This window comes from Dyella thiooxydans (assembly GCF_001641285.1).
Lineage (GTDB): Bacteria > Pseudomonadota > Gammaproteobacteria > Xanthomonadales > Rhodanobacteraceae > Dyella_A > Dyella_A thiooxydans.
The window spans coordinates 508,348-563,686 of record NZ_CP014841.1 but is presented as its reverse complement, the minus strand read 5'-3'; the positions used below and the strand labels follow the sequence as shown (position 1 = coordinate 563,686).

Genomic DNA, 55,339 nt, shown 5'->3' with positions numbered 1-55,339 from the left:
GGTGCGGGTATTCACGCGGGTTCGAATCCGGCAAGCCGCGCGCGCTGCACGGCGGGTAGGAGTTGTCCGGGCCAGTCGGCGGCGACGCCGACCTGGCCGATGGCGCGGGCCTTGCGCACCGCGGCGACGTCCACGTCGGCCAGCAGCCAGCCTGCGTCGGCGTCAAGCACGGCCAGCACGCCGGTCTCGGGCAGGCCGCGGTCCGGCGGCACGTAGACGGCGGCCCGGCCGGTGTTGACGTCCAGCGCCGGGCTCCAGTCGCTGCTGCCCGCGGTCACCGCGCACACCACCGGCAGCTGGCTCTCCAGCGCGCGGGCCTGGCAACCGATGCGCACGCGCCAGGCGCCCGCTTCGGTGTCGGTGCAGCTCGGCACCAGCAGCAGCGCAGCGCCGGCCTCGGCCTGGGCGCGCGCGAACAGCGGGAACTCGACGTCGTAGCAGATGTTGATGCCGACGCGGCCGAACTCGGTGTCGAACACCTTCAGCGCGTCGCCCGGCACGATGCAGCCGGCCTGCTTCTCGTAGCCGGTCAGGCGCAGCTTGTCCTGCGCGCCGACGCGACCGTCCGGCGTAAACAGCAGCGCGCGGTTGCGGAACGCCTCACCCTGCCGCCGCAGGAAGCTGCCGGCCACCACATGCATGCCGTGGCGGCGCGCCAGCCCGGCAAACAGCGCACGCCAGTCGGCATACAGATCGTCCACCGCACGCAGTGAACTATGCAGGTCGCCGTAGACGGCGGGACCGAAGGCGTGCGCCAGCTCCAACGCCAGGTACTCGGGCAGCACCGCGAACTGGGCCCCCTGCGCAGCCACGGCGGCGAGCTCGCGCTCCACGCGCGCGGCGAAATCCTCGAAACTCGCAGGGGCACCGATCTGCCACTGCGCCACGGCCACCTTCACGATCAACGCTCAGCCCTCCAGCGGACGCAACCAGAACCGCAGCAGGTGGGGGCTGGCGGCCGCATCCCCAAGCTCTTTCCACTCCAGCGTGCTGAACAGATCGTCCTGCCGGCGATACCCCCGCTTGATCCAGAAGGCGTCGTTGGGGCGATAGCCGGCCGGCTTGCGCGGATCGTCCTCGGCACGCTCCACCGCGCAGAAGGCGGTAAGCGCGAAGCCGCCCAGCCGCCGTGCATGGGCTTCGCGCTCGTCGAAGAAGCGATGGCCCAGGCCCTGCCCGCGGTAACCGTGCAGCAGCACCGATTCGCCGAAGTAGAACACCTCGTCCAGGGCAAAGCCCTTCTCGCGGAACGGCGCCTGGAAAGCCGGCTGGTCGTCCAGCAGCGGGATGCCGGTGGACGCGCCGACCACCGCGTCGCCATCGAGCGCCAGCACGAACACGCTGCGCGGCGAGCGCGCGTAGGCGGTCAGGTATTCGTTCTCGTAGTCGGCACTGCCCTCGTAGAGATACGGGTAGTCGCGGAACACGGTGGTGCGCAGCCGCGCCAGGTCGGCCAGGTACGGCGCCACCGCCTCGCCGGTGCAGGTGATGGTACGAACGGTCATCGACTCAGCCGCCGGAGACCTGCGCGATCCAGTCGGCGAGGTTGTAGTAGTTGGTGACGCGGCTGATGCGCCCGTCGCGGAGGTCGAAGAATGCGCCGCCAGGCAGCACGTAGCGCTGGCCGTGCGCCGGCGGCAGGCCCTCGTCATCGGCAAGGTAACTGCCGTGCACTTCGTATTCGGCCGCGGCGCGGGTGCCGTCGGCCGCGGCCATCACCACGATCTTCTCCAGCCGCTCGGCGTAGCTGCGGTTCATCCGTGCCAGGAACGCGCGGAACGCCTCGCGACCGTGCTCGCGCTCGCCCTGATTGAGGTCGTGCGCCACGTCGTCGGTGAGGCAGGCCAGCATCGCTTCCCAGTCGCCGGCGTTGAAGGCGGCGTAGTAGCGCTGGATCAGGGCGATCGCGTCGGACATGGCGGGCGACTCCGTGGCGTGGCGGGGAACGCGAAAGTGTAAGCCATCGCCTGCTCCCGACGCCGCTCAGCCAAACGGATGGATCCCGCTGGCGCGCAGTGCCCAGTACATGCCGAACGCGGTCCAGAACATCTTCTTCAACGCCTTGCCGGCCAGCAGCGCGGCCAACAGACCGACCAGCAGGGGCAGGTGGCGGTCCAGCAGGCTGCGGGTGTCATTGATGGTGTTCATGCGTGTGCTCCCTCGCCGCGATTGGCGTGGGAACATCATCGAGCGACGCCCTCTCCCGCGGCAGTCCGTTCCGTCAGCGACCGCCGGTGACAGACGTCACCAGCGCATCACAGCCGTGCCGAGCGCAGGCGCAGCGCGTTGCTCACCACCGACACCGAGCTGAAGCTCATGGCCAGCGCGGCGACCATCGGCGACAGCATCAGTCCCAGCCACGGATACAGCGCGCCGGCCGCCAGCGGCACGCCGATGCCGTTGTAGACGAACGCGAAGAACAGGTTCTGGTGGATGTTGCGCACCGTGGCGCGCGACAGCGCCCGCGCCCGCACGATGCCGGCCAGGTCGCCCTTCACCAGGGTCACCTGGGCGCTCTCCATCGCCACGTCGGTGCCGGTGCCCATGGCGATGCCGACGTTGGCCGCAGCCAGCGCCGGCGCGTCGTTGATGCCATCGCCGGCCATCGCCACGCGACGACCGCTCCTCCTGAGCGACTGCACCACCGCAGCCTTGCCCGCAGGCGACACCTCCGCATGCACCTCGTCGATGCCCAGCTCACGCGCCACCGCCTGAGCGCTCAACAGGTGGTCGCCGGTGAGCATCACCAGCTGCAGGCCCCCGGCGTGCAGGTGACGGATCGCCTCGGCCGCACCGTCCTTCAGGCGGTCGGACAACGCGATCAATCCGGCCAGCACACCCTCGAGCGCCAGGTACATCACCGTTGCCCCCTCGCCGCGCAACTGGTCGGCACGGGTCACGGCGCCGGTGTCCACGTCGACCGACAAGGCCCGCATCATCGCCCGGTTGCCCAGCGCCACGACCTGGCCGTCGATGCGCCCCTGCACACCCTGCCCGGCGATGCTGCGGAAATCCTCCACCGCGGGCAGCGCTTCCTGCCCGACCGCCTGCACGATCGCGCGGGCCAGCGGGTGTTCGCTCGGTGCCTCCAGCGCGGCGGCGAGCACCAGCAGCCGATCGCGCGAGCGCCCACCCAACGGCACCAGTTCGCGCAATGCGGGCTTGCCCTCGGTCAGCGTACCGGTCTTGTCCACTACCAGCGTGTCGATGTCACGCATCGCCTCGATGCTGCCGGCATCCTTGAACAGCACGCCCAGATGCGCGCCGCGACCGCTGGCGACCATGATCGAGATCGGCGTGGCCAGACCCAGCGCACAGGGGCAGGCGATGATCAGCACCGACACGGCGGCGATCAGCGCGCGCGTCATCCGAGGGTCCGGCCCCAGCCAGGCCCACAGCGCGAACGCGATCAGCGCGCAGGCGACCACGATCGGCACGAACCACTCGGCCACCTTGTCGGCGACCCGCTGCAGCGGCGCGCGGCTGCGCTGGGCGGCGGCGACCAGCGCCACGATCTGCGACAGCACCGTCTCGCTGCCCACCTTTTCGGCGCGCATGCGCACCGTGCCGTCCTGATTGACCGTGCCGCCGGTGAGCACGTCGCCCGCCACCTTGGCCACCGGCATCGGCTCGCCGGTGAGCATGGATTCATCGACGTGGCTCTCGCCATCGATCACCACGCCGTCCACCGGCACCTTCTCGCCCGGCCGCACGCGCAACGTGTCGCCCGGCTGCACCGCGTCCAGCGGCACGTCGGATTCGATACCGTCCGCACCCAGCCGGTGCGCGATCTTCGGTGCCAGCCCGAGCAGTGCCTTCAAGGCCTCGCCGGTGCGCCGGCGCGCACGCAGCTCCAGGAAATCGCCCAGCGTGACCAGGGTGACGATCACCGCCGCCGATTCGAAATACACCGCGACGCGACCATGCATGTCGCGGAAGCTGGCCGGAAACACCCCGGGCACGAGGAACGCCACCGCGCTGTAGATCCAGGCCACGCCCGTGCCCAGCGCGATCAGCGTGTACATGTTCGGCGACCAGGGACGAAGCGAGTTCCAGCCGCGCCTGAAGAACGGCGCCCCGCCCCACAGCACCACCACGCTGGCCAGCAACGCCTCGCCCCAGCCGGCCACCACATCCCACGGCGACGGCAGGTGCCAACCGGTGAGATGCGGCAGCATGGCCACCACGAACACCGGCGCGGTGAGCGCCACCAGCGTCCAGAAGCGGCGGGCCATCGCCCGCAGCTCGCTGCCGTCGTTCTCGGCTGTCGGCATCATCGGCTCCAGCGCCATGCCGCACTTGGGGCAGTCGCCGGGGCCGACCTGCTGCACCTCCGGATGCATCGGACAGGTGTAGATCGCACCGGCCGGTGCCGGCGCGGCGGCCTTGCGTTCGCCGAGGTACGCCTCGGGTTCGGCCACGAATTTCGCGCGGCAGCGATCGGCACAGAAGTAATACGTGTGGCCCGCGTGTTCGGCGCGATGCTTTGCGGTATGCGGGTCCACGGTCATGCCGCAGACCGGATCCTTCGCCATATGCGCATGACCGTGATCGTGTGCGTGTCCGGACGGTGCGGACACGGCCGACTTGCCGCCGCAGCAGTCACCCGCCACCGGCTTCGCCGCCAGATATTTCGCCGGGTCCGCCTCGAACTTCGCCTTGCAACCGTTGCAGCAGAAGTGGAAGGTCTGCCCGTCGTGCACCGTGTTTGGTTTGCCGGCCGTGGTATCGACGGTCATGCCGCAGACCGGGTCGATCGCGGCGTGGGCGGACGTGCCGCCGTGGCAAACGGAGGATGCGTTCTGCATCAGGCACTCTCCCCGTCGTTGAGCGCGCGCAGGATCGGACACTGCTCGGGCGCGCCATGCCCAGGGCACGAGGCGACCAGCTCCACCAGGCCGTCGCGCACGCGCTGCAGCTCGGCGATGCGCGCCTCGATCGCCGCCAGCCGCTGCTGCGCACGCTGCTTCACCGCCTTCACGCCGCGCTGGCGGTCACGCGACAGTGCCAACAGCTCGCGGATCTCCTCCAGCGTGAAGCCGAGATCCTTGGCGCGCCGGATGAAGCGCAACTGCGCCACCGCACTCTCGCCGTAGCTGCGGTAGCCGGAGGCGCGGCGCAGCGGTTCGGGCAGCAGCCCTTCGCGCTCGTAGTAGCGGATGGTGTCGATGGGAACGCCGGCGCGCCTGGCGACGGCTCCGATGGTGAGGGGAGCATTCGTGTCCATGCCCGGAAGTCTAGACCCTTGAGTCAGGTCTAGAGTCAAGCATCACCCTCCCCACCACGCGCTACGGACCGACCCTTGGCGGAAAGGCAATCCCCCCACACGCGCTTCCGGGCATGCGCCACTCGCGCACCCGTCGCGTCCGGGACAGCCTCTTCCCGGCCGCGCGTCGAGCAGGTCCGACCACCCCGGCCACACCCCCACCGGGGCGCGCATCGTCTGCCCCTGATGGAGGCGCGCCGCGGAAAGCTGCGACCTCCCACGACAGCCCCACTCCCGGGCAGCTCTCCGGAGAAACGAACGCGCCCCATACACCTTGACCAGAATCAACAAAAGCAACGATTCCTCCGACCTTCAGGATCAGTTGACGCGCGTCAAATCCTCCGCCGGATCGCGTCGCGAACATGCCCCCCAAGCCACAGGGGGCGACACATGTACTTGCGATTCAATCAGGGCACGCGGAAGGTATGAAACACCCGCACGCCCACGCACGGTCGGCACGCATCCTGTGTGCCGCCATATCCGCGGCCCTGGCCGTCTCATGGCAGGACGCCGCGCTCGCACAGACAACGGATCCATCCGTCGTGCGACCGTCGATCGGCAGTGACGCGCAGACCGCCCCGGACACCGACCCCGGCCCAGGCTGGAAGGTCGTCCCGGGGCTTTCGACCGGAATCACCTACGACAGCAACGTCTATGCGACGCCCAACCAGCCACGTGGCGACGAACTGTTTTCGGTCTCCCCGTCATTGCGCGTGCAAAAGCAGGGGGAAGGCCGAAGCCTCACGCTGACCGCGAGCGGTACCGAAACGCGCTATCACCACTACCCCAGCGAAAACAGCACCGACTACCAGATCGACGCGACCGGCAGGCAGCGCGTCGATGCGTACGGGGACATTTTCGGGGGGCTGGGCTACAGCCGAGCCCACGAGGACCGCACGTCGCCGGACGACGTACTGGGCAAACGGCCCACCGTGTTTACCGACGCCAGTGCGCATATCGGGCTGACGCAACGCTGGTCCCCGGTGTCGCTGACCGTCGGCACCACGCTGGATCACCTGATCTTCAACAATGTCACCAGCGCGGCCGGCGAGGCGATCGACAACACCGACCGGAGCCGCAACGTGGTCGGTGTCGGTCTGCGCCTCGGCTATGGCATCTCGCAACACCTCGATCTGTTTGTGCAGGGTACCTACGACGAGCGGAACTACCTGCGTAAGATCGACGATTACGGCTATCGACGCGACTCCCGGGGCGACAGCTGGGTGATCGGCGTGGCGACCCGGGACACGCGCAGCGTCCGCGGGGAGCTCTACGCAGGCTGGCTCTCGCAGCGATATGCCGATCCCCGGCTTTCCAGGATCACCGCGCCGACGGTCGGTGCCCGCGTGCTGTGGAAGATGTCGCCACAAACGACGCTGGATGCATCCGTCGACCGCTCGGCGCAGGAAACCACCCTTCCCGGTGCCTCCGGTTACCTCGACACCAACGTCGGCCTGCACATCAGCCGCGACATCGGCGATCGCTTCTCCGCACATGCCGGCGTCGACGTCACGCGAAGCGAGTTCCGCGGCCTGGGACGGCGGGACGATCTGTACGACGGCAGCTTCGGCCTGAGCTACCGGCTGCACCGGTACTGGCAGATCGATGCAAGCTATCAACTGCTGCAGCGCCACTCGAACATTCCGGACGCGTCCTACTACCGGAACGCGATCTATCTCGGCGTGCGCATGGACGGCGGGGCGCGTGCCTTCGCGAGCGATGGGGCGCCGGCTGCGACGACCGAAGGGTCGGCCGTCGCCCACGACCTCTATCTCGGCGCAGCCGTCGGCTACGGCAACGTCGATACGCGGGTCACCGGGACGCGCGGCGAGCACGGCACCTACCGCGGCGACTTCGCGGGCAGCGGCTACCTGCGATCCGTGTTCGTCGGCTACGGACTCTCGCTTGACCGGTGGTATCTCGGCGCCGAGGCGATGATCGCTCCGTCGAGGATCGACTGGGCCCATGAGAAAACCCCGTCGAGCCGCATCTTCTCCACCGAACAGCGACGCGATACGAGCGTTTCCCTGCTGGCTGGTCCGATACTGCCGGGAAACGCCCTGCTGTTCGCCAGCGCCGGCCGCACGCGAACGCGCTTCGACAGCGCATATGCCGTCGAGGACGGAACCGCCTCGTCGCAATCCGACACGCGCTGGAGCAACACCTACGGCGCGGGGATCGACGTCCCGCTGACGCGCCACCTGTTCGCGCGGGCACGCTACGACGTGGCGCATTACCGTGGCTACGACGTCGCCAACGAAAGCGGCAGCGACCGGTTCGCGGACAGCTCCGGACAGTTCCAGTTCGGACTGGGCTGGCGCCTGACGGCCGTGCCACGGGAAGCCGGCATGGAACACACGCTCGATGGCTTCTATGCCGGCGCCCAGGGCGGCGACAACCGCTTCGGAAGCACGCTCGACGCCGTGCAGCGACAGGCGGAGATTCCGCCCGTAACGAACCTGCGCACCGACTTCGGCGGCCGCGGCATGGACTTCGGCGCGTTCGCGGGTTACGGGCACGCCTTCGGACCGATGTACGCGGGCGTGGAAGTCGAGGGCGACGCGAGCGACTCGGGCTGGTACCACGAGAAGCAGCCAGGGGGACGCGACTTTTCCATCGAGGGGCGCGCCAGCTACGGCGCCTCGCTCCGGTTGGGCTATGCCACCGACCGCGGTGCCCTCGTCTACCTGCGTGCCGGCCGGGTACGCGGCCGCTTCCACACCACCTACGTCAAGGGCGAGAACAGCAGCGCGTGGGTGGACCGCAACGACACCCGCAGGGGCGACCGGTTCGGCATCGGCATCGAGGCGCCGTTGTGGAAGGCCGCCTTCGTGCGCCTGGATTACGCGGCGACCCGCTATGACGCCATCGCCTTCACCACCGCACAGGCCCAGGCGGACCAGCTGCGCTTCATCCATTGGCAGTACCTCGCACGCATCGGGATAGGCGTGCGCTTTTGATCGACGGACAGGCAGCAACCCCGTGAGCGCCGATGGCCAGGGCATGCGCCCGCTCACGACCTGGCGTTTCACCGTGGCTCGGGCGCAGGCCACGGCTTTCACCCCCATGCATCAGGAGAACGACATGAACACGCAATACGTGGTTCAACGCAAGAAACTCATCGTCGGCCTGGCCGGACTGACCCTGCTCGCCGCTCTCGCGGCACCACACGCGGCATGGTCGCCGATCGCCCCGGCCTCGGCGCAGGATTCCCACGGCAGCTCGCACACGTCGGGCTCGCACGGCAGCCAGGACAAAGGCTCCAAGGGCAAGGGCAAGGGCAAGAGCTCCGGCGGCGACACCGGCAGCTCGGGGACGCATGGAAACAGCGGCAGCAAGTCGGTCGAGTCCAAGGTGCTGCACGGCTCCAGTGGCACTTCCGCCGCCGAGGAAGAGAGCTCGGATCGGCGCGGACCGAAATACGGCGGCGGCCGGGCCAGTACCGGCAAGCCGGCGGGCGCCGGCACCAAGAAAGGTGATCTGCTCGGCGACCTGAACGTGATCCTGCGCGACGCCAACGGCTTGCCCATCCTGGACGAGTACGGCCACGTGCAGCCCCTCGACGCGGATGGCAATCCGATTCCGCTGACCCCGGAAGGCGACATCGTGGCGGGCTCGGAGAACCTGGTGGTACCGGTGGAGTTCAGCCGGCTCAGCGTCTCGCGCTCGCCGTCGAAGGTGATCGACAAGTCCTACGACGAGGCGATCGCGGCGCTGAATGCCGCCACCGCGATCACCACCGATGCCTCCGGCCGCCTCGTGACGACTGTCGACGGTGTCGCCAAGACGATCGACTCGCCGCTGGAAAACCTGGCCCTTTACCAGGCCCTGTTGAACAACGGCTACCTGCCGGGTTTCGTGCCCAAGGACGGCGTCTCGCTCGGAAACCTGTCGTTCCTGGTCAACAAGACCGTGACCAACAGCGACATGCTGCAGGCGGCCTCGTTCCTGGCTGCCGCATCCGACAAGGCCGGTTCGATCAACGACGACGTGGTCGTCTACACCGACTCGATCCTCGGCGTCACCGGTAGCACGCCCCTGGTGGGCGCCGACGGCAAGGACTATGTCGATTTCACCAAGGTGACCTACGACCGCAGTGCGACGTACACCGGTACGGTGACGTACCTCAAGAGCAACGGCGACGGCACCTACACCTCCGTGACCGCACCGATCATCGATGCGGTCTTCGGCGGCGAAACCTACTCGGGTACGCAGCTCGATGCCTTCACCCAGGCGGCAGACGACGCGCGGGCGGTCATCGAATACGTACACAACAACCCGGTGCCGGCCGAGTGACACCCCGCGGCGATCCCCGTGACGGGGATCGCCGCCTTTTCCGGGGCGGACCGCCCGGCCGCAAGATCTGGGGAATATGCAACCACCGGATGCCACGGGCGGGAACGCGGTCCCGCCCGCGCTACATGGCAGGCGAAGGCTGAGGGTGAACTACCGCCATCGTGGGTGTTGCCTGGGGCCGCCCGGGTGCCGACGCGGCCGGCAGCGCGAGCCAGGCGGCGCTGCTCTGCGCCAGCGGCGTGCGCACCGCCTCCAGCGTGTCGACCTGCGCCACCAGGCTCAGCACGCGCGGCGTACGCTCCTGCACGGCGAATGCCCGGGCGCCATCGTCACTCATCGCCACCGCATCCACGCGGCTGAGTCCGGCCGCATGCGAAGCCACCGCAAGCTGGCCCGACAGGTTGTCGCTGCGGGCGTCGGGCGTGCGGCCCATCGCCACGTCGATGTCGTGCACGTGACCCCGGATCTGCCGGAACATCGCATGCCCCGGATGCGACGGATCGTCGAGCCGCGGCGCGGCTGGCTGGGTCACCGCATGCTGACGCAGCAGCTGCCGCGCCTCCTGCTCCACGTTCTCGATGCGCTTGTCCATGCTGGGCAGGACGGTGGCGGACATCAGGTGTCGTTCGAATGCCTCATGCATCGCCTCGCTGCCCCCGAAGCGGGCCAGGATCGCCGAACCGAGCACGGTGGGCGCCGCAGCGGGCGCACCGCCCAGCGCGGCGCCGGCCAGCGGCGCGTGTCCGGTGACCTCGTCCACGGCGCGTCCGCCGAAGGCGATGCCCGATGCTGCCAGGTCCCCGGCCTGTATCGCTGTCCGTTGCTGGAGTGCTCCCAGCGCCGCCGCACCCTGCCCCGTGGCGGCCGCGGCCGCCCGGACCTGGCTGCGGATGGCATCGGCATCCGCGCGGCCGTCGCGCAGACTGGCTGCCGCCCCGGAGTGCGCCTGCGCAAGCGCGCGGTCGCCTGCGGTATCGATCCGGTCCGCCTGGTGGTCCATCCACTGCCTCGCCCCATCGGGCAGTATTCGCCCGATCCCGCGAAGCACGCCGGCGTCGATCTCGGCGCCGACATCGCGCGCGTGCCCGACCGCCTCGTCCAGGCCGGCCTGCACGTGGGAGGAGGCTTCGCGCCCCTGCGCCAGCACCTCGCCGGCGACTCGCTCCCCATCCTGCAGGAAGCCACCACCCCAGCGGGTCGCCTGGTTGGCCAACGCACCGGCCCGGTCGGCGGTGGCGCGCACGCCGCTGCTCAGCTGGTCCAGCCCCTGATGCACCCGGTGGCCGCCAGCGGCGATCAGCTCGCCGCCCTGCCGCCCCAGGTCGGCACCGCGCGCCGCCGCGTTGGCGGCCTCCAGCACCGGCCCGGCCAACAGGGTGAGTTCGGGCAGCGACAGCGCGTGGTTGCGGGCCACCAGCTGGCTGCTCGGATCGTTCGGATCCAGCCGGCGCATCGGTGCCAGCAGCGGCGGAACCTCACCGGCGGCCAACGGCAACTCGCGCAGCAGCTTGTCGGTATCGCCGGTGGCCACGGTGTCGACGAACGCGCGCACGGTCGCCTGCTCCGCCGTGGGGATGCCGTCCATCAGGCGGTTCTCCAGCAGGTTGCGGGCCTCGGGCACCTGCCGTAGCAACCGACAGGTGTCGCGCAGCACGCCACCGAGTTCGCTCCGCTGGTTGGCGTCCATGCCGTGGATGTTGTCCTGCACGCCGTTGCTGAGCAGCTCGCCCTGCACCTGGTAGGCGGTGATGCGGTGGCTCACGTCGTACACCGGCAAGCCGTTCTGCTCCGCGAATCGCAGGGCGGTTTGCAGATGCAGGCCGGCGGCGTTGAAGGTGGTCGCCGGCAGGCCGGTAACCGCCGAAGCCGCCGAGGCCATGCCGCCGGCGAGGCTGTGTCCGGTGAGTTCGAAGTCGAGGCCGCGATCTTGCAGGTAAGTCGCCATGCGCATTGCGCGATCGTAATAGTCGGTTTCCAGCCCCACCGACTGCGGGAAATTGTTGGCGACGAAATCCTCGGCCGTGGTGTCACGCAGGCCCGAAGGGGTCAACACCTCCCCGGACGATCCCTTGAATGCGAGTACCGGCTTGCAGCCCGGCCCCAGCACCGACGAATCCGGAAGATAGATCTCGGCGCGAAAGCCCGAACTCTCCGGCTGCAGTTGGTCGAGCAGCTCCTTGGTCGAAATACCCAGCGAGCTGGCATAGCGTGCGAGCAGCTCCGGATGTTCGGTGGCCCGCAACCAGCCGTGTGGCGGTTGCCCCTCATGCCTGGCCGAGGCGTAGGCGTCGGTCGCCAGATCCGCCATCTGGCGGTCGTGGTAGAGCTTCTGAAGCTTGGCCGCTCCCGCCTGGGCGGCAGGACTTCCGTCCCGTTGCAGTTGGCCGAGCAGTGCCTCGCGTTCGCTGGCATGGGACATGGATCACTCCTTGATCGCGTGTGTCAAAGCAGGGGAATGTCTTTTTCCTCGTAGGGAAAGCCGAGATTCTTGCGCATGTCGCGATAATCCTTCGGCATCGGCGGACGCTTGTAGCCGTGGGCGAGGAACCACTGCTGGCACTTGCGCTGCCAGGTCGGGTCGTCCGGATTGCCCGGGTGCCAGAAGACATCCTCGACGATCAGATTGCGCTTCGGCGCCGGCGGAGGCGGCTGCTTCAGCAGGTCGCCCACGGCCTCCGGATCCGCGCCATGTTGAAGCAGCCAATACGCCTGCCTGAATCCCCCCCGCGAGGTGTAGTCCAACAGGATCGACGTACCCCGACTGGTGTCGTTGACGTCCGCCCCGCGCTCCACCAGCAACTGCAGGTTCTGCCACTGGTTGTGCCAGATGAACGCCTGGAACAGCAGCGGCTCGTCGTTCGCGTTGCGCGTGTTCGGGTCGCCACCGTGGTCGAGCAGCAGCTTCAGGTAGACCGGGTCCTTCTCGGTGGCCGCGAGTACCATGGCGTTGTCGTAGTCGAAGTAGGTGCCGCCGCTGCCGTCGGCATAGTGCTTGGAGTGTTTTCCCGGCTTGCGTGCGTTCGGATCGGCGCCGTTGTCCAGCAGCGCCTTCAGGCCCGCCGGGTTGTGCGTGTAGATCGGCCACCCGATCAGCGGCATGCCGCTGTCGTCCACGCTGAAGTAACGGTCCGGATCGACGTGCTCGTCCTTCATCAGGTGCCGCACCTGCGCGGCATCGCCCTGCTCCGCGGCGAGCGCCAGCGCCTGTGCGCGCGGATCCCTGAAATACGTGCCCAACCCGTAGCGCGAGTGGCTCGCCGGCGTGTCCGGGCCACAGCCGGCAAGCAGCAGGCTCATCAGAAGCCCGGCAAGGGCAAACACGTTTCGCGACATACGCCGTCCCATGGCAGATTTCATGCAACCCCGGTGCTCGGGCGCTTCAGGCCGCCACATCGCACCCCGGCTACTACGGTCGAAAGCTCTCGTTCGCTGGCATCGGACATGGATCACTCCTTGATCGCGTGTGTCAAAGCAGGGGGATGTCTTTTTCCTCGTAGGGAAAGCCGAGGCTCTTGCGCATCTCCCGATACCACCTCGGCATCGGCGGACGGGAAAATCCGTGGTTGAGCAGCCACTGCTGACACTTGCGCTGCCAGGTCGGGTCGTCGGGATTACCCGGGTGCCAGAAAATCGCCTGGATGGTCGGATGGATCGGCGAGGCGGGTGGCGCGGGCTGCCGAACCGCATGATCAAGCGTCGGATCCGCACCATGTTCGAGCAGCCAGTACACCTGCTTGAAGCCACCGCGCGAAGCATAGTCCGATACCAGCGGTACCCCCTGCGCCAATGAATTGACGTCCGCCCCGCGCTCCACCAGCAGCTGCACGTTCTGCCACTGGTTGTGCCAGATGAACGCCTGGAACAGCAGCGGCTCGTCGTTGGCGTTGCGCGTGTTCGGATCGCCGCCGTGGTCGAGCAGCAGTTTCAGGTAGATCGGGTCCTTCTCGGTGGCCGCGATCACCATGGCGTTGTTGTAGTCGAAGTACGTGCCGCCGCTGCCGTCGGCATAGTGCTTGGAGTGCGTTCCCGGCTTGCGTGCGTTCGGATCGGCGCCGTTGTCCAGCAAAGCCTTCAAGCCCTCCGGGTTGTGCGTGTAGATCGGCCATCCGATCAGCGGCATGCCGCTGTTGTCGACGCTGAAGTAGCGATCCGGATCGATGTGCTCGTCCTTCATCAGGTGCCGCACCTGCGCGACGTCGCCCTGCTCCGCGGCGAGCGCCAGCGCCTGTGCGCGCGGATCCCTGAAGTACGTGCCCAACCCGTAGCGCGAGTGGCTCGCCGGCGTGTCCGGGCCACGGCCGGCAAGCAGCAGGCTCATCAGAAGCCCGGCAAGGGCAAACACGTTTCGCGACATACGCCGTCCCATGGCAGGTCAGAGCCGGATCCTAAGCGCGGCAAGCCCGCCGCGTACCGACGCGGCGCGCCGGAAGTGATCTTCGTCACACGATCCCTGGCCGCGAGGCTAGCAGAAGGGTTGATGGCGCCGCTGTCGGCGCAAGCCGCTCCCGCAGACCAAGCCGCGCTTCAGGCGATCTCGTGCGTATAGACGATGAAGCCCAGGTGGCGCGCCACCTTGTCGTACAGCGCCCGCCCGGCGGCATTGTCGATCTGCGTCTGCCAATAGACGCGTCGCGCGCTGGCGTCCCGCGCTCTTTGATAAACCGCCCCGATCAACTGCCGCCCGACCCCACGACCACGCAGGTCGGTGCGGGTAAACAGGTCCTGCAGGTAGCATACCGGTTCGATGCGGGTGGTGCTGCGATGAAACAGGTAATGCGCGATTCCGACGACCTCGCCGTCCAGCTCGGCCACCAGCGCAAACACCGGCTCGGCTGGATCCAGGAATCGATTCCAGGTGCACGCGGTGATCGCCTCCGGCAACGCCGTCTCGCCCTCCCGGCCATAGAACGCGTTGTAGCCGTCCCAGAGCAGGCGCCACGGCGCATGGTCGGACCGCGAGATGGGACGAATGAGCAGGGAATCGACAGTCATGGCAGACGCCTTCCGTAAGTCAGGGGAGGCACCGAGTAAGACAGTTGCGTCGCAGTCGGCAGGCCGGGCTCACTCCCGGTGCCCCGACAAGCGCATCGCCAGCACGTACCACGCGGTAACCGTCGGCACGACGTAGGGAAACACGCCGTAGAAGGTATCGCTTACCGAGTGCGAACGGGCATCCACCCATACGAAGATGTGCACGCAGAACGCCAGCACCAGCACGGTGATTACCCAGCCGGTGATCGACGTGGGGCGGTACATCCATCCCGAGGGTTTGAACATGACGGCTCTCGCATGGCGCGGGTCGCCACCGATGATAGGACGGCGAGCAACAGATGCGGTGCCAAGTGGCCAGCGTGCCATCGTGATCGGCCCGGGCCTCCCTCATCCGGATCAGTTGATGATCTCTCCCATGCCCGCCTGGACCCGCCTCCGGAGTTCCAGAATGAACTCCGGATCGTAGAGCTCCCAACTTTCCAGCTCGCCGACGATCCTCAGAGGCTGCGCGCTTCGATAGGACCGTGTCGGATTGCCCGGGAATTTCTTGTTGGTGACGTTCGGGTCGTCTTCGAACGCACCGGTTGGCGCTACAACGTAGACCCGCGGCCTTCCCGCTCCGAGCGCCAGCTCCGCGGCGAGACCAGCGCCCTTGGGCAAGCTGGTGAAGTAGACATGGTTCATCACGACGCTCTCGTCGTAGTTGGAAGTGAACCCTGCTTTCAACATGTCGCCAACGGAGAGGTCCGCCCTGGTGCCGTGATAGAACGGCCCTCGAACCTGACCGCAGTTCTCGACGGAAACGGGAATCCAGTCTTCTTCATGCATGACCCGGAGCGCCTCATGCTTCCTGCCCAATCGGCAGGGTGGCGATCCTAGGTCAACGCTCGCGTCTTCCTGCAAGCCCCATGGGCTGCTATACATTGAAAGTGGGAAGCGCAATGCGCGTTCGCCTCGTCCGCGACTCGCCCCAATCGCCGTCACTCTGAAGAGCGAGCCCGGGTTCGCTTCCATCGTGGATCAAGTGAATCTTGCCCGTTGCGGTGCCGCTCGGCCTTGGTGGCAGACGCGGAGATGCGTCACGAGGCCTGAATCGACGGGCCGGCGAATCCTGAAGAGGCGCTGCGCCGAGGGTGCGCCACGCGGCGACACCGGCACTGGGTTCACGCCTTACCGACCATGATCGCACCGCGGTCTTCGGCGCTCAGATGTCCATCGTGCTGGCCCATGCATCACCTTGTCGCGGGGTGGCGCACTTGATCTTAGAAACCGCCCAGGCTGACGCTGGAGTTAAGCGGCGGCGAAGCCGTCCGCCTTGAACTGAGATGTTAGGTGCGCTACTGGCGAACGATTGCATAGGTATAAATTTTGCCGTCCTTGTCGCGTAACACGAGCTTTGAGTCGGACACGCTGATTAGGGCATCTCCATCATCGGTGACATATCCGGTTTTGAGCCGTTTACCTTCAATCTTCCAAACGGTCAAAGGCCCCGCGCAGCAGCCATGATCGCAACTGTCGATTGCAAGATACTTCTCAGAAAATCGCAAATCTTGTGACTCACCTGGCTTCTTTGGTGAGATCAAAGATAGGTGCATACCAGCTAAGTGAACCTCGCTCCAAGAAAGGTCGGGGGTGGCTCGGTTGAGTGCCATTGAATGACAGCCAACCAGAACTGAGCCAACCATGGCTAATGCAAGTGTGCGCAACGTATGGGACACAAGAGCACCTAACGCTGGAATTGAGCGGCGGCGTAGCCGTCCGCCTTGAACAAGATGTTAGGCGCCAACTGTGCCGCCGCGTCTCCGCCTGTGCAACAGGATGGCAACGATGCCCAGCAAAGCTAGGGCAATACCGGCTAGGGGTAAATACAGAACCCACGCGAGACCCGATTCATGAGCTGGAACGGCAAGTCGGACCCAGCACCAGAACCCGAGCAGCAGAAGGTTAAGGGCGATGAGCGCGTGCAGCACGCCGAGCCGTTGACGCCTTGGCGAGATCGCGAACGCGGCGACAACAAGATGCGGAGCGGCCATGAAGAGGTAATTAGCCACGAAGTCGTGAAGCGCGGGCACTGCTGGGGCTGACGATAGCCCGACGAAGTAGAGCACGCCAGGGAAAGCGAGAAGGGTGGTGAGCCAGAACCAAAATCGGCGAGTTACTTCCATGGGCGCCTAACGCTGGAGTTGAGCGGCGCGCGTCAGCGCGTCCGCCTTGAAGGAGATGTTAGGCCGCGCGAGAGTAATAGCGGCGATCAACGTATTTCGTGACTACCCGGAACAACAACGCGCCGATGCCGCCGCCGATACCTGCGGAGATACTTGAGTGTCCAAAATACTCGCCGCCGAAGTAGCTCCCGAGCCCTGCGCACAGGCCGCAAACTAGCAAGCCTATCCACGTTTCCCAGTGTTGGTAGTGACGCATCTTTGCTTCCCTTCTAGAAACGTGCATAAGTGGTCTAACGCAGAGCTAAGCCGCGGCGAACCGCGTAGCGGTTGGCGTCGACTGAGCGCCGGGTTAGACACCCCGGACGTGTGCACGACTGAAGAATCCGTGCCGATACGCGATGACAACCAGGCAGATGCCGATGAGAAGTGGGCATACCGCTCCAATGAGTTGACCCGTAAGCTCGCCGGCGCCATAAGCAGTGGCCGGCAAAGCTGGTGCCGTAGCCAAGACGCCAATCATGTCCTTGATGCCCCGCACCGACAAGAGCAACGCGCCGAAAAGAACAACATATAGCTCCGCAAAATTACGTAGCTTTTGTGATCTCATGATCTGATTTTCTCCGACCTCTCAAAGGTGACTAACGCTGGAGTTAAGCGGCGGCGAAGCCGTCCGCCTTGAAAGATTTGTTAGCGCTCAGGCCTGAACCTTTACGAGTTCAGAGCTTGTGAGCGCAGTGTCACTTGCCTCGCCATGATAGAACCCCGCGGAGTCCTTGCGGTAATTTTTGCGGATGTAGCGTACGCAGCTCTTATAGAAATTTTCTAGTGCTCTGTAGCTCTCTTGGTGCTGCGCATAGGCGCCAGTCAAACTCTGACCAAGGCTGACGAAGCTGGATGGGGAGACAAGTCCCATGTAGAGACGACCACGATGGATGTTGTTCGCATCGGTGAAAGAAACCAGATACTCGATGCCCGGACCATGGACAACAAATTTCTCAGTGGGTGCATGCCACGTCACCCAAGCGGGATCTTGAAAATGACTCTCAGGAAATAGGTCGGACTTAAAAATCTTGAGCTTTCGGGAGCCGTTGAGGTCGTCAGAGTGCGTTTTAACAAGCGGAATATTTTGTGTAGACCATCTGTCTGGTGCGAGGTAAGCGCCACGAGAGAAGAGGTAGTCATGAAAGGCTCGTCGATCCTCGTCCGCCATGTAGAAGTTGATCTGCATGCTTTTGACCGCTAACGCTGGAGTTAAGCGGCGGCGGAGCCGTCCGCTTGGATGACGGGTTAGGCCTGCACGCCAAACACAGCAGGGCCTGCGAAGAGAACGACAAACGCAACAATGAGCGCGACGCCGACGGCATAGAATAGGCGCGTCCCACGAGGTAGCGCAGCTAGGACAAGCATTGCGGCCACCCCGGCATATGCATCTATGGCAATGGAGCGGTCGGCCTGATCCCACGGGCGGAATGCGACCAGGTACACGGCGGCACAGACGACGACAAGAAAGCGTTGGCGCGCGCTGAGGCTCCAGAGTTTTTTGGTCAGTAACGCCATATGTTCCTTGCGGGCCTAACGCTGAAGTTAAGCGGCGCGCGTCAGCGCGTCCGCCTTGGACGAGTTGTTAGGCACCAGCACAGCTTCCCTCGACGCCTGCCAGATAGACCTTGCTGCCGGATGGAATTTGGCCTGTGGAAATCGTGGGCGGCAGGCCGATTGGAACGGAAGGAGTAGACGGTCGCGGTCTTTGACCATAGTTGACCATCTCCACGCACGCTAGCTGGGTGTCGAGGCGATCTCCGGCTGGTGTGACGATAAGAAGCGGAGAGCCTATCCGTATGGTGGGCAAGTCAGAGTTGCCAGGAATGCCAGGCACAAGAACCGGCCCTGGACGGCCGGAAAGTTGAAAGGCGTGCTCAACTGTGAACAGGAAGATCTCTGACATGGTGCCTAACGCTAGAGATAAGCGGCGGCGGAGCCGTCCGCCTTGAACGAGTAAAAAAGAGACTTCCTCCCCTTTCGGCCTCGAGGGCCATGATGGTGTTGCGACACAACCGTCAGCAGAGGAGGAAGTCTCCATGGGCACTATAACCCTGGGTGTGGACCTGGCGAAGCGGGTGTTCTCGGTGTGCGAGATGGATGCCGTCGGACACGTGCTGCGGCGGCAGGAGGTGAAGCGCGACGCCTTTGCCGCGTGGCTCGGCCAGCAGCCGGCCGGCACCGTGGTGGCGATGGAGGCGTGCAGCGGAGCGCATCATTGGGCCCGGCACTGCCTGGTGCTGGGCTTGCAGCCGAGGATCATCGCCGCCCAGTTCGTTGGCCCGTTCCGCAAGAGCCGCACCACCAAGAACGACCGCAACGACGCCGAGGCGATCGCCACCGCCGCCCGGCAGGGCAACATGCGCTTCGTGCCGGTGAAGTCGGTGGAGCAGCAGGCTCGGCTGGCATGGCACCGGGTGCGCGAGGGCTACAAGGCCGAGGGCCTGGCCATCGGCAACCGGCTGCGTGGCCTGCTGGCCGAGTTCGGCATCGTGGTGGCCAACAGCGACGTGGCGTTACGCCGGGTGCTGGCCGACCTGGAGGCCTACGAACTGCCCGGCGAGCTCCGCGAGCTGCTGCGCGACCTGGCCGCCCACTGGGCGCAGGTGCGCGAGCGCATCGAGGCATGCGATGCCCGTATCGACGCCCACGCGCGAGACGATACGCGCTGCATGCGGCTGCGCTCGATCGTCGGCATTGGGCCGATCACCGCCGACGCGGTGGTGGCGACGCTGGGCGCCGCGACCGACTTCCGCAACGGTCGGCAGCTGGCCGCCTGGCTGGGTCTGGTGCCGATGCAGCACTCCACGGGCGGGCGAGCGCGTCTGGGCACGATCAGCTGCCGTGGCGATGCCTATCTGCGCACGCTGCTGATCCAGGGCGCGCGCAGCAGCCTGCAGCGGGCCAAGGCGGTGGCGACGGAGCAGGCCACGCCGGAGCAACTGTGGATACGCACGCTGGATCGCCGATTGCCGTTCGGCAAAGTGCTGGTGGCGATCGCCAACAAGCATGCGCGGCAGGCGTGGGCGATGCTCGCCTGGGACGTCGACTACGACCCGCACGCCTGCCTGCAGCATCCGAGGCATCAGCGAACCATCGTCACCGTTTGAGAGATTCGTTTCACCGTCCGTGCGACGCGGTAGACAACGGGTCAGACCGACCCGGCGAGAACCTGACTAACTATTTGGACGTCCATCCCGCGTCGCGGCCGATCCCCGCACGCCGGTCAGTCCGATGAATGAATGAGGTCGCCGGGTGCGGTTTATACCCTGGTCCGGGTCGGCAGCATCGACCCCACAAGACCGTTTACGGAAATGCAGTCTGGCATCCGTTGAAGCCGCATCGCATCGACACGCAATACGCACCATCGGAGGACAACATGATGATTGGCAGTGGCCCGAACGCCTGGGGCAAAAGCGTCATGCACCCGGGGTTGATCGGAAGTCTCTTACGGAATTGTTAGGCGCCATGCTCACGACCCTCAAAGAACTTGTGCATTGCGCCAAGGAAACTCCTAGCCTCATCCCCACTAGTGAAAGTATGCGAATGCGCCTCCGAGTTCCACAGGGCGAGGATTGCGCTATCGCTCTGTTGCAGCAACTCCGCGAGCTGCGCTGCTAGTAGGGAACGCGTTGCATGGTCATGCCCGGCAAAGATATCTGCCCAGATCTCTTCGTCCGAGGCAAAGTCCAAGTAGGCATCTTGGTGGTACCAGGAGCCAATCGCGTTCTTGAGAATGGAGAGGTCCATATGCAGTTTTGAACGAGCGGGATTCTTTCCCATGGCGCCTAACGCTGGAGTTAAGCGGCGCGCGGTACGCGCGTCCGCTTGGACGACTGGTTAGGCTTCTTGCTCGCCAAACCAAAGGATTTCGATCTTATCTAGCTGGTGGACAGGCATGCCAGAGCATTCCTGGACTTCTTCGGCGTTGATGACTGCGCGCGGAAACCCCGGCTGCTCTGCTTGACCAATCTCGACAAAGTCTTGCTTGGCAATATGAACTGCCTTTGCGAAAGCAGCATTGGGATCTGCGGCAGAGACGAAGCCGCTCAGCTCAAAACGCATGGCAGAACCATTGCGATGGAATCCCTCGCCTCGCGCTAGAACTTGCCAGATATTCATTAATCCTTCCTGGAGAAGCCTAACGCTTAGTAGACCCCATATCTGGGGTGTTGCACCGAGTATGCCTGAGGCTCCAGACCACCAACAAGCGACAAATTCCTACATTTCATCAAGCGGTTACGTGACTGCGTCGGCGACGTTTGGATCGCATGCTGCCGGTGTTACACGACGGATGTGAGGGTGTATGAGTTACACCGGCGGAAGTGCCGTCGTAACAAGTGTTAAGAGCGAGCGACGCTTTCCGGCGGGAAAGCCGGACGAATCGCCATCTCTTCACCCCATCACATCCTCCACCGCCACGAACCCGCCCGTCTGACGCGCCCACAACCGCGCATACAGGCCTTCGTGCGCGATCAGCTCGGCATGCGTGCCGGTCTCGACGATGTGCCCCTTGTCCATCACCACCAGCCGGTCCATCCGCGCGATGGTGGACAGGCGGTGGGCGATGGCGATGACGGTCTTGTTCTGCATGAGCAGGTCGAGGCTGTCCTGGATGGCCGCTTCGGCTTCCGAATCGAGCGCGCTGGTGGCTTCGTCCAGCACCAGGATCGGTGCGTCCTTCAGCAATACGCGGGCAATGGCGATGCGCTGGCGCTGGCCGCCGGAGAGTTTCACGCCACGCTCGCCGACGTGGGCGTCGAAGCCGGTGCGGTCCTGGCCGTCCAGCAGGGTCGGGATGAACTCGTCGGCGCGCGCCTTGCGCACGGCCTCGGCGATCTGCGCCTCGCTGGCGTCGGGGCGGCCGTAAAGCAGGTTGTCGCGGATCGAGCGATGCAGCAGCGAGGTGTCCTGGGTGACCACGCCGATCTGCGAACGCAGGCTCTCCTGCGTGACGTGCGCGATGTCCTGGCCGTCGATCAGGATGCGACCCTGCTCGAGGTCGTACAGGCGCAGCAACACGTTGACCAGGGTGGACTTGCCGGCGCCGGAGGGGCCGACCAGGCCGATCTTCTCGCCCGGTCGCACGGTGAGATCCAGCCCGGCGATCACCCCGCCCTGCTTGCCGTAGTGGAAGTGGATGCGCTCGAAGCGCACGCTGCCCTCGCGCACCACCAGCGGCACCGCGTCCGGCGCGTCCTGCACGGTGCGCGGCTGGGCGATGGTGGTGAGGCCGTCCTGCACCGTACCGATGTTCTCGAAGATGCCGTTGACCACCCACATGATCCAGCCGGACATGTTGTTGATGCGGATCACCAGGCCGGTGGCCAGCGCGATGGCGCCGACGGTCACCCGCCCCTGGCTCCACAGCCACAGCGCCAGCCCCGAGGTGCCGGTGATCAGCAGGCCGTTGAGCGAGGTGATGGTGATGTCCATCGCGGTGGTCATGCGCGTCATGCGGCGGGTCTTGCCGATCTGCTCACTCAGCGCGTCGGCCACGTAGTCCTCCTCGCGGCGGGTGTGCGAGAACAGCTTGAGCGTGAGCACGTTGCTGTAGCCGTCGACGATGCGCCCCATCAGCTTCGAGCGCGCCTCGGACGACTCCCACGAGCGCTGCTTGGTGCGCGGGATGAAGTACGCCAGCGTGGCCACGTAGGCCACGATCCACGCCACCAGCGGCGCCGCCAGCCAGGCATCGGCCTGGGCGAACAGGAAGATCGCGCTGCCGGTGTAGACCACCACGTACCAGATCGCATCGACGATCTGCACCGCCGACTCCCGCAGGCTGGCGCCGGTCTGCATGATGCGGTTGGCAATGCGCCCGGCGAAATCGTTCTGGAAGAAGCCCAGGCTCTGCCGGATCACGTAGCGGTGGTTCTGCCAGCGGATGCGCCCGGTCAGGCCCGGGATCACCGCCTGGTTCACCAGCAGGTCGTGCAGCCCGGAGAGCACCGGCCGCAGCACCAGCGCCACCAGCCCCATCCACAGCAGGGTACGGCCGTGCACGTGGAAGAACTGCGCTGCAGGCGTGGCATTGACCATGTCCACGATGCGCCCGATGAAGCCGAACAGCGCCACCTCGATCAGCGCGAAGCCCAGCCCCACCAGCAGGGTGACGAGGAAGATCGGCCACACCTGGCGCAGGTAGAACGCGTAGAAGCGCCCCACCGTGGCCGGAGGCATGGCGTCGACCGGTTCCCTGAAAGGGTCGATCAGGTTTTCGAACCAGCGGAAGAGCATGGGGAGGATCCGTGGGAACCAGCCGAAGGTGGCGGCAGGGCGATCACCATGCGGTCGTTGCCGGCCGAGCGCAAGACAATCAGCGCGGCCGATCCCGCCGCGAGGCCAGCCGGTCGGCCAGACGCGTGGGCTCGGGCAGCTTGTAGCCGCGGCCGCTTGCCAGCACGCATTGCACCGCTGTGGCGTGGCTTACCCGGTGACCCGGCGAGACGATCAACGGCTGGATGCCGTCCTTGCTGCGCAGCGCGGTGCCGATGAGATGCCCGCGGTGCATCACGGCCGCCCGGTCGCCGCGACGCGGACCAACCGGCCCGTGGCTGCCGACCAGAATCTTCTTCGCCACGCCAATGGTCGGCAGATCGGTCATCACACCCAGGTGAGCGGCGATTCCGAGGCCGCGTGGATGGGCCACGCCGTGGCCGTCGACGAAGACCAGGTCCGGCACGTCGGGCAACTGCGCCAGCGCCGCGAGCACGGCCGGCAGCTCCCGGAACGAGAGCAGGCCGGGGATGTAGGGCATCCGCGTGGGCAGGCGGGCCACGACCTCGGCCAGCGGCTGCATGGAATCGGCGTCGAGCAGCACGGCGACAGCGCGGGTGATCGCGCCGCCCTCCTCGAAACCCACGTCCACGCCGGCGAGGCGCCGCCATGGAGGAAAGTCATCTCGCAGAAGGACTCGCGTGGCCAGCTCCGCCTGCAGTCGACGGGCACGGGGCACGTCGCCGTCCCAGGCGAGCAATTCGGGCGGCACGTCGAATCGGGCATCCATCGCGCCAGCCTGAACGCCCGCCGCCGAAGATGCCAGCCCGGCCGGGGATTCCATTGACCCCTCGCGGGGCGCCTCCGATCATTTCGGGATGCCCAAGCTCCTGCGCCTGCTGCTGACCCTCCTGCTCCTGCTCGGCAGCGCCGCCGCCCCAGCGCGCCAGGCCGACGCCCCGGCCACGCCGCCCACGCCCGACCAGGCGCTGGCGCAGATGCGCAGCCAGCTCGACGGCATCAAGAAGGCGCTGGACAGCCAGCCCGATACGGCCGCCCTCACCGACCTGCGCAACCAGGCGCTTGCCGTGCAGGATCAGGCCAGCCAGGTTGCGACCGGGCTGGCGCCGCAGGTGCAGGCCGCGCAGGCGCAACTGGCCGTGCTTGGCCCGGCGCCGGACAAGAACACCACCGAGACACCGGAGGTGCGCAGCCAGCGCCGCAAGCTGGAGAAGGCGGCGGCCGATGTCGATGCGCAGATGAAGCAGGCGCAGTTGATGGGCCAGGAGGCCGAGCAACTGGCCACCCAGCTCTCGGACCTGCGCCGCAACGCATTCCAGACCCGGCTGGCCGAACGCACGGCCACGCCGTTCAGCCGCGCGTTCTGGTCCGATCCGCTGCGCAGCCTGCCCGCGGACCTGCATCGGCTGCGCAACCTCGGCAATGACCTGCGCGACGCCATCGCCACGGCATGGCAACCGCCGAACCGCACGCCGTTCCTCGCCTGCCTGCTGGCGGCGGCCCTGCTGCTGGGCGTCGGGCGCTGGCTGCTCGAGCGCGGCCTGCTGCGCTTCACGCAGAACCGCGTGCCGGCGGGCCACCTGCGCCGCAGTGCACTGGCCCTGGCGATCGCCCTGCTCACGGCGCTCAACACCGGCTTGGCAGCGGAACTGGCCCTGCAGTCGCTGGACTGGAACGGCCTGCTCGACGGCGACCTGCATGCGCTGGGGCTGCAGATGGTGCGGCTGGTCCTGCTCAGTGCCTACATCGCCGGACTCGGCCGCGCCCTGCTCTCCGCCACGCGGCCGAGCTGGCGGATGCCGGGACTCTCCGACGCCGAGGCCTGCGCGCTGCGACCGCTGCCATGGCGGCTGGCCATGGCCGTTGCCCTGCTCGGCGCGATGGAACTGGTGAACCACGCGATCAGCGCCAGCCTGCCGGCCACCGTGGCCACCCGCGGATTGATCGCCCTGGTGATCAGCGGCCTGCTGCTCTCCCTGCTGATGCGCCAGGCACGCGCGCGCCGCGGCGAACTGGCCAACGGCGAAACCCCGCCGGGCCGCCCGCTGTGGGTGGGGATCGGACTGGGCGTGCTGATGGTCGCCGCCGCCCTGGGCGTGCTGGGCGTGGCCACCGGCTACATCGCGCTGGCGTTCTTCATCGCGGTGAACACGGTATGGATCGGCGTGGTGGTGGCTTCGCTGTACCTGGCTTCGCACGTGCTGAACGACCTGTGGGAACTGCTGCTGTCGCCCCGCGGAAGCAACGGCCAGCGCCTGCAGGACGCGTTCGAGGTCACGCCGGAGCGGCTGGAGCAGGCCCGCACGCTGCTGGCCGGCATCACCCGCGCGTTTGCCGTGCTGCTGGCGATCGGGGCCGTGGTGTCGCGCCTGGGCGCCAGCCCGGAGGACCTCGGCGCCAGCGTCGGCACGCTGCTGGGCGGCTTCAATTTCGGCGAGCTGAAGCTGGCGCCGGCCGACCTGCTCAAGGCACTCGCCGTGCTGGTGGTCGGCCTGTTCGTGGTACGCGTGATCAAGCGCTGGCTGGATCGCGAACTGCTGCCCAACACCCGGCTCGATCCGGGCATGCGCAGCTCGATGGTGACCCTGCTCGGCTACGTCGGCGGCGTGCTGGTGGTGGTGATGGCGCTGGCCACGCTGAAGGTGAGCCTGCAGAACATCGCCTGGATCGCCAGCGCGCTGTCGGTCGGTATCGGCTTCGGCCTGCAGGCGATCGTGTCGAACTTCATCTCCGGCCTGATCCTGCTGGCCGAGCGCCCAGTGAAGGTGGGCGACTGGATCAGCATCAACGACGTGGAAGGCGACATCCGCCGGATCAACGTACGCGCCACCGAGATCCAGCTGTGGGACCGCTCCACGGTGATCGTGCCGAACTCGCAGCTGATCACCCAGAACGTGCGCAACGTGACCCTGGCCAACGCGCTGGGCCGGGTCAGCTTCACCCTGCCGATGCCACTGGACACCGACGCCGCGCGCGTGCGCGACCTGATCCTGACGGTGCTTGCTGCCCACCCCGGCACGCTGGACGACCCGGCGCCGTTCGTGCGGCTGGACAGCGTCACCACCACCCACATCGTGTTTGGCGCCTACGCCTACACCCGCAGTCCGCGCGACGCCTCGATGGTGAAGAGCGAGATCCTGTTCACCCTGCTGAGCCGCCTGCGCGAGGAAAGCCTGCGCCTGATCCGCCCGCAGGACATGGTGGTGCACCGCTCGCCGCGTCCGCCCGCGCCCGGCGAGAACTGACCGGGCGCGGGCCCGGCGGGACTCGACAGCCGGATCCCGACGCGCGAGGCTGGAACTCCATTCCTCGACGGAGGCGATCCATGGGACTCACGCAGCGCCGTCCGGCCGCCCCGCTGGATGCCCTGGTCGAGAAGATCTGGGACTGGGACATGCCGGCCGCCGGGCACCACCTCGAGCGGGTGCTGCCGCAACCGGGCGCGCAGCTGATCATCAACCTGCGCGAGGACGAGACGCGGGTCTATACCGACGAACCGCAGCGCCGCTGCCTGCGCGCATCCGGCAGCGTGCTGGGCGGCCCGCGGGTGACCAGCCAGATCATCGACACCGCCGAGCAGGTGCGCGTGATGGGGGTGGTGTTCCGACCCGGCGGCGCGCATGCGCTCACGGCCGAAGACCAGCAGGCCCTGCTGGCACGGGACATCGATCTGGAGGATCTGTTCGGCGCGCACGCGCGTCGGCTGCGCCAGCAGTTGCTGGAAGCGCCCAGTCCTGAGGCCCGCCTGCGGCTCCTCGAGCAATGGCTGCGTGCCCACCGGCGCGGACCGGCGATCGATCCGGCGGTGGCGCATGCCGCCGCGACGCTGGATCGCGCGCCGCAGTGGGCGCGCATCGCCGGCGTGGTGGAGCAGACCGGCCTGTCCGACGACCGCCTGCGGACCCGCTTCCGGCGCCAGATCGGCATCGGCCTGAAGCGCTACGCGCGGCTGCAGCGCTTTCGCGCAGTGGTGGCACAGGTGCATCGGGCCGGCACCGTGGACTGGTGCCGGGTGGCTGCCGACGGCGGCTTCACCGACCAGGCGCACCTGGTGCGCGAGTTCCGTGCCTTTGCCGGGCTCACTCCCGGCACGTTCCTGGCGCAGCGCGGCCCGCACCTGAATCACCTGGTGATCGATTAGTCGCGCGGAAAATCGCCAAGACGGCACCGCGCCTGCCGGGCCAGACTGCTCCCGTCCGCTACCAAGGAGACCCGCCATGCCATCGATCCAGGGCAGCACCATCATTCCCTGCCTGCGCTACCGCGACGCGCCCGCCGCCATCGACTGGCTGTGCCGCGCGTTCGGCTTCCAGCGCCACGCCGTCTACCCGGACGAGGCCGGCGGCATCGCGCACGCCCAGCTCAACTACGGCCCGGGCATGATCATGCTTGGCAGCGTGCGCGACGACGGCTTCGGACAACACCTGCTGCACCCGGACCAGACCCAGGGGCGCGAAACCCAGTGCGCCTGCGTGATCGTGGAGGACTGCCGCGCCCACTACGCCCAGGCCACGGCCGCCGGCGCGCAGATCGTGGACGACTACGAAGAGAAGGACTACGGCGGCGCCGGCTACAGTTGCCGCGACCTCGAAGGCCACCTGTGGTGGTTCGGCAGCTACGACCCGTGGAAGGACCAGGGCCCCGGCCAGTAGGGCAGACTCCGGCGCATGTCCTCGCCGGCCCTTCCGCCTGGGCAGGGCTCCCTCAGCGCACCAGCAGCGCCGGCACCAGGCAGCGGCGGATCAGCGCGGTGGTGGTACTGCCCAGCAGCAACTCACGGATGCGCGAGTGGCCGTAGGCGCCGAGCACCAGCAGGTCGATGCCGTGCCGCTCCACGTAACCGCCGATCACCTCCTCGGCGTTGCCGGGGATGATCTCGGTGCGGTGGGTGATCTCCAGCGCATCCAGCAGCGTGTGGGCCCAGTCCATGTGCACGGTCGCGGCGCGATCTTCGGTCGCCGCCATCACCACGTGGCACTCCAGGCCGGCGAACAGCGGGTTGCGGGCAACCAGATCCACTGCCTTGCGCGAGCTCGGGCTGCCGTCGAACGCCAGCAGCACCTTGTCGATGGGCTGGAACGCGCGCGAGGCCACCAGCACCGGCCGCGTCGAGGCGCGCAGCACGCGCTCCAGCGTGCCGCCCAGGTGCAGCCGGGCGAAATCGGCCGCCTCACCGCGCTTGCCCAGTACCAGCAGGTCGTGGGCAGCCTGCTCGTCCTCGAGCAAGTCGACCAGGTTGCCGTGGCGCAGGCAGTCGCGCACCTCGGCGATCCCGCGCTGCTGCAGATCGGCCTTGGCCGCGTCCAGCAGCTGGTGACCGCGCGCCATGGCGAGCCGGCTGCGTTGCTCGTCCAGCCCGGCCAGTTCGTTCAGCAGTGCCTGGTCGGTGTCCATGCCGATGCTGCCGCTGAGGTCCGTCGTCGCCGGTCGCTCGGGATGCCGGTCGATGGCGTGCAGCAGTTCGACGCCCGCGTGCAGCCGCTGGGCGGCCCAGGCCGCGTGGTCCACCACGCTGCGGGTATAGGTCGAGTCGTCGATGCAGACCAGCAGATTCTTCATGTGCAGCTCCTAGTGACCCGTCAGCGCGTCGACAGCTTCCGGCTTGTCGTGCACCGCCAGTCGATCGACCAGCGTGGCGCTGGCCTGGTTCATGCCGTGGACGTCGACCGTGGTGCCTTCGCGGCGGAACTTCAGCACCACCTTGTCCAGCGCACCCACGGCGGTGAGATCCCAGAAATGCGCACGACTGACGTCGATGCGCACCACGTCCAGCGCCTCGCGGAAATCGAAGGCGGCGACGAACGACTCGGCCGAGGCGAAGAACACCTGGCCGGTGACGCGGTATTCGCGCATGCGGCCGTCGGCGTTCAGTGCCGAGCCGACATGCATCACCTGCCCCACCTTGCGCGCGAAGAACACCGCACTGAGCAGCACGCCGACCAGCACGCCGATGGCCAGGTTGTGCGTCGCCACCACCACGATCACGGTGGCGATCATCACCACGCTGGACGACTTGGGGTGTTCGCGCAGGTGGCGGAACGAACTCCATTTGAAGGTACCAATGGAGACCATGATCATCACCGCGACCAGCGCCGCCATCGGGATGCAGCTGACCCAGTCGCGCGCGAACACCACCATCGCCAGCAGCAGCACGCCGGCGCAGAAGGTGGACAGCCGTCCGCGACCGCCGGATTTCACGTTGATCACGGTCTGGCCGATCATGCCGCAGCCGGCCATGCCGCCGAACAGGCCGGCCACGATGTTGCCCAGGCCCTGCCCCACGCACTCGCGGTTGCGGTCGCCGGTGGTGTCGGTGAACTCGTCGACGATCGCCGCCGTCATCAGCGACTCGAGCAGGCCGACCACCGTCATCGGAATCGCATACGGCAGCACGATCGCCAGCGTGTGCAGGTTCAGCGGCACGTCCGGCCACAGGAACTGCGGCAGGCTGGCCGGCAGCGCGCCCATGTCGCCGACCGTGCGCACGTGGGTGCCGGTGAGCAGGGTGAACGCGGTGATCAGCACGATCGCCACCAGCGGCGACGGCACGGCCTTGGTGATGCGCGGAAAGCCGTAGATGATCGCCAGCCCAACCGCGACCAGTACGTAGACCATCCACGGCACGCCGATCAGCTGCGGCAACTGGGCCATGAAGATCAGGATCGCCAGCGCGTTGACGAAGCCGGTCACCACCGAGCGCGAGACGAAGCGCATCAGCGAACCGAGCTTGAACAGGCCCACCACGACCTGCAGCACGCCGGTGACGATGGTGGTGAGGAACAGGTACTGCAGCCCGTGGTCCTTGACCAGGGTGACCATCAGCAGCGCCATCGCACCGGTCGCCGCGGAAATCATCGCCGGCCGGCCGCCGGTGATCGCCACCGTCATCGCAATGCACGAGGCGGCATACAGGCCGACCTTCGGATCGACACCGGCGATGATGGAGAAGGCGATCGCCTCGGGAATCAGGGCCAGCGCGACGACGGTGCCGGCCAGCACGTCGTTGCGCACGTTGGAGAGCCAGTCCTGGCGGAGGGTGCGTAGATTCATGGCAATAGGACATTCAGGAGCAGAGGCACCCTGCTCGCGTCATGGGGCGCGAGGAAGAGCACACAGGAATTCCAGCCGCGCGTTCCACGACCGATCGACTGCAGGGGACTGGCTTGGCTGCGCCACAGGGTCACAGACGCGGCTTCGCCGGCTCGGGCGAAGAGGGTGCAAGCAGGCAAATGCAGCCGCCTAGGATACAACAAAGCCTGATGGCGCCGGCCGCGATCTGCCGGCCAAGCACCCGCAGGCAACCGCGATGCGAGACGCACCCCCGCCTCTTGGTGGCAAACGCCTGCACCGGGATGAGTCGAAACGTCCCCGGGGACCTGGCGCGATGCGGGCGGCGGCGTGCTTCTGCTGCCCGGTCATCGATATGGCTGACTCCATTCCAGGAGGCCAGCTGTGGCGCTTCGGCAGCTACGTCCCCCTGGCCCGGAACTGGCGACTGATCCGGCGCTCAGGCGGGAACGGCCAGCCGCTCGAGCAGACGCTCCCATCCCGCGGTCACCGTGAGTGCGCGACCCTGCGCCTGCCGGCGCAGGATGCCGCGTTCGAGCAGCCGCGCCAGCACCGCCGCGCCGAGCGCACCGGCCAGGTGCGGACGGCGCTCGCTCCAGTCCAGGCAGCTGCGGCACAGCGGACGACGCTGGCCGCGCAGCGCGGCGACGTCCACGCCCAGCGCGATGCACCACGCTTCGCCGTCGGGCGTCAGCATCGGCGCGTCGTCGATCGTCGCCAGGCAACCGCTGCGATGCAGCCGCTCGAACAACTGCGTGCCGCAGTTGCCGGCCAGGTGGTCATAGCAGACGCGTGCGCGACGCAAGGCCGCATCCGCGGGACCGACCGTCACCGTCGCGACCCGCTGCGAGGTCTGCGTCATCAACCGCTCCAGCAACGATGCCGCGTCGGCATCCCGCAGGCGGAAGTAGCGGTGCCGTCCCTGCCGCACCACGTCCAGCCAGCCCGCCTCGACCAGCCGGCCGAGATGGCTGCTGGCGGTGGACGCGGCGACCTCGCCGGCGGTCGCCAGCTCGGTGGCGGTGAGCGCGCGGCCATCCATCAGCGCGAGCAGCATCGCGGCGCGACTGCGGTCGGCGAGCACGGCGGCGAAGGCGGCGAGGTCGGGTGGGTGCGACATGGTTCGATGGTGGTCGAAGCGACGGGTGCGAACAAGCAGGATGATCGCCGGACGCCTCCCACCAGGAACCGCCACCATGCCATCGCGCACCCATCGCTATCACGCCGAGCTCGACTGGGAGGGCAACACGGGACAAGGCACCGCCGGCTATGCCGTCTACGGCCGCGCGTTCCGCGCGCGCATCGCCGGCAAGCCCGACCTGTGCGGCTCGGCCGATGCCGTGTTCCTCGGCGATGCCGGCAGGCACAACCCGGAAGACCTGCTGCTGGTCGCGCTGTCTGCCTGCCACATGCTGACCTACCTGGCGCTGTGCGCGCGCGCCGGCATCCGCGTGCTCGACTATCGCGACCGGCCGGATGCGGTGCTGGCTTTCGACGCTACGGGCATCGGCGCGTTCCGCGAGGCGACGCTGCGGCCGCAGGTAACGATCGACGCGGGCGGCCGGCTCGCACAGGCGCAACGTCTGCACGAGGAGGCGCATGGTGCCTGCTTCATCGCACGCTCCTGCGCCTTCCCGGTAGGCCAGCTTGCCGACGTGCGCGAAGCTGCCGGAGCCGACGCATGAATGCGTCGACGCTGCGCGACGTGTCGCTGCTGCTGCCGAACGTCCCCGGCGCGCTCGCCGCGATGGGCGATGCCCTCGGCCAGGCCGGCGTGAATGTGGAAGGTGGCGGCGCGTGGGTGGTGGCAGGCCGTGGCGTCGCGCATTTCCTGGTCGACGATGGCGAGGCGGCGCGGCGCGCGCTGGAAGGCGCCGGCATCGTGGTGGAGTCCGTGCGCGAGGTGCTGGTGCAAAGGCTGCGACAGGACCAGCCCGGCCAGCTCGGCGCGTTCTGCCGCTGCATGGCCGAGGCTGGCGTGAACATCGAGGTGCAGTACAGCGATCACGATCACCGGCTGGTACTGGTGGTCGACGACATCGCACGCGGGCGTGCCGTCAGCGAGGCGTGGCGGCGCAGTGGGCTCGGTGGCTGAGCGGCCCTACCCGACCCCCGATGTCCCGCATCCCGGTGGAAACCGGGGAGGGCTTTTCAGCAGCCGCAGGACTGGTCATCCAGCGGTTTTCCACCCCGAAAACCGCAGGCACGGGATCGCGGCTTTCGCTGGGCTCCCGTGATGTCCCGCCCCAAGAGTCGGGGATGCCGGATCCCGGCTTGCGCCGGGACGACGGCTGGGGAAGTCCCCCCAAGACAGTGAGCGAGCCCTCAAGGTGCCGGCGGCTTCAGCGTCGAGTGCGGACGGGCGACGGCGTACATCTCCCAGGTGATCTGTTTCATCAGGCCCTGGCGGTCGTCGCCGATGCGGTAGAGGTCGAAGTGGGTACGGTCCGGGATGAAGTGGAACGAGGACTTCGCGCCCAGCCCGTCGAGTACCGCCTTGAGCTTGTGCGCGGCGCCGTCGAGGTAGAACGTGTCGGCGGTGCCCACGTAGAGGTGGATCTTGCCGTCGAGGTCCCTCTTCAGCTGAGGCCAGTGGGTCTTCAGGCGATGGGCGATGTCGTAGTGGTCGTGCCAGTAGGCGACTACCGCCGGATCGACGTCGCCGGTGTCGCGGTCGAACATCGGCATCGGCCGGCCGTCCTTGCCGCGCGGCGAGAACACCCAGTCGAACGAGGCCATCTGCCCACCGTAGGGGCCGATCACGCGCTCCATCTGGGCGAACTGCTGGAAGGTCGCGATCACCTTGCCGTGGTCGCGCACCAGCGGGTACGGCGTGCCGTCGGCGCGGTGATAGACGTTGGCGTGCGGTGCGTACAGGTCGATGCCGGTGAAGTCGTGGAAATCGCTCGGATCGGGCGAAGTCGACCAGGTACCGCCGAACACCTTCGGGTAGCGCGTCTGCAGCCACAGCGTGGCCCAGCCGCCGGAGGAGTGCCCGTTGAGGAAGCGCCCGCTGGCCCTGCCGTCCATGCGGTACTGCTTCTCCAGCGACGGGATCAGCTCGGTGGTAAGCGCCTCACCCCACGGACCGTTGTTCACCGAGTCGGCGAATTCGTGCGTGCCGGTGGGCGAGGACTCGTCCAGCAGCACCCAGATCATCGGCGGCATGGCCTTCTCGGCCATCTGGCCGTACATCGTCAGGCCGGTCATCGCCTCGCTGCGATAGCCGCCGGTGTAGCCGTGGGTGTGGTAGACCACCGGGTAGGTGGTCTTGCCCGAGGCGTCATAGCCCGGCGGCAGCAGCACCCAGCCCTTCATGTGGATCGGCCGGCCCCAGAACGCGCTGAGCACCGGACTGACGAAGTCGATCGGCTTCAGATGGGCCTTCGCCTCGACCAGATGCTGCCTGGTGGTCGGACTGAGCGCGCGCTCGGGGATGTCCCACAGATCATGCCCGGGCACCACTTGGTCCAGCACCAGTCGCGGCATGACGGCGGGCAGGTGGACTTCCACCACCGGGCTGACCAGGTCGCCGGCATCGCGGCCGGAGTAGTTGTAGTCGTGGTTCGTATCCAGCACCGCCTGCAGCAGGTAGTCGCCCGGCGGCAGCTGCGAGAACGCCTTGGGGAAGGCCACGGCATCGGCATCGAACGTGACGCCCTGCCCCGGCACCAGGTGGGTCACCTCGCGCGCGGCGATCGCGGTCTGGGTTGGATCGAGCATGTTGCTGTCCACTTCCTCCACCTTGCCGTCCTTGGCCTGGGCGCGGGCGGTGGCCGCGTCGACTGCGAACAGCAGCAGGCGCCCGGACACCGGCTTCGCCGAGGCCGCCCCCAGCTCGACGCGGAACAGCGACGGTGCGACCGGTGCGCTGTCGCGCGCCGGGACGGAGGCAGCGATCGCCAGCCCACACAGGCCGGCGACCAGGAACGATGCATAGCGACGCATGCGGGTATCCCCTTTCGATGGGGGCGCTGCCCCGGTGGGCGGCGCCGTTCGGTCAGTCTTCGGACGCCTGGTCCGCCTTCGCCGGCTTCAGGCGCAGGTCCTGGAAGTCGAAGCTGAAGTCGGTCAGCGGCGAGATCGGCTGCATGCGCAGTTCGGTGATCCTGCCGTCGGCGTCGAGCGTGTAGGTGGCGAAGGCGTCGGCGTTGAGCGTGCGGTCGTCCCACTTCACCACGAAGGTGCTGTGCTGCCACGGCGTCATCGTGCCGATCAGCTGTTGGGTGTGGGCGAAACGCATGCGCAGCTTGCCGCCCTCGTTGCTGACGATCACGTCGCCGTACCACGGGTCCTGGAAGGTGCCAGCGTAGCGGGCCTGCGGCAGGTCCAGCTTCGGGTGCTTGTCGCGCGCCGCGAGGTGCTTGGCCCAGCTGTCGTCCGCATGCGCCTCGCCCTTCTTCACCAGCTTGTCGTAGACGGCCACCCAGTTTGTCTTCTGGCCCGGATGCAGGTAGGCATCGAGCACGCGGTAGGTGACTGCGTTGAAGGCGGCGCCGGACTGCGCATTGGTCAGCACCACCACACCCAGGTGCTGGTCCGGCACCAGGGTCAGGCGCGAGACGAAGCCCGGCCAGCCGCCGGTGTGCCAGGCCAGCCGGTGGCCGCGGTAGTCGGACAGGAACCAGCTTTCGCCGTAGCCGTAGAAGTTCGGCACCACCGGCTTGAACTCCGGCAGCGGCGGCTTGCCCACCTTGATCGGCGTGAGCATGGTCCACATCTGGCGCTGGCTGTCTTCGGAGAAGATCCGCTCGGGTTTGCCGTCGGCGCCGGTCCGCGGCAGCGCGCCACCGGCCAGCTGCACGTTCATCCACTTGGCCAGGTCGTGCACGCTGGCGTAGATGCCGCCGGCGCCCGGGTCGTTGAGCCAGGCCATCGGCGGCACCGGCTTGAGGTCCTTGAAGTTCTCTGGCGCGTAGCCGGTCGCCACGTCCATGCCCGGCTTGATGTAGGTCTCGTCGATCAGCGACTCGTCCATGCCCACCGGCTGGAAGATGTGCTGGCGGATGTAGTCGGCGTACTTCTGCCCCGAGGCCTGCTCGATCACCAGGGTCGCCACCGCGAACAGGATGTTGTCGTAGGCGTAGCCGCTGCGGAAACCGTTCTTGATCGGCACGTTCTTCAGACGCTCGACCACGTCGCGGGTGGTGTACGAGGTCGGCGGCCAGTACAGCAGGTCGCCCGCGCCCAGCGAGAGGCCGCTGCGATGCGCGAGCAGGTCGCGGATGCGCATTTCGTGGGTGACGTACGGATCGGACATGCGGAACCACGGCAGGTGATCGATCACCCGGTCGTCCATCTTCAGCTTGCCGGCCTCGTCCAGCTGCTGCAGCGCCGCGGCGGTGAACGCCTTGGTGTTCGACGCGATCGCGAACAGCGTGTGCGCGTCCACCGGCTGCTTCGGATCCAGCGACTTGTCGCCGAAGCCCTGCTCCATCACCACCTTGCCGTCCTTGACGATGGCCACGGCGATGCCCGGCACGTCGAAGGTCTTGCGCGCGCTGTCGACGTAGGCGGCGAAGTCGGACAGGTCCGGCGGCAGTGCCGGGCGGGCGGTGTCGTCGACGCGGGCCGGCGGCGGCGTGCCGGCCTGCGGCGCGTTGGCCGCCATCGCGCCCGAGGCGGCGACCAGCAGCGCGGCGCCGATGGCCACGCGCAGGGAGGGTCGGAAGGACATGCGGAGTTCCCCATCGTGTGCAAAACGGATCGCCCCACTATCGCGGCAAAGGCCTCCCCCCGCCTAGTCCGAAGGTCATGGGTGCGGGCCTGTGCCAAGATGCCGGCCCCGCCCGATGCCGCCCCGCCATGACCAACACCGACGACCTCTTTGGCGCACCCACGCCCCCGGCTGCCGCCGGCCCCTCGATCCGCTGCGGCATCGGCGGCTGGGTGTTCCCGGCCTGGCGCAACAACTTCTATCCGGCCGGACTGGTGCAGCGGCGCGAGCTGGAATACGCCAGCCGCCAGCTGCGCAGCATCGAGATCAACAGCACCTACTACCGCGCGCCGGAACCGACGACGTATGCCCACTGGGCGAAACAGGTGCCGGACGGCTTCGTGTTCTCGCTGAAGGCGCCCAAGCTGATCGTGCTGCAGCGACGGCTGGCCGGTGCGGCACGGATGATCAAGCCCTTCGTCGACGACCTGGACGCGCTGGGCGACCGGCTGGGACCGATCGTGTGGCAGTTCACCCCGACCCGTGCCTTCGATGCGGATGACCTGACGGCCTTCCTGGAGCGCCTTCCGCGCACGCTGAACGGCCGACCGCTGCGGCATGCGCTGGAAGTGCGCCACGCCAGTTTCCTCAGCCCGGCCTATGTCGAGCTGGCCCGGGCGCAGGGTGTGGCGACGGTGTTTACCGACTCGCCGGACTACCCTTCACTGGCCGACCTCACTGGCGATTTCGCCTATGCCCGGCTGATGCGCAGCCGCGCTGACGAAGCGGACGGCTACCCGCCCGGCGAACTCGATGCATGGGCGGGGCACGCCGCGCAGTGGCGCGATGGCGGCGACCCGTCATCGCTGCCGCACGTCGACGCAGGCGCCGGCAACGCCCTGCCGCGCGACGTATTCGTCTACTTCATCAGCGCCGACAAGGCACGCAACCCGGCCGCCGCCATGGCCCTGCAGCGACGGGTGGACGGCCGCTAATCGGCCACCATCACCCGGTCGCGCCCACCGCGTTTGGCGGCATACAGCGCCGCATCGGCGCGGGCATACAGCTCGGCGGTGGATTCGCCAACGCGCCAGGCCGCCACGCCGATGCTCACCGTCAACGGCTGGCTCAGCTGCGCCTCGCGCACCGCGCGGCACAGAGCCTCGGCCTCGCGCGTCGCGCGGGCGCGATCCATGCCCGGCAACAGCACGACGAATTCCTCGCCACCGTGCCGGGCCGGAATCGAGGCCGGCGTCACCAGCCGACGCAGCAGCTGACCGAATTCGGCCAGCACCTGGTCGCCGACCGGATGGCCATGCACGTCGTTGATCGCCTTGAAATGGTCGATGTCGATGAGCGCCAGCGACACCGGCTGCTGCTCCATCGCGGCATGGCTGAGCGCCTTTTCCAGCGCCACGGTAAAGGCGCGACGACTGCTCAGGCCGGTGAGCGGATCCACCCCGAGCTGGGTCGACAGCTCCTCGTTGTGCAGCTCGAGCAGGCGCTGGTAATCCTGCATCTGCTGCTCGTACCACTCGCGCTCCTCCAGGTGCTGGCGCAGCTGGCGGTTGACCCGGCGCAGTTCCATCAGGGTCACCACCTGCCGCGACAGCCGCACCAGCGACTCGCGCTGGAACGGGCTGAGCTCACGCGGCTCGCGATCCATCACGCACAGCGTGCCGGCGACATGGCCGCTGGGGCTGACAAGAGGTGCGCCCGCGTAGAAGCGGATGTTCGGGCTGCCGAGCACTCGGGGGTTGTCGTTGAAGCGCGGGTCGTCCAGTGCGTCCTCGACCACCATCAGCTGCGACGGGTCGAGGATCGCGTGGCCGCAAAACGACACGTCGCGCCCGCCCTCGCGCGTCTCCACGCCGAGTGCGGCCTTGTACCACTCGCGTTCGGCATCGACCAGGCTGACCGAGCCCATCGGCGTGCCGCAGATGCCCGCGGCCACCGCCAGCAGGTCGTCGTAGGCCTGCTCGGGCAGGGTGTCGAGGATTTCGTAGCGGTAGAGCTCGTCGAGGCGGGCCGCCTCGGTGACGGGACGTGCAGGCTTGAGCATGGCGAAGGCGACGCTGGACGGTGACGGGGGCGCCGCGCGTCCGGTGCGGCCATTCAGAGGTACTGCATTCTACGCACCATACCGCCATCGGCGACGAAGTTCTCGCCGCTGATGAAGCCAGCCTTCGGCGACAGCAGGAAGGCGGCCAGCGCGCCGATGTCCTCCGGCGTGCCGACCCGGCCGGCCGGGTGCTGTGCATGGTCGGCCCGGGACAGCTTCGGGCTGCGCCGGGTGGCCGGCTTGCGCCAGCCATCGGTGGCGACCCAGCCCGGGCTGATCGCGTTGACCCGCACCTCCGGCCCGGCGCTGATCGCCAGCGCGTGGGTGAAGGCCAGCAGACCGCCCTTGCTTGCCGCGTAGGCCTCGGTATCCGGCTCGGACTGCAGCGCCCGGGTGGAGGCCACGTTGACGATCGCGCCGCCCGCCGGCGCCTGCCGCAGTGCCGGCAGCGCGTGCTTGGCGCACAGGAAGGCACCGTCCAGGTTCACGCCCAGGCGGCGGCGCCATTCGCGCAGGTCGAGCCGTTCCAGCGGCCCGGTGTGCGGATCGGCGATGCCGGCGTTGTTGACCAGCCCATCGATCCGCCCGAAGCGTCGCAGCGCCCCCGTGACGAAGCGCTGCACGCTGGCCTCGCGGCCTACGTCCAGGCGCTGGAACGCCGCGGCATCGCCCGCCTGCCACTCGTCGAGGCAGGCCCGGCCGGCCTCGACGTCGACATCGCCGACCAGCACGCGTCCGCCCGCCGCCAGGACGGCCTGGGCGATGCCGCGGCCAATGCCCTGGGCGCCTCCAGTCACCAGCACCACGCGCCCGCGCAACGGCGCGGGATCCGCCGCCGCCGGACGAAGGAAGGAGGGTACGGCGCGGGGACGCGGCGGCATGGCGAAGACTCCTGAGGTGGGGCACCGACCATGCATCGTCCCGCGGCGCGGCTCAACGGACGGTCAACGCCATCCGGCCACGGGCGCTACACTGCGCGCCCGTCCCGGACCCCGCCCGCCATGCGCAAACTGCTCGGCCTCGTGATCGTGCTGGTCGTCGCCCTGCTGATCTGGCGACAGCAGCCGCATGCCCCGCTGCATGAGCCGGCACCGCCCGCGCATCGTTCGTCCACGGCCGGGCCACACGCCAGCGAGACCGGCCAACTGCCGCCTGAAGCGCGCCGGACACTGGCACTGATCGCCCGGGGCGGACCGTTCCCGCACGCGCAGGACGGCACCGTGTTCGGCAACTACGAAGGCCTGCTGCCGGCACAGCCACGCGGCTACTACCACGAGTACACGGTCGAAACACCAGACGCGCGCACCCGCGGTGCGCGGCGCATCATCACCGGCGGCAATCCGCCAGCGGTTTACTACTACACCGACGACCACTACCGCAGCTTCCGCCGCATCGAGGGAGCGCGATGAGCCACGCCGGGGACCACCTCGACCTCAGCCGGCCGCTGCTTTCCGGCATCTACGACGTGGACGCGCGCGACTACCCCGCGCTCGCCGCGCAGGCGCGCCGGCACGAACTGGCACTGCGCCGGATCGACCTCGCCGGCTGTACCGGCAAGGCCGCGCTGCTGATGCGCATCGCCGATACGCTGCAGTTGCCGGAGGACTTCGGCTTCAACTGGGACGCGCTGGCCGACTGCCTGCGCGACCCGGGCTGGCAGCCGGCCTGGGGCCACGTGCTGCTGTTCGAACACGTCGACCCGCTGCGCCGGGGTGCACCGCACGACCTCACGATTCTGCGCGGCGTGCTCGACGACGCGGCCACGTTCGCGCTGGAACACGACCGGCCCTTCTTTGCCTTCTTTCCCCTGCCCGCCACCGACGACTGAGCCGCCATGGAACACATCGACTTCGCCCTGGAGCCGCCGCACGACTACGTGGAGCTGAACCAGCTGCTCAAGCTGGTCGGCCTGTGCGACAGCGGCGGCGCGGGCAAGGCCATCGTCGCGGCCGGAGTGGTCACCGTGGACGGCACACTGGAGCTTCGCAAGACCTGCAAGATCCACGCGGGACAGCGCGTGGTGGTGGACGACGAGGTGGCGATCCTCGTCCACGCGGCGGGTTGAACCAGCCGCTCAGCGCGGCAGCATCGCCAGCCGGCGGTCCAACCCGGCATGCGCCGGCAGCACCAGCATGAAGTGGCGTTCCAGCACCCGGCGGATATCGGTGGTGGTGGGCAGCGGGTAGTGCTCGCTCGGCCCTCCGCGATGGTGGATGGTGAACTCGTGGTTGCGCAGGGTCAGCCGCTGGTCGGCGATGGTCCGCGCCACGATCAGCTGGTGGGTGAACGGCGACTCGTGATGGGTCGACACGTAGTGGTTGGCCACGGCCAGGTCGACCTCCTCGCACGGCTGCTGGCGGAACCGGTACAGGTTGCGCCACTGACCCGCCACCTGCGCCTGCAACAGCCATTCGTCGTCGCGCTCGAGCAAGCGGCAGGGCTCGTGCGGAGTGAGCTGCTCCAGGCCGCGGGTCAGCCGCAGCGCGCTGGACAGGCTGAGCCCGCCGAAGCCTGCGTCGACCAGCCATGGTTCGTCGTCGATGACCACGCGCAGCACCATATGGCTCAGCGGCGCAGGGGCGCCGTCCGGCCGGTTCCACAGCACCCGGGCCAACAGACAATCCACCCGCAGGTCCAGCGAGCGCAGCACCTCGGCCAGCAGCCGGTTGTGCTCGAAGCAGTATCCGCCACGCCCGCGATGGACCAGCTTGTCCTCGATACCCAGCGGATCGAGGTCGATCGGCTTGCCCATCAGCGCATCGAGGTTCTCGAAGGCGATCGCCGCCACGTGGGCCCGCACCACGCCCTGCACGGTAGCCAGGTCCGCGCGCATCGGGTCGAGAAACCCGATGCGGCGCGCGTAGGCACCGAGGTCGATGACCGGATCCATGCAGGCGCCCACGGCCTCAGCCTTCCCTTGCCGGCGCTTGCCGCAGGGTAACCGCCGGGCCACTGGCGGCGAAGTGACGGGCGGACGCCTGGCGACGCATCCTTTTCCGCGACCGCTGCGTAGAGGATGCTGTCGCGAACCGGCGGCCTTCCCCCCTGCCACTCCAGGAAGCCTCCCTATGCCCCGGAAATCCCGTCTCGTGCTGCTCTCCCGCATCGGCACCGCCCTGCTGGCCCTGACCGTCGGCGCCTGCAGCGCCGCGCCCGCCAGCCAGGCCGTGGTGCCACCGCCGAAACTCGACCCGGCCCCAGCGGCGGCCGGCGACCAGGTGGCCGTGCTGGCCGGCGGCTGCTTCTGGGGCCTGCAGGCGGTGTTCGAGCACGTGAAGGGCGTGCGTCATGTGTGGGCCGGTTACGCCGGTGGCGCAGCGGACACCGCGCACTATTTCCGCGTGGCCGAAGGCGACACCGGACACGCCGAATCGGTGAAGATCGTCTACGACCCGGCCCAGGTCAGCTACGGCACCCTGCTGCAGGTGTTCTTCTCGGTGGCGCACGACCCGACCGAACTCAACCGGCAGGGGCCGGACCACGGTACCCAGTACCGTTCGGAGATCTTCACCACCACGCCGCAGCAGAGCGAGGTGGCGCAGGCCTATATCCGCCAGCTGGGTGCGGCGCACGCGTTCGACGCACCGATCGTCACCCGGGTGGAGCCGCTGCCGGCGTTCTACATGGCCGAGGGCTATCACCAGGACTACTACCGCACGCATCCCGACTCCCCGTACATCGTGGTCAACGATGCACCGAAGGTCGCCGCGCTGCGCCGGCTGATGCCACAGCTCTACCAGACTGAGGCCGCGTACGCCGACGCCGGCGGGCACTGACCGCTCCCCGCGCCGGTCGCGTTCACGCTGCCACGGGGTGACGCGCCGGTACATCACGGTCATCCGGCCCGCGGCGGCGGCACCAGGCGCAGACGGGTCGGCGGCTGGTTGCCGCCGGACTTGAGCATGCGCATGAGATCCGGCACTTCCAGCGGCCGGGCGTAGAGGTAGCCCTGCCCTTCCTCGCAACCGGCGCGCAGCAGGAACTCGTGCTGCTCCTCGTCCTCGATGCCTTCGGCGATGGCGTAGAGCCTGAGGCTGCGCGCCATCGCCAGGATCGCCTCGACAATGGCCACGTCGTCCGCGCTGCGCGGGATGCCGGTGATGAAGGTGCGGTCGATCTTCAGGCAGACCACTGCCGGCAGCTTGAGGTAGGCCAGCGAGGAGTAGCCGGTGCCGAAGTCGTCGATCGCCACGCCCACGCCCATGGTGTGCAGCGCATACATGGTGCGATGGGTGCCTTCGCCCAGGCGCAGGATCGCGCTCTCGGTGATCTCGAGCAGCAGGCGCTTCGGATCGACCTGGTAGTCGCGCAGCGCCCTCTGCAGCCCCTCGATGAAGGCCGGGTGGCCGAACCAGCTGGCCGAGACGTTCACCGCGATGCGGATCGGCGCGACCCGCTCGTGCTCCCACTGCTTGATCCAGGCACAGGCCGCGCGCAGCACCCACTCGTCGATGCGCCGAATCAGGCCCAGGCTTTCGGCCATCGGGATGAAGTTGTCCGGCATCACCAGTCCGCGCTTGGGGTGCTGCCAGCGCAGCAGCGCCTCGGCAGCCACCACGCGCCCGGTGCGCAGATCCAGGCTGGGCTGGAACACCAGCCGGAACTCGTCGTTGGCCAGTGCCTGGCGCAACTCGGAAGCCAGCTGCAGGCGCTTGCGCGCGTCGGCCTGCATGATCGGGGAGTAGAAGCGGAAGGCGTTGCGCTCCTCGCTCTTGGCCGCGTACATCGCCGCGTCGGCGTTGGTGATCAGCGCCGACGGGGTTTCGCCGTCCAGCGGGTAGCTGGCGATGCCGATGCTGGCGCTGAGCACGATGTCGTATTCGTCCACCGGGATCGGCGCGGCCAGCGCGGCCAGCAACCGGCTGGCGACATGCGCCGCCTCGTCGCGGGTGTCCAGCCCGGTGACCAGGGCGGTGAATTCGTCGCCACCGATGCGCCCGGCCAGGTCGTTCGGTCCCAGCTCGGCCGTGATGCGCTCGGCCACCCGCGCCAGCAGTCGGTCGCCGATGGCATGGCTGTAGCTGTCGTTGACGATCTTGAAGGCATCCAGGTCGATGAACAGCACCGCCACGCAGCTGCGGCTGCGCGAGGCGAGTTCCAGCGCGTCGCCGCAGCGGCGCTCGAACTCGGTGCGATTGGCCAGCCCGGTCAGCAGGTCGTGGGTGGCCAGGTGCTCCAGCCGGCGCTGATCCGCCTTGGTGGTGGTGATGTTGGTGAATACCGCCACGTAGTGCAGTACCTGGCCCGAATCGTCGCGGATCGCGCTGATGCTGAGCAGTTCGGGATAGGTGCTGCCGTCGCGACGGCGGCTCTTCACCTCGCCGCGCCAGTTGCCGCCCAGTTCGATCGAGCGCCAGACGCTGTCCGGCAACGGGCGGTCGTCGGCCAGGCATCGGGTTTCGTCGAAGCGTACGCCCTGCAGCGCCTGGGCGGTGAAGCCGGTGATTTCCACGTGGGCGGCATTGACCGTGACCACGCGACGGTCGGCGTCGGCGATGATCACGCCCTCGGCAATGCTGCCCAGCGCCTTGGCGGCGATGCGCCGCTCGTGCTCCATCGCCACGCGATCGGACACGTCGCGGACGATCGCCTGGCTGACCTCGGTATCGCCCCAGCGCGCGAGGCTGCTGCGCGTCTCCACCGGCCGTACCTCGCCTCCCCGGCCGAGCAGCGAGGTCAGCGCGATGTCGCCCTCGCGACTGCCGACCGGCGGCAGGCCGTTGTCGAGGTCGAGGGGGTCGTGGGCGAACAGCGAGGTGAAGTCCCGCCCGACCAGCTCGCGCTCGTTGCATCCGGTCCAGGCGGACGCGGTGCGGTTGGCATCCAGCACCCGGCCGGAGCGCCGATCGACCATGACGATGGCGTCACCGGCGCTGTCGAACAGCAGGCGATAGCGCTCCTCGCTGCCGCGGATGCTCTCGACGATCCGGCGTGCCATCCAGAGCCACAGGCCGGCGGCAAGGCAGAACGCACCGATCACGCACCAGAAGAGCATCTGACCGGCCCAGATGGCGCCTTTGACCATCTCCACCGAGAACAGGTTGGTGCGCGGCTCCATGAAGGCGTTGAGGGTGTTGATGCGCTGGCGGATACGCGCGATCTGGTCAGCCGTCGGCGCCCCCTTCGCATAGAGCTGCTGGATCTGGACGGCGATCCGGCCCAGCTCATCTATCGAGGCGTCGGTGGAGCGCCAGGCGTCCAGCGATGCCCTGAGGTGCGGCGCTCCGGTGAAGTGGCGCAGCATGAAGATCATGCCGGGCTTGGAGGCCGGCATGATGTTGCCCTTGCGGAACACCTCGTCGATGTCCTGCTTGCGGTAGTGACCGGAGGCGATCGCATCGCGGCCCCAGCGGTCGCTTTGAAGCAGGTCGTAATGGCTCTGGAACTGTGCCAGGTCGTCCGGGGACCCGCTCAGCGCGTAGTTGCCCAGGTCGATCACGGCCTGCTTCTGCGCTTTGGACCAGATGCTCTCGCTGTTCAGGAAACCAGCGAGAGTCACCTGGATCTGCAGTACGCCCCAGGTCATCGCCATGATCAGCACGATGGCCAGGGCCAGCGCATAGGCGAGCGGCATCAGTCGCCGTGTCAGCGACCGCTGTACGCTCAGACTGTTACCCGCAAACCGCATCGCCCGCCTTTACGCCGGAGGGCACCGGACCGGGTGCCCCTCCCCTGTTTTCTCCTTCCGCGACAATCCTTTAGGCCGCGGCCTCGCTCAGCAACAACCGGTCCGGGCAATTCTGAATGCACCGGTCCCCCAACAGGATCATGCTGGTATAGCTGCGCTTGATGCACTCGGCGAGATGCGCCACGTCGTCGGCCGAAGGATCCATGCCCATCAGCGTGCAGACGATCTCCAGCGCTTCCCACGGGTGAGTGTCATCATAAGCGGCATGAAGGTGCAACCACTTTAGCGCGGAAGTTCTTATCGAAGGATCAAAGCTTTCCCGGTACTTCGTGCTGTCATAGATCATCTGCGACCACTCCCCGGTCACCCCCTCGATGGCGTAATTGGTGGCCACGATGCCGGCCGCCAGGCTGCCGCGGGCGCAGATATCCTCGCACCAGCGGGACAGGCCATCGGTGCCGTGCGGGGCCGCCTCGCCGAGCAGGCGCTCGCGCGGCACGCCGGCCCCCTCGGACCAGTGGATCCAGTATTCGGCGTGGTTCTGCTCCACCCGGATGTTGCGCACCAGCCAGCGCCGGGCCAGGTTGTCGCCGGGACTGCGCCCGTAGCGGGTCTTGAGCAGGCTCAGCGCCATGAAGCTGGGAAAACGCTCGATGAAGGGCCACAGGCCCAGCATGAAGTTCGCCGTGGACTCCTCGTCCAGGCGCAGGTCCATCATCAGCTTCCAGATCTCGTGGTCGAGAACGCGGGCCTTGGTGCTCTCGCAGTCGGCGATCATGTCCTGCGCCCATTGCGGATAGCTGGACAATTCGGTGAGCGGGCCGGTGCGTTCGAAATGCTTGTTCATGCGGAACTCCTCTAGTGCCTTTGACGGACTGTGGCTGCCGGCTGGTCCGGCGCATCGGCCGGACGTCCGGTGATCGGGCAGCATCGATCCCGGAAAACGTCGCTCCGGTCCCTTGCAGGGCCGGGCCGGAGCGGAAAAGCCGTCTCAAGAGAGGAGGAGACCGCCGCGCCGCCGCATCGACCAGCGCGCATCCCCTCCGGGGAAGATCCTGTGGATAGGCCACGGTGCATGATGCGATCCCGTTCGCATCCTGTGGGGCAAGTGCCTTCCTGCCGTTCAGTCATGCTCCCCAGCCTCCCTGCTGCGGTCCGGGCGAAAGGGGATTGATACCGCATGGATGGGGTCGCCGCGAGCACGGCGCAGAGAGATGGATCGGGACGATGTGCGAAGCCGGCCCGGTGGAACCCTGGCGATCAGGGCGCGGTTCCGGGCCCCTTCGCCAGCAAGGCGCGAAACGGAGCCTGCTCGGTCTCGGCCACCCCGTCGCGCTGCATGTCCGCCAGCGCCTGCCGCAGGCGGGGTCGGGCTTCCCCGACCCGCCCCATCCGCCACAGGATCTGCGCGCGCAACGCGCTCAGCACGGCGGCGCGGCCGGGATCGGAGGTCGTGGTCTGGTAGGCCACCGGGTCGACCTGGTCGATCAGCGCCAGCGCCTGCGCCTGCTGACCCAGTGCGCTGAGCACGCCGGCTTCGGCCACCCGTGCGGCCTGCAGCACCGGACTGTGTTCGCCGGAGGTCGCGGCCAGGCCCTGCCCGGCGGCGCGGATGTCCGCCAGCGCTGCAGCCAGGTCGCCGGCATCCTGCTCCTGGGTGCCCAGGTTGAGCCGCTCGACCAGGGTGTACTGGCTGTCCGGCCCCCAGCGGCGCAGGGTGCGCTGGTAGACATCGCGCTCGATCGCCAGCGCGCGGCGGTCGTCGCCGCTGAGCGAGTAGAGATAGCCCAGCGTGCTCAGGGTGCTGATCGTGCCCTGCCCATCCGGTCCCTGCACCGCGGCGAAATCCGCCAGCGACTGGCTGACCACCGGGATCGCCTCGGCATAGCGCCCCTGCGCGCGCAGCGCATCGCCCAGTCGCGAGCGGGCCATGCCGAGCACCGCCCGGCCGATCCGCCCGCGGGTGAACGGCGCGCCGCCCAGCACCTGGCGGGCAATCCGTTCGGCGTCGACAGCCCGTCCGAGGCGCAGGTCGCAACCGGCCAGGCTGAGCAGGATGTGCGCGGCCATCGGCACGTCGTCCGGATGCAGGATGCGCTGGATGGTCTGTGCCGCCTGGTAGTTGTCGTAGGCCGCCTTCACCTGCATGCGCTGGTACTCGACGTCGCCGCGCGAGAGATGCGAGCGCAGCCCGATCTCCGACACCGTCTGCCGCCGCACGCCGGCATCGCGGTCGGCCCGGTCCAGTTCGCTGGTGGCCTGATCGAAGTGCGACAGGTGTGCCTGCATCACCGCCAGCTCGTAGCGGGCCAGCAGCACGCGGTCGTCGCCGGCGCCGACCGCTCCCTGCATGAGCTCGACCGCCTTGCCCAGCTGCGCGCTGGCGCTGGCGAAGTCGCCGGTGGCCCGGTAGGCGCGGCCCAGCGTCTGGTGCAGGCTCGCCGCCAGCAGCGGGGCCTTGCGGTAGCGGGCGTCCAGCCGCTGGGCCGCCGCATCGAGGATCTCGCGCAGGCTCGGGTTCTTCTCGTACCAGGCCGGGGAATCGCCGCCGATGCCGGCACCGAGCAGATCCTCGTTGAGGAACTGGTTGGTGGCGTTGGCGATGGCTGCCTGGCGTTGCGCCTCGTCGCGCGCCAACCCCGCCCGGCGGTACTGCCACAGGCTCACGCCCAGGCCGAGCATCAACAGCAATACCGCCGCGACGATCCACGGCCGCCGCGCGCGGCTGCGCTCGAGCCGCCGCTCCGCGCGCACCGCACGGGCCTCGGCCTCGCGCAGCCGCGCGTGCTCCAGCCGGCGCAGGTCGCGCCGACGCAGGCGGTCGGCCAGCTCGGCCACGCTGGCCAGACGCAGGGCCGGGTCGCCGGCGGTGGCCGCGGCAATGTCCTCGCGCAGCAACTCGTCGTCGACCGCGGACTCCCAGCCCGGCGCCAGTGGCCGGCGCAGGTCGCCCACCCAGAGCTGGTAGAGGATCAGGCCGAGCGCATAGACGTCGCTCTGCACCGTCGGCGCCTGTCCTCCCAGCAGTTCCGGCGCCAGATACAACGGCGTGCCGCTGGCGTCGTCGCCAAGCACCTGGGTCACGGTCAGGCCCAGCGCGGTGATGCCGAGCTGGTCGAGGCGTTCGGGCTCCATCAGGCGGCCGCTGCCGAAGTCGCCCACACGCAGGCGCCAGCCCCCGCCTTCGGGCATCACCAGCACGTTGGACGGCTTGAGATCCTTGTGCAGCACGCCGACCCGATGTGCCGCGGCGACCGCGTCGGCGATCTGCAGGAAGACCGCCAGCCGGGCCGGACCGTCCAGCGCCGGCAGGCCGGCCGGATCCTCGGCCCAGTGCGTCAGGCTGACGCCCGCCCAGGCGCATTCGAGAAAGAACGGCGCGTCCTCGAAATTCCAGTCGATCACCCGCACGAAGTCGTCCCGGTCGCCGAGCCCCTCGTGCAGCACGCGATACAGCGTGGCCTCGCGCTTGAGCGCCGCCAACCGGTCGCCGGCGGTGGCGAACTTGTAGACGCGCGCTTCGCCGGTCTTGTCGTGGCGGGCCAGCCAGACTTCGCTGCCGTGGGCCGAGGCCAGCTGTTCGCGCAGGCGGAAGTGGCCGCGGCCGGGCACCGGCTCTCCAACCCGCAGGGCCAGCTGGCTGCGCAGCCGACGACCGGCGACCGTGCGCTGGACCGGGCCGACCAGCCGGTAACCGACCCGCGGCACGTTGACGACCCGAGCGGCCTCGCCCGGTCCCAGCGCCTTGCGCAGCTTGGCCACCGCATTGGCCAGCACGTTGTCCACCGTCGGCCGGCCGGCCCAGACGGTGTCGAACAGTTCCTCGCGGGTCACCACCTCGTCGGCGTGGCGCAGCAGCAGGGCCAGCACCTGCAACGGGCGCTGCTCCAGCTCTACGGCCAGCCCGCCCACGCGCAACTCCGCGCGCGCCTCATCGAACTGCGCGTTGCCGAAGCCGTAGCAGTACAGCGGTGGTTCGTCGGTGGGTGTGCCCGTATCCATGCATGCCTCCCCCGCTCCCGACTATGCGCCACCGCCCGGCCCGGTGCGAGTCGCGGCGACCGGACGCAGCACGCTGCAGTGCCGCCGTTAGCGATCCGTTAGACCGGCGAGAGGACCTCCCGCCCCGCGCCGTGGCGCAATCCGGCCACGCCTCCCACCGGGGGCTTCGGGAATCATCGATGGACCTGCCCTACCGCCATCGTCTCGCTCGCCTGTGCCTGGCCGTCGCATCGGCGGCCGCTGCCAGCGGCTGCACCCGCACCGTGTGGGTGGACGTGGACGCGACCGGCTGCAGCGAGGCCTCGGTGCAGGTGATGAACCACGACCCCGACACGGTGCAGCGGATGGCCGCGGTCTGTGCGCTCAACGGCGCACCGGCCAACGCGGACGCCATGCGCTGCCACCACCACACGCTCCAGGTCGGCTGTCGCGGCCCGGCGCCCAACCCGCCCAGGTGAAGCCATGAACGACTCCGATACGCCCGCCGCTCCCACCTCCCTGCTCGGTGCGCTCGACGCCCTGCGCGGCCCCGGCAACCTGCTACTGATGGCCGTAGGTGGTGCCGCCGCCGGCCTGCTCGCGGCCGCGGCCGTCGGTAGCGCCGTGCATGGCGGCCGGCTGACCGTGCTGATCGCCCTGCTGCTGGCCTGGCTGGTCGGCACCACGGCCTACTGCGCGGTCTCGCTGCGGCAGTGGCAACGCCGCCACGGTGGCGCGGCGCCGGGACTGGTCGCCGCCGTGACCGGCGGTTTCGCCGTGGCGGTGAAGGTGCTGCTGGCCATGCTCCTGCTGTTCGCGGCCGTGCTGGCGATCGTGGTCGCCGCCTGCCTGCTGTTCCTGCTGACCCAGATCCCCGGCATCGGACCGGCGCTGGACCACCTCGTGTTTCCGCTGGTGGCAGTGGTGATGGGTGTCGCGCTGTATGCACTGGGCTTCATCGCCGCGCCGCTGGCCACCGTCGCGGCCTGCGACGGGCGCTCGATCACCGGCATCGTCGCCACCGTGCTGCTGGTGGTGCGCCGGCGACTGTTCGACACCGCGCTGCGCGGGATGCTGCTGAACCTCGTCGCGCTGGCCGTGGTGGCGCTGGCAGCCGGCATCGTCACCACCGGCGTCCTGTCTGCCGCCGGGGTGCAGCATGCGGTGCACATCGGCCATGCCGCACCGGCCTATGCCGGCCACTACGGCGGCTATGACGACGACATGGGTGGGGCGGGCTTCGCCGCCGGCCCTGTCGCCGGGCTGATGGCGATGACCGCCAGCCTGCGCGACGTGGCCGCCTCGGCCTCGGTGTTGTACTTCCTGGCGATCAGCCTTGGCCTGGTGGTGCTGGCGGCCGGCTGGGTGGTGATCTTCGAAGAGACCGCGCGGGACCTCGACCCGCGTGCACTGGAGGCCCAGCTGCGCGCCCAGGCCGAACGCGCCCGCCAGGGTGCGCGTGCCGCCCAGGACAAGGCCGCCCGGCTCGCCCGCGAGAGCGCGGCACGTGCCCAGCCGCCTGCGCCCGATGCCACCGCGCACCGCGACGAACCGCCGGGCGCCGGTTGAGCGTCGCCCTCCTTCCCACGCCATCCCGCAGGAGTCCCGTCATGGCCCTGATCCAGTGCACCGATTGCCACAGCGATATTTCCGACGCAGCTGCGGCCTGCCCGCGCTGTGGCGCACCGCTTCCGGTCACGCTCAAGCAGGGCCAGGAGCAATGCCCCTGGTGCATGAGCGTGGTCGATGCACAGGCCTCGATCTGCCCCGGCTGCCGCGCCCGCAAGGGCTATGCGACCAACGCCTATGGCGTGATGGGCAAAGGCTCGGTGATCGCCTTCGGCCTGGTGCTGCCGCTGCTGATCACCGCGGTGTTTCCCCCGGCCGGCCTGCTGCTGGTGCCGGTTGCGCTGTTCTGTGCCTGGCGGCTCAAGCGCGGACCGGTCTGGTACCAGACCACCCGTGTCGGCAGCTGATCCGGTTCACCTCTCTCTCTTCCCCGGCCAGGAGCCTGCCATGAGCGTCCACGATGATCTCCGCACACCGTTTCGCGCCGGCGCGATCGCGCTGTCGGCGCTGCTCGCCGCCTGCAGCTCGGGCCACGCGCCGACGCCGGCCGGCGGCCACCCGCAGGCCGACCGACCGCCCGCCAGCACGCCGACCGGCAATGCCAGCGCCGAGGAGGTGGCCGCCGAGAAGCGCGGCGACGTCGACTGTCCCGCCGACAAGCCCGCCGCTCCGGCCGGCACGCCAGTCGATGACGTGCTCGGCGTGCGCCCCGGCCTCACCTACGAGCAGGCCGCGCACCTCGTGCTGTGCGCCAACCCGCTGCTGGTGATCCGCGAGGAAAACGACCGCGGCTTCAACTTTCCCACCTATGGCCAGAAGCTGCGCCAGGCGTTCACCGCCCGCTTCGCCGAACCGCGCGTGCAGAAGACCTCGCGGCAGATCATCCAGGAGATGGAGCGCGACGCGACTGCCCGCGGCATGAACGCGGTACGCCACGACCTGAAGCCGGGGCAGTCCAAGTGGTTCGTTTCCACCATGGGCATGCCGGGGCAGGAGAAGGTGATCGCCGTGGCCCGCGAGGAATGGTTCGACGCCGGCCGCAACCCGACCATGGACAGCGTGCAGCAGGCGCTGGTCGGCAAGTACGGCCCGCTCAGCAAGCAGGACGGCAGCAGCAACTACCGCCGACTGGTGTGGATCTTCGATCCGCGCGGCCGGCGGGCCAGCGAGACCTCGCCGCTCTACAAACAGTGCAGCGGCATCGCCGACCCCGATGGATCGGTGAACCTCTCCCCCGATTGCGGCGTGGTGATCCAGGCCTATCTGTACGGCATGCGCGACAACCTCGTGCTGGCGCAGCGCATGCAGGTCGGCGTGGTCGACCAGGCCGGCGGCTACGCCGCGGTCAGCGCCACCGAGCGGGGCCTCGCTGCGCTCGATGCGCAGCGCCGCGCCCGGCAGGTCCAGGACGCCAGCAAGAACGCCCAGGCGCCGAGCCTGTAGGAGCCTACGCCATGACCTCGCCCCACCAGCACGCCCTTGTCCTCGCCTTCGCCGCCTGCCTGCTCGGCGGCTGCGGCGGCACCGCCCACGAGGGCGACGCCTCGTCGCCCGCCCCGGAGCCGCACCGGTCCGACGCGCCGACGGCTCCGGCCCGATGCGTCTGCCAACCGTGCGGACAGCGCCCCCGTCGGTGCGGTCGACCCCGGCGATTTCGCCGCGCGAACCGGCACACTCGACAACCCGGACAACCCCACCATGGTGTTCCTCTACTACGACCTGGCCGGGCTGCCGCCGCCGCTGGACGCATGGGTCGAGCAGGACACGCGGGTGGACAGCGCGGCCGGCCCCGACAAGGCCGCACGCCGCGCCGAGGTCCGCGCCGAACTGCTTGCCGGCCTGCGCGCGGTGAAGAACGTCGGCGTGCTGCACCTGACCATGCAGGCCAACCTGAGCGACTACGACCCCGGCTACAGCGAGTTCACCATCCGCGCGCTGTCGCCCAGCTCGCAGGTGGAGTTCGATGCGCTCCGGCAGAAGGTCGAGCTGAGCTTCGACAACGCGCTCGACGCGCAGAGCTGGCACGTGCCGGCGGCGGACGCCCAGGGCATCCGCGACCGGATCAGCCGGAGCGGCGTGCAACTGGATCTCACGGTGAAGATCGACAAGGTCCTGCCCGGTCCCGGCGGCGGCAGCATCGTCGCCCGCGTGCTGCACTACGACCTGCGCGAAACCAGCGGCAACACGCTGCTGGCGCGGATCGACGTGCCCGCCCGTTGAGCCCGTGGCGGTGGCCTGCTCAGAGCAGGCCGCCGAGCACCATCAGCAACCCGGCCAGCGCCGCCGCCCAGACCACCGTGCGCAGGTAGGGAATGCCCGCCAGATAGACCGGAAGATAGGCCACGCGGGCCCACAGGTAGATCTGCGCACCGAGCGCGGTGTGTGCGTCGGCCCGCTGGGCGACCAGCACGGCCAGCACCGCGGCGGCGAAGAACGGAAAGGTTTCCAGGAAATTCGCGCTGGCCCGCGTGGCTCGGGCCGCCGCCCCGGTCAGTGCGGCCACCTCGCCATCGCGACTGCCGGCGTTCCAGCGCAGCCCCCGCTGCCGGGTCGAGAGCGTGGCGGCGATCGCCACGTGGATCAGCCCGAGCACCACCGCCCACGCCAGCATCTTCAGTTCGATCGTCATGTCTTCCTGCACCCTGGGTCTGTCGGACAAGGCCGGCGGCAGCAGGCCGGATCGGGGACGGGTATCGTCTACCCACCCTTCCTCGACAGATACGCCCGTGAACTACCGCTGGATCCTTTTCGACGCCGACGACACGCTGTTCCACTTCGACGCCTTCCAGGGCCTGCGGCGGATGTTCGCCGGCCATGCGGTGGACTTCACAGAAGCCGACTACGCGCAGTACCAGGAGCTCAACAAGCCGCTGTGGGTGGCCTACCAGGAGGGGCGCATCGGCGCGACCGAGCTGCAGACCACCCGCTTCGACGGCTGGTCGCGCCGGATCGGCGTATCGGCAGCCGAGCTCAACGATGCCTTCCTGCTTGCCATGGCCGAGATCTGCACCCTGCTGCCCGGCGCCCGCGCGCTGGTCGATGCGCTGGCCGGACACGTGCGCATGGGTGTGATCACCAACGGCTTCACGGCACTGCAGCGGGCGCGACTGCAGCGCACCGGACTGGCGGACCACTTCGATCTGCTGGTGATTTCCGAGGAGGTCGGCGTGGCCAAGCCGGACGTGCGCATCTTCGAGCATGCGCTGGAGCGCATGGGCCAGCCGCCGCGCGGGCAGGTGCTGATGGTGGGCGACAACCCGCACTCGGACATCCGCGGAGGCCTCGACGCCGGTCTGGTGACCTGCTGGGTCAACGCCCACGGCTACGCCGCGCCCGAGGGGATCGCACCGCATCACGAAGTGCCGTCGCTGGAGGCCCTGCATCGGCTGCTGCTGGACTGAGCCGACCGGTCGCGGCGCGGTAGCACCGGCGCCCCCGGCAGTGCGAGGATCGCCTGTGGCCGCATTGCATCGGGAGACATCGCCATGGGCAGCAACAACACGGCGCGGAATCGTGCCGACCAGATGTTCCCGGTGCTGGCACCGGCCGACATCGCACGCGTGGAACAATTCGGCGAGCCCCGCCATTACGCCGCCGGCGAGGCGCTGTTCCGTACCGGCGACCGCGACATCGGCCTGATCCTGCTGCTGTCCGGCGCGGTGGACATCCACCAGCACGACGGCACCGGCCACGCGGTCGACGTGGCCCACCACGAGCCCGGCCAGTTCATCGGCGAGGTCAGCGGACTCAGCGGCAAGCCGGCGCTGGTCGACGGCACCGCTGCGGAAGACGTCGAGGCGGTGTTCCTCTCGCCCGAACAACTACGCCGGCTGATCGTCGCCGAGGCCGATCTCGGCGAACGCCTGATGCGCGCGCTGATCCTGCGCCGTGCCAGCCTGATCGAGTCGTGCGCGGCCGGCCCGCTGCTGATCGCCGAGGCGGATGACAGCGGCCGCGCGCGGATCGGCAACTTCCTGCGCCGCAACGGCTTCCCGTTCCGCGCCCTCACCCCGACCGAAGACCCTGCCGTCGCCGAGATGGTCGCCGCCTACCGCGAGTGCCCGAACAGCTGGCCGCTGCTGTTGCTGGCCGACGGCCGCCTGCTGCGCAACCCCAGCGACACCGACGTGGCGCACGCGCTGGACATGATCGGCGAGGCCGCCTCCGACCGCGTCTACGACGTGGCCGTGGTCGGTGCCGGGCCGGCCGGGCTGTCCGCCGCGGTCTACGCCGCTTCCGAAGGCCTGAGCGTGCTGGTGCTGGACTCGCGCGGGTTCGGCGGCCAGGCCGGCGCCAGCGCGCGCATCGAGAACTACTTCGGCTTCCCGACCGGCATCACCGGCCAGGCACTGACCGCGCGCGGGTTCGTGCAGGCGCAGAAGTTCGGCGCGGAAATCGCGATTCCCGCCTGCGTGGAGTCGCTCGACTGCGAGGCAGCCGATGGCATCCATCGGCTGCGCACCGAAGACGGCCGCAGCTGGTGCGCACACACCGTGGTGATCGCCAGCGGCGCCCGCTACCGGCGACCGCCACTGGAAAACCTCGACCGCTTCGAGGGCCGCGGCGTGTGGTACTGGGCCTCGCCGATGGAAATCCAGCTGTGCCAGGGACAGGAGGTGGCGCTGGTCGGCGGCGGCAACTCGGCCGGGCAGGCCGCGGTGTACCTGGCCAGCCAGGGCTGCCGGGTGCGGATGATGGTGCGCGGCCCCGGGCTGGCGGCGACCATGTCGCGCTACCTGATCGACCGCATCGAGGCGAACCCCGCGATCGAGCTGATGACCGGCACCGAACTGGTGGCGCTGGAGGGCGATGCCCGCGGCCTGCAGTCGGTGCGCTGGCGCCGGCGCGCGGACCAGGCCGAAGGCGAGGCTCCGATCCGTCACGTATTCCTGTTCATCGGTGCCGAGCCGGCCACCGCGTGGCTGCACAGCTGCAAGCTGGACACCGACCGCAACGGCTTCGTGGCGTGCGGCGGCGACCCCGCCTACCCGCTCGCCACCAGCCGGCCGGGCGTGTTCGCCATCGGCGACGTGCGCGCGGGATCGGTCAAGCGGGTCGGCGGCGCCATCGGCGAGGGCGCCACCGTGGTGGCGCAGATTCACGCCTGGCTCGCCTCGCGCGCCACGGAGCAGGCCGCCGCCACGGCCTGACCGATCTGCAGCGGCCGTCCAGACGGCCGAAACCGATCCGTCCGCCAGGATCTCCGCGGCGCCGCATGACGGAGACCGCGACGCCGGCCCTTGCAAAGGTGTCTGATGCGCTTTCCCAACACAGGAGAGGCACCATGATCACTTTGGGTCTGGAAGAGGAAGTACAGGTGGTGGATGCGCGCGGCCAGCTGGTGCCGCACGACTTCACCGGGGAGCTGGCGGCAAGC

54 protein-coding genes (2 of these 54 running past the window's edge) are annotated in these 55,339 nt (G+C 68.4%); 22 read left to right on the top strand and 32 right to left on the bottom strand.

Translation table 11 applies throughout. From position 1 onward, the window contains the following. The 7 genes from folC to ATSB10_RS02495 all read right to left on the bottom strand — a co-directional run. Positions 1–15, bottom strand: partial view of a bifunctional tetrahydrofolate synthase/dihydrofolate synthase gene (folC, locus tag ATSB10_RS02520; protein WP_063670291.1) — the start only. Its footprint begins 1,275 nt before the window's first position; 15 of the gene's 1,290 nt are visible here — the first part of the coding sequence; its start codon is at positions 13–15; the stop codon falls past the left edge of the window. Continuing rightward, positions 12–899 (bottom strand): carbon-nitrogen hydrolase family protein, encoded by an 888-nt coding sequence (locus tag ATSB10_RS02515; RefSeq protein WP_063674306.1) that lies wholly within the window; start codon positions 897–899, stop codon positions 12–14. The genes folC and ATSB10_RS02515 overlap by 4 nt, the downstream gene beginning before the upstream one ends. A gap of 9 nt (positions 900–908) precedes the next feature. Then, a complete protein-coding gene (locus ATSB10_RS02510) occupies positions 909–1,505 on the bottom strand; it encodes a hypothetical protein (RefSeq protein WP_063670290.1) in 597 nt (198 codons plus the stop codon). Between the two features lie 4 nt (positions 1,506–1,509). After that, positions 1,510–1,917, bottom strand: coding sequence for a ketosteroid isomerase-related protein (locus tag ATSB10_RS02505; RefSeq protein ID WP_063670289.1), 408 nt, complete (start codon positions 1,915–1,917; stop codon positions 1,510–1,512). A 66-nt stretch (positions 1,918–1,983) separates the two neighbouring features. Continuing rightward, the gene (locus ATSB10_RS19535) at positions 1,984–2,148 is read right to left on the bottom strand and encodes a hypothetical protein (protein WP_169816697.1); all 165 of its coding nucleotides are present in this window, start codon (positions 2,146–2,148) and stop codon (positions 1,984–1,986) included. Between the two features lie 107 nt (positions 2,149–2,255). Beyond that, positions 2,256–4,808 carry a heavy metal translocating P-type ATPase gene (locus ATSB10_RS02500; RefSeq protein WP_063670288.1) on the bottom strand — a complete coding sequence of 851 codons (2,553 nt, stop codon included), beginning with the start codon at positions 4,806–4,808 and terminating at the stop codon, positions 2,256–2,258. Next, positions 4,808–5,227 (bottom strand): heavy metal-responsive transcriptional regulator, encoded by a 420-nt coding sequence (locus ATSB10_RS02495; RefSeq protein ID WP_063670287.1) that lies wholly within the window; start codon positions 5,225–5,227, stop codon positions 4,808–4,810. Before ATSB10_RS02495 ends, ATSB10_RS02500 begins: the two co-directional genes overlap by 1 nt. Before the next feature lie 581 nt (positions 5,228–5,808). Here ATSB10_RS02495 and ATSB10_RS02490 point away from each other — a divergent pair. Together ATSB10_RS02490 and ATSB10_RS02485 are read left to right on the top strand one after the other, a co-directional pair. Further along, a complete protein-coding gene (locus ATSB10_RS02490) occupies positions 5,809–8,226 on the top strand; it encodes an outer membrane beta-barrel protein (protein WP_063670286.1) in 2,418 nt (805 codons plus the stop codon). A gap of 124 nt (positions 8,227–8,350) precedes the next feature. Further along, positions 8,351–9,562: a hypothetical protein gene (locus ATSB10_RS02485; protein WP_157469011.1), complete on the top strand. Its 1,212-nt coding sequence runs from the start codon at positions 8,351–8,353 to the stop codon at positions 9,560–9,562. A 121-nt stretch (positions 9,563–9,683) separates the two neighbouring features. On the opposite strand, the gene ATSB10_RS02480 is transcribed toward ATSB10_RS02485, so the two are convergent. The 7 genes from ATSB10_RS02480 to ATSB10_RS19190 all read right to left on the bottom strand — a co-directional run bounded on the left by ATSB10_RS02480 (position 9,684) and on the right by ATSB10_RS19190 (position 16,272). Continuing rightward, positions 9,684–11,981, bottom strand: a complete 2,298-nt coding sequence (locus ATSB10_RS02480; protein ID WP_063670284.1) for a Tle-like phospholipase domain-containing protein — start codon at positions 11,979–11,981, stop codon at positions 9,684–9,686. Between the two features lie 23 nt (positions 11,982–12,004). Next, positions 12,005–12,859, bottom strand: coding sequence for an ankyrin repeat domain-containing protein (locus ATSB10_RS02475; RefSeq protein ID WP_083966306.1), 855 nt, complete (start codon positions 12,857–12,859; stop codon positions 12,005–12,007). 169 nt (positions 12,860–13,028) lie between these two features. Next, positions 13,029–13,880 (bottom strand): ankyrin repeat domain-containing protein, encoded by an 852-nt coding sequence (locus tag ATSB10_RS02470; RefSeq protein WP_236886475.1) that lies wholly within the window; start codon positions 13,878–13,880, stop codon positions 13,029–13,031. A 206-nt stretch (positions 13,881–14,086) separates the two neighbouring features. Further along, positions 14,087–14,554 (bottom strand): GNAT family N-acetyltransferase, encoded by a 468-nt coding sequence (locus tag ATSB10_RS02465; protein ID WP_063670281.1) that lies wholly within the window; start codon positions 14,552–14,554, stop codon positions 14,087–14,089. Positions 14,555–14,623: 69 nt separating this feature from the next. Beyond that, complete coding sequence (locus ATSB10_RS02460; RefSeq protein ID WP_157469009.1) at positions 14,624–14,839, bottom strand: hypothetical protein; 216 nt, start codon at positions 14,837–14,839, stop codon at positions 14,624–14,626. A gap of 111 nt (positions 14,840–14,950) precedes the next feature. Then, complete coding sequence (gene arr / locus ATSB10_RS02455) at positions 14,951–15,382, bottom strand: NAD(+)--rifampin ADP-ribosyltransferase (protein WP_063670280.1); 432 nt, start codon at positions 15,380–15,382, stop codon at positions 14,951–14,953. 509 nt (positions 15,383–15,891) lie between these two features. Next, positions 15,892–16,272, bottom strand: a complete 381-nt coding sequence (locus ATSB10_RS19190; RefSeq protein ID WP_157469007.1) for a hypothetical protein — start codon at positions 16,270–16,272, stop codon at positions 15,892–15,894. 174 nt (positions 16,273–16,446) lie between these two features. Here ATSB10_RS19190 and ATSB10_RS19185 point away from each other — a divergent pair, with 174 nt between their 5' ends. Further along, positions 16,447–16,638, top strand: a complete 192-nt coding sequence (locus tag ATSB10_RS19185) for a hypothetical protein (protein ID WP_157469006.1) — start codon at positions 16,447–16,449, stop codon at positions 16,636–16,638. A gap of 775 nt (positions 16,639–17,413) precedes the next feature. Here the strand turns inward: ATSB10_RS19185 and ATSB10_RS19180 are convergent. Both ATSB10_RS19180 and ATSB10_RS02445 read right to left on the bottom strand, forming a co-directional pair. Beyond that, positions 17,414–17,947: a hypothetical protein gene (locus ATSB10_RS19180; protein WP_157469004.1), complete on the bottom strand. Its 534-nt coding sequence runs from the start codon at positions 17,945–17,947 to the stop codon at positions 17,414–17,416. 59 nt (positions 17,948–18,006) lie between these two features. Next, a complete protein-coding gene (locus tag ATSB10_RS02445) occupies positions 18,007–18,276 on the bottom strand; it encodes a hypothetical protein (RefSeq protein WP_063670278.1) in 270 nt (89 codons plus the stop codon). 521 nt (positions 18,277–18,797) lie between these two features. Here ATSB10_RS02445 and ATSB10_RS02440 point away from each other — a divergent pair. Continuing rightward, positions 18,798–19,868 carry an IS110 family RNA-guided transposase gene (locus ATSB10_RS02440; RefSeq protein ID WP_063670277.1) on the top strand — a complete coding sequence of 357 codons (1,071 nt, stop codon included), beginning with the start codon at positions 18,798–18,800 and terminating at the stop codon, positions 19,866–19,868. Between the two features lie 349 nt (positions 19,869–20,217). Here ATSB10_RS02440 and ATSB10_RS02435 read toward each other — a convergent pair whose 3' ends face one another. From ATSB10_RS02435 to nfi, 4 genes are all read right to left on the bottom strand, one after another. After that, positions 20,218–20,541, bottom strand: a complete 324-nt coding sequence (locus tag ATSB10_RS02435) for a hypothetical protein (RefSeq protein WP_157469002.1) — start codon at positions 20,539–20,541, stop codon at positions 20,218–20,220. A gap of 57 nt (positions 20,542–20,598) precedes the next feature. After that, positions 20,599–20,880 (bottom strand): hypothetical protein, encoded by a 282-nt coding sequence (locus ATSB10_RS02430; protein WP_157469001.1) that lies wholly within the window; start codon positions 20,878–20,880, stop codon positions 20,599–20,601. 273 nt (positions 20,881–21,153) lie between these two features. Beyond that, positions 21,154–22,998, bottom strand: coding sequence for an ABC transporter ATP-binding protein (locus ATSB10_RS02425; protein WP_063670274.1), 1,845 nt, complete (start codon positions 22,996–22,998; stop codon positions 21,154–21,156). 79 nt (positions 22,999–23,077) lie between these two features. Further along, positions 23,078–23,767 (bottom strand): deoxyribonuclease V, encoded by a 690-nt coding sequence (gene nfi / locus ATSB10_RS02420; RefSeq protein WP_063670273.1) that lies wholly within the window; start codon positions 23,765–23,767, stop codon positions 23,078–23,080. Positions 23,768–23,855: 88 nt separating this feature from the next. Here nfi and ATSB10_RS02415 point away from each other — a divergent pair, with 88 nt between their 5' ends. The 3 genes from ATSB10_RS02415 to ATSB10_RS02405 all read left to right on the top strand — a co-directional run bounded on the left by ATSB10_RS02415 (position 23,856) and on the right by ATSB10_RS02405 (position 27,650). After that, a complete protein-coding gene (locus ATSB10_RS02415) occupies positions 23,856–26,243 on the top strand; it encodes a DUF3772 domain-containing protein (RefSeq protein WP_063670272.1) in 2,388 nt (795 codons plus the stop codon). A gap of 80 nt (positions 26,244–26,323) precedes the next feature. Further along, positions 26,324–27,139 carry a helix-turn-helix domain-containing protein gene (locus tag ATSB10_RS02410; protein ID WP_063670271.1) on the top strand — a complete coding sequence of 272 codons (816 nt, stop codon included), beginning with the start codon at positions 26,324–26,326 and terminating at the stop codon, positions 27,137–27,139. A 76-nt stretch (positions 27,140–27,215) separates the two neighbouring features. Then, on the top strand, positions 27,216–27,650 hold the full coding sequence (locus tag ATSB10_RS02405) for a VOC family protein (RefSeq protein ID WP_063670270.1): 435 nt from the start codon (positions 27,216–27,218) through the stop codon (positions 27,648–27,650). 52 nt (positions 27,651–27,702) lie between these two features. On the opposite strand, the gene ATSB10_RS02400 is transcribed toward ATSB10_RS02405, so the two are convergent. The 3 genes from ATSB10_RS02400 to ATSB10_RS02390 all read right to left on the bottom strand — a co-directional run bounded on the left by ATSB10_RS02400 (position 27,703) and on the right by ATSB10_RS02390 (position 31,186). Continuing rightward, positions 27,703–28,557, bottom strand: coding sequence for a universal stress protein (locus ATSB10_RS02400; protein WP_063670269.1), 855 nt, complete (start codon positions 28,555–28,557; stop codon positions 27,703–27,705). A 9-nt stretch (positions 28,558–28,566) separates the two neighbouring features. After that, complete coding sequence (locus ATSB10_RS02395; protein ID WP_063670268.1) at positions 28,567–30,048, bottom strand: SulP family inorganic anion transporter; 1,482 nt, start codon at positions 30,046–30,048, stop codon at positions 28,567–28,569. A gap of 457 nt (positions 30,049–30,505) precedes the next feature. Further along, on the bottom strand, positions 30,506–31,186 hold the full coding sequence (locus ATSB10_RS02390) for an ArsR/SmtB family transcription factor (RefSeq protein WP_063670267.1): 681 nt from the start codon (positions 31,184–31,186) through the stop codon (positions 30,506–30,508). Positions 31,187–31,262: 76 nt separating this feature from the next. Between ATSB10_RS02390 and ATSB10_RS02385 the strand changes: the two genes are divergently transcribed. Further along, positions 31,263–31,751, top strand: a complete 489-nt coding sequence (locus ATSB10_RS02385; RefSeq protein ID WP_063670266.1) for an OsmC family protein — start codon at positions 31,263–31,265, stop codon at positions 31,749–31,751. After that, entirely contained in the window at positions 31,748–32,161 is a 414-nt protein-coding gene (locus tag ATSB10_RS02380) for a hypothetical protein (RefSeq protein ID WP_236886474.1), read from the top strand. The genes ATSB10_RS02385 and ATSB10_RS02380 overlap by 4 nt, the downstream gene beginning before the upstream one ends. 230 nt (positions 32,162–32,391) lie before the next feature. Here the strand turns inward: ATSB10_RS02380 and ATSB10_RS02375 are convergent, their stop codons facing one another. Both ATSB10_RS02375 and ATSB10_RS02370 read right to left on the bottom strand, forming a co-directional pair. Continuing rightward, positions 32,392–34,014, bottom strand: a complete 1,623-nt coding sequence (locus tag ATSB10_RS02375) for an alpha/beta hydrolase (RefSeq protein WP_063670265.1) — start codon at positions 34,012–34,014, stop codon at positions 32,392–32,394. Between the two features lie 52 nt (positions 34,015–34,066). Continuing rightward, positions 34,067–35,743, bottom strand: a complete 1,677-nt coding sequence (locus tag ATSB10_RS02370) for a serine hydrolase (protein WP_063670264.1) — start codon at positions 35,741–35,743, stop codon at positions 34,067–34,069. Positions 35,744–35,871: 128 nt separating this feature from the next. Between ATSB10_RS02370 and ATSB10_RS02365 the strand changes: the two genes are divergently transcribed. Then, entirely contained in the window at positions 35,872–36,717 is an 846-nt protein-coding gene (locus ATSB10_RS02365; RefSeq protein ID WP_063670263.1) for a DUF72 domain-containing protein, read from the top strand. Here the strand turns inward: ATSB10_RS02365 and ATSB10_RS02360 are convergent. Together ATSB10_RS02360 and ATSB10_RS02355 are read right to left on the bottom strand one after the other, a co-directional pair. After that, positions 36,714–37,784: a sensor domain-containing diguanylate cyclase gene (locus ATSB10_RS02360; protein WP_063670262.1), complete on the bottom strand. Its 1,071-nt coding sequence runs from the start codon at positions 37,782–37,784 to the stop codon at positions 36,714–36,716. The genes ATSB10_RS02365 and ATSB10_RS02360 overlap by 4 nt on opposite strands. A 53-nt stretch (positions 37,785–37,837) precedes the next feature. Beyond that, complete coding sequence (locus ATSB10_RS02355; protein ID WP_063670261.1) at positions 37,838–38,665, bottom strand: glucose 1-dehydrogenase; 828 nt, start codon at positions 38,663–38,665, stop codon at positions 37,838–37,840. 120 nt (positions 38,666–38,785) lie between these two features. On the opposite strand from ATSB10_RS02355, the gene ATSB10_RS02350 reads away from it, so the two are divergent. From ATSB10_RS02350 to ATSB10_RS02340, 3 genes are read left to right on the top strand one after another with little or no spacing between them, the layout of a single operon-like run. Further along, the gene (locus tag ATSB10_RS02350) at positions 38,786–39,193 is read left to right on the top strand and encodes a guanyl-specific ribonuclease (RefSeq protein ID WP_063670260.1); all 408 of its coding nucleotides are present in this window, start codon (positions 38,786–38,788) and stop codon (positions 39,191–39,193) included. Further along, positions 39,190–39,612, top strand: coding sequence for a barstar family protein (locus ATSB10_RS02345; RefSeq protein WP_063670259.1), 423 nt, complete (start codon positions 39,190–39,192; stop codon positions 39,610–39,612). The genes ATSB10_RS02350 and ATSB10_RS02345 overlap by 4 nt, the downstream gene beginning before the upstream one ends. Before the next feature lie 6 nt (positions 39,613–39,618). Further along, on the top strand, positions 39,619–39,849 hold the full coding sequence (locus ATSB10_RS02340) for an RNA-binding S4 domain-containing protein (protein WP_063670258.1): 231 nt from the start codon (positions 39,619–39,621) through the stop codon (positions 39,847–39,849). 9 nt (positions 39,850–39,858) lie between these two features. On the opposite strand, the gene ATSB10_RS02335 is transcribed toward ATSB10_RS02340, so the two are convergent. Continuing rightward, positions 39,859–40,674 carry an arylamine N-acetyltransferase family protein gene (locus ATSB10_RS02335; RefSeq protein ID WP_063670257.1) on the bottom strand — a complete coding sequence of 272 codons (816 nt, stop codon included), beginning with the start codon at positions 40,672–40,674 and terminating at the stop codon, positions 39,859–39,861. A gap of 178 nt (positions 40,675–40,852) precedes the next feature. On the opposite strand from ATSB10_RS02335, the gene msrA reads away from it, so the two are divergent. Continuing rightward, positions 40,853–41,560 (top strand): peptide-methionine (S)-S-oxide reductase MsrA, encoded by a 708-nt coding sequence (gene msrA / locus ATSB10_RS02330; RefSeq protein ID WP_063670256.1) that lies wholly within the window; start codon positions 40,853–40,855, stop codon positions 41,558–41,560. A 59-nt stretch (positions 41,561–41,619) separates the two neighbouring features. Here the strand turns inward: msrA and ATSB10_RS02325 are convergent, their stop codons facing one another. From ATSB10_RS02325 to ATSB10_RS02315, 3 genes are all read right to left on the bottom strand, one after another. Beyond that, entirely contained in the window at positions 41,620–44,358 is a 2,739-nt protein-coding gene (locus ATSB10_RS02325) for a putative bifunctional diguanylate cyclase/phosphodiesterase (protein ID WP_063670255.1), read from the bottom strand. Between the two features lie 124 nt (positions 44,359–44,482). Then, a complete protein-coding gene (locus tag ATSB10_RS02320) occupies positions 44,483–45,259 on the bottom strand; it encodes an iron-containing redox enzyme family protein (protein WP_063670254.1) in 777 nt (258 codons plus the stop codon). A 413-nt stretch (positions 45,260–45,672) separates the two neighbouring features. Beyond that, a complete protein-coding gene (locus tag ATSB10_RS02315) occupies positions 45,673–48,414 on the bottom strand; it encodes a tetratricopeptide repeat protein (RefSeq protein WP_063670253.1) in 2,742 nt (913 codons plus the stop codon). A gap of 179 nt (positions 48,415–48,593) precedes the next feature. Between ATSB10_RS02315 and ATSB10_RS02310 the strand changes: the two genes are divergently transcribed. The 5 genes from ATSB10_RS02310 to ATSB10_RS02290 all read left to right on the top strand — a co-directional run bounded on the left by ATSB10_RS02310 (position 48,594) and on the right by ATSB10_RS02290 (position 52,182). After that, positions 48,594–48,872: a hypothetical protein gene (locus ATSB10_RS02310; RefSeq protein ID WP_063670252.1), complete on the top strand. Its 279-nt coding sequence runs from the start codon at positions 48,594–48,596 to the stop codon at positions 48,870–48,872. 4 nt (positions 48,873–48,876) lie between these two features. After that, positions 48,877–49,962: a hypothetical protein gene (locus ATSB10_RS02305; RefSeq protein WP_063670251.1), complete on the top strand. Its 1,086-nt coding sequence runs from the start codon at positions 48,877–48,879 to the stop codon at positions 49,960–49,962. A gap of 41 nt (positions 49,963–50,003) precedes the next feature. Continuing rightward, positions 50,004–50,369, top strand: coding sequence for a zinc ribbon domain-containing protein (locus tag ATSB10_RS02300; RefSeq protein ID WP_063670250.1), 366 nt, complete (start codon positions 50,004–50,006; stop codon positions 50,367–50,369). Positions 50,370–50,409: 40 nt separating this feature from the next. Further along, entirely contained in the window at positions 50,410–51,405 is a 996-nt protein-coding gene (locus ATSB10_RS02295) for a hypothetical protein (RefSeq protein ID WP_063670249.1), read from the top strand. A 255-nt stretch (positions 51,406–51,660) separates the two neighbouring features. Then, positions 51,661–52,182, top strand: coding sequence for a hypothetical protein (locus tag ATSB10_RS02290; RefSeq protein ID WP_063670248.1), 522 nt, complete (start codon positions 51,661–51,663; stop codon positions 52,180–52,182). Between the two features lie 19 nt (positions 52,183–52,201). On the opposite strand, the gene ATSB10_RS02285 is transcribed toward ATSB10_RS02290, so the two are convergent. Beyond that, positions 52,202–52,591 carry an MAPEG family protein gene (locus ATSB10_RS02285; protein ID WP_063670247.1) on the bottom strand — a complete coding sequence of 130 codons (390 nt, stop codon included), beginning with the start codon at positions 52,589–52,591 and terminating at the stop codon, positions 52,202–52,204. Between the two features lie 97 nt (positions 52,592–52,688). Between ATSB10_RS02285 and yjjG the strand changes: the two genes are divergently transcribed. From yjjG to ATSB10_RS02270, 3 genes are all read left to right on the top strand, one after another. Then, positions 52,689–53,363 carry a pyrimidine 5'-nucleotidase gene (gene yjjG / locus ATSB10_RS02280; RefSeq protein WP_063670246.1) on the top strand — a complete coding sequence of 225 codons (675 nt, stop codon included), beginning with the start codon at positions 52,689–52,691 and terminating at the stop codon, positions 53,361–53,363. A gap of 84 nt (positions 53,364–53,447) precedes the next feature. After that, a complete protein-coding gene (locus tag ATSB10_RS02275) occupies positions 53,448–55,112 on the top strand; it encodes an FAD-dependent oxidoreductase (protein ID WP_063670245.1) in 1,665 nt (554 codons plus the stop codon). A 134-nt stretch (positions 55,113–55,246) separates the two neighbouring features. Continuing rightward, positions 55,247–55,339, top strand: the beginning of a protein-coding gene (locus ATSB10_RS02270) for a carboxylate-amine ligase (RefSeq protein ID WP_063670244.1). The gene runs 1,032 nt beyond the window's last position; 93 of the gene's 1,125 nt are visible here — the first part of the coding sequence; it begins with the start codon at positions 55,247–55,249; its stop codon lies off the right edge, out of view.

Excerpts from the sequence above, each read along its gene's own strand:
- ATSB10_RS02510 (WP_063670290.1), bottom strand. The coding sequence starts at position 1,505 with ATGACCGTTCGTACCATCACCTGCACCGGCGAGGCGGTGGCGCCGTAC.
- ATSB10_RS02505 (WP_063670289.1), bottom strand. The coding sequence starts at position 1,917 with ATGTCCGACGCGATCGCCCTGATCCAGCGCTACTACGCCGCCTTCAAC.
- ATSB10_RS19535 (WP_169816697.1), bottom strand. The coding sequence starts at position 2,148 with ATGAACACCATCAATGACACCCGCAGCCTGCTGGACCGCCACCTGCCC.
- ATSB10_RS02500 (WP_063670288.1), bottom strand. The coding sequence starts at position 4,808 with ATGCAGAACGCATCCTCCGTTTGCCACGGCGGCACGTCCGCCCACGCC.
- ATSB10_RS02495 (WP_063670287.1), bottom strand. The coding sequence starts at position 5,227 with ATGGACACGAATGCTCCCCTCACCATCGGAGCCGTCGCCAGGCGCGCC.
- ATSB10_RS02485 (WP_157469011.1), top strand. The coding sequence starts at position 8,351 with ATGAACACGCAATACGTGGTTCAACGCAAGAAACTCATCGTCGGCCTG.
- ATSB10_RS02480 (WP_063670284.1), bottom strand. The coding sequence starts at position 11,981 with ATGTCCCATGCCAGCGAACGCGAGGCACTGCTCGGCCAACTGCAACGG.
- ATSB10_RS02475 (WP_083966306.1), bottom strand. The coding sequence starts at position 12,859 with ATGAGCCTGCTGCTTGCCGGCTGTGGCCCGGACACGCCGGCGAGCCAC.
- ATSB10_RS02470 (WP_236886475.1), bottom strand. The coding sequence starts at position 13,880 with ATGAGCCTGCTGCTTGCCGGCCGTGGCCCGGACACGCCGGCGAGCCAC.
- ATSB10_RS02465 (WP_063670281.1), bottom strand. The coding sequence starts at position 14,554 with ATGACTGTCGATTCCCTGCTCATTCGTCCCATCTCGCGGTCCGACCAT.
- ATSB10_RS02460 (WP_157469009.1), bottom strand. The coding sequence starts at position 14,839 with ATGTTCAAACCCTCGGGATGGATGTACCGCCCCACGTCGATCACCGGC.
- arr (WP_063670280.1), bottom strand. The coding sequence starts at position 15,382 with ATGCATGAAGAAGACTGGATTCCCGTTTCCGTCGAGAACTGCGGTCAG.
- ATSB10_RS19185 (WP_157469006.1), top strand. The coding sequence starts at position 16,447 with ATGAGCTGGAACGGCAAGTCGGACCCAGCACCAGAACCCGAGCAGCAG.
- ATSB10_RS19180 (WP_157469004.1), bottom strand. The coding sequence starts at position 17,947 with ATGCAGATCAACTTCTACATGGCGGACGAGGATCGACGAGCCTTTCAT.
- ATSB10_RS02445 (WP_063670278.1), bottom strand. The coding sequence starts at position 18,276 with ATGGCGTTACTGACCAAAAAACTCTGGAGCCTCAGCGCGCGCCAACGC.
- ATSB10_RS02440 (WP_063670277.1), top strand. The coding sequence starts at position 18,798 with ATGGGCACTATAACCCTGGGTGTGGACCTGGCGAAGCGGGTGTTCTCG.
- ATSB10_RS02435 (WP_157469002.1), bottom strand. The coding sequence starts at position 20,541 with ATGGGAAAGAATCCCGCTCGTTCAAAACTGCATATGGACCTCTCCATT.
- ATSB10_RS02430 (WP_157469001.1), bottom strand. The coding sequence starts at position 20,880 with ATGAATATCTGGCAAGTTCTAGCGCGAGGCGAGGGATTCCATCGCAAT.
- ATSB10_RS02425 (WP_063670274.1), bottom strand. The coding sequence starts at position 22,998 with ATGCTCTTCCGCTGGTTCGAAAACCTGATCGACCCTTTCAGGGAACCG.
- nfi (WP_063670273.1), bottom strand. The coding sequence starts at position 23,767 with ATGGATGCCCGATTCGACGTGCCGCCCGAATTGCTCGCCTGGGACGGC.
- ATSB10_RS02415 (WP_063670272.1), top strand. The coding sequence starts at position 23,856 with ATGCCCAAGCTCCTGCGCCTGCTGCTGACCCTCCTGCTCCTGCTCGGC.
- ATSB10_RS02410 (WP_063670271.1), top strand. The coding sequence starts at position 26,324 with ATGGGACTCACGCAGCGCCGTCCGGCCGCCCCGCTGGATGCCCTGGTC.
- ATSB10_RS02405 (WP_063670270.1), top strand. The coding sequence starts at position 27,216 with ATGCCATCGATCCAGGGCAGCACCATCATTCCCTGCCTGCGCTACCGC.
- ATSB10_RS02400 (WP_063670269.1), bottom strand. The coding sequence starts at position 28,557 with ATGAAGAATCTGCTGGTCTGCATCGACGACTCGACCTATACCCGCAGC.
- ATSB10_RS02395 (WP_063670268.1), bottom strand. The coding sequence starts at position 30,048 with ATGAATCTACGCACCCTCCGCCAGGACTGGCTCTCCAACGTGCGCAAC.
- ATSB10_RS02390 (WP_063670267.1), bottom strand. The coding sequence starts at position 31,186 with ATGTCGCACCCACCCGACCTCGCCGCCTTCGCCGCCGTGCTCGCCGAC.
- ATSB10_RS02385 (WP_063670266.1), top strand. The coding sequence starts at position 31,263 with ATGCCATCGCGCACCCATCGCTATCACGCCGAGCTCGACTGGGAGGGC.
- ATSB10_RS02380 (WP_236886474.1), top strand. The coding sequence starts at position 31,748 with ATGAATGCGTCGACGCTGCGCGACGTGTCGCTGCTGCTGCCGAACGTC.
- ATSB10_RS02375 (WP_063670265.1), bottom strand. The coding sequence starts at position 34,014 with ATGCGTCGCTATGCATCGTTCCTGGTCGCCGGCCTGTGTGGGCTGGCG.
- ATSB10_RS02370 (WP_063670264.1), bottom strand. The coding sequence starts at position 35,743 with ATGTCCTTCCGACCCTCCCTGCGCGTGGCCATCGGCGCCGCGCTGCTG.
- ATSB10_RS02365 (WP_063670263.1), top strand. The coding sequence starts at position 35,872 with ATGACCAACACCGACGACCTCTTTGGCGCACCCACGCCCCCGGCTGCC.
- ATSB10_RS02360 (WP_063670262.1), bottom strand. The coding sequence starts at position 37,784 with ATGCTCAAGCCTGCACGTCCCGTCACCGAGGCGGCCCGCCTCGACGAG.
- ATSB10_RS02355 (WP_063670261.1), bottom strand. The coding sequence starts at position 38,665 with ATGCCGCCGCGTCCCCGCGCCGTACCCTCCTTCCTTCGTCCGGCGGCG.
- ATSB10_RS02350 (WP_063670260.1), top strand. The coding sequence starts at position 38,786 with ATGCGCAAACTGCTCGGCCTCGTGATCGTGCTGGTCGTCGCCCTGCTG.
- ATSB10_RS02345 (WP_063670259.1), top strand. The coding sequence starts at position 39,190 with ATGAGCCACGCCGGGGACCACCTCGACCTCAGCCGGCCGCTGCTTTCC.
- ATSB10_RS02340 (WP_063670258.1), top strand. The coding sequence starts at position 39,619 with ATGGAACACATCGACTTCGCCCTGGAGCCGCCGCACGACTACGTGGAG.
- ATSB10_RS02335 (WP_063670257.1), bottom strand. The coding sequence starts at position 40,674 with ATGGATCCGGTCATCGACCTCGGTGCCTACGCGCGCCGCATCGGGTTT.
- msrA (WP_063670256.1), top strand. The coding sequence starts at position 40,853 with ATGCCCCGGAAATCCCGTCTCGTGCTGCTCTCCCGCATCGGCACCGCC.
- ATSB10_RS02325 (WP_063670255.1), bottom strand. The coding sequence starts at position 44,358 with ATGCCGCTCGCCTATGCGCTGGCCCTGGCCATCGTGCTGATCATGGCG.
- ATSB10_RS02320 (WP_063670254.1), bottom strand. The coding sequence starts at position 45,259 with ATGAACAAGCATTTCGAACGCACCGGCCCGCTCACCGAATTGTCCAGC.
- ATSB10_RS02315 (WP_063670253.1), bottom strand. The coding sequence starts at position 48,414 with ATGGATACGGGCACACCCACCGACGAACCACCGCTGTACTGCTACGGC.
- ATSB10_RS02310 (WP_063670252.1), top strand. The coding sequence starts at position 48,594 with ATGGACCTGCCCTACCGCCATCGTCTCGCTCGCCTGTGCCTGGCCGTC.
- ATSB10_RS02305 (WP_063670251.1), top strand. The coding sequence starts at position 48,877 with ATGAACGACTCCGATACGCCCGCCGCTCCCACCTCCCTGCTCGGTGCG.
- ATSB10_RS02300 (WP_063670250.1), top strand. The coding sequence starts at position 50,004 with ATGGCCCTGATCCAGTGCACCGATTGCCACAGCGATATTTCCGACGCA.
- ATSB10_RS02295 (WP_063670249.1), top strand. The coding sequence starts at position 50,410 with ATGAGCGTCCACGATGATCTCCGCACACCGTTTCGCGCCGGCGCGATC.
- ATSB10_RS02290 (WP_063670248.1), top strand. The coding sequence starts at position 51,661 with ATGGTGTTCCTCTACTACGACCTGGCCGGGCTGCCGCCGCCGCTGGAC.
- ATSB10_RS02285 (WP_063670247.1), bottom strand. The coding sequence starts at position 52,591 with ATGACGATCGAACTGAAGATGCTGGCGTGGGCGGTGGTGCTCGGGCTG.
- ATSB10_RS02275 (WP_063670245.1), top strand. The coding sequence starts at position 53,448 with ATGGGCAGCAACAACACGGCGCGGAATCGTGCCGACCAGATGTTCCCG.